The 56,670-nt window shown below is 70.7% G+C and carries 50 protein-coding genes and 1 pseudogene (1 of these 51 only partly in view); 27 read left to right on the forward strand and 24 right to left on the reverse strand.

Features of this window, described 5'->3' with window-relative positions; genetic code table 11:
* Positions 1-162: 162 nt before the first annotated feature.
* Both ppk2 and AB0I79_RS51610 read right to left on the reverse strand, forming a co-directional pair.
* Complete coding sequence (gene ppk2, locus AB0I79_RS51605; protein WP_357890667.1) at positions 163-957, reverse strand: polyphosphate kinase 2; 795 nt, start codon at positions 955-957, stop codon at positions 163-165.
* 5 nt (positions 958-962) lie between these two features.
* Positions 963-1,376, reverse strand: a complete 414-nt coding sequence (locus AB0I79_RS51610) for a hypothetical protein (RefSeq protein ID WP_357890670.1) — start codon at positions 1,374-1,376, stop codon at positions 963-965.
* Between the two features lie 214 nt (positions 1,377-1,590).
* Between AB0I79_RS51610 and AB0I79_RS51615 the strand changes: the two genes are divergently transcribed.
* From AB0I79_RS51615 to AB0I79_RS51635, 5 genes and pseudogenes are all read left to right on the forward strand, one after another.
* Positions 1,591-2,004: a hypothetical protein gene (locus tag AB0I79_RS51615; protein ID WP_357890673.1), complete on the forward strand. Its 414-nt coding sequence runs from the start codon at positions 1,591-1,593 to the stop codon at positions 2,002-2,004.
* Positions 2,005-2,307: 303 nt separating this feature from the next.
* A pseudogene (locus AB0I79_RS51620) lies at positions 2,308-2,781 on the forward strand (transposase); the annotation flags it as partial.
* A 275-nt stretch (positions 2,782-3,056) separates the two neighbouring features.
* Entirely contained in the window at positions 3,057-3,365 is a 309-nt protein-coding gene (locus tag AB0I79_RS51625) for a transposase (protein WP_357890676.1), read from the forward strand.
* Between the two features lie 293 nt (positions 3,366-3,658).
* On the forward strand, positions 3,659-4,840 hold the full coding sequence (locus AB0I79_RS51630; RefSeq protein ID WP_357890678.1) for a hypothetical protein: 1,182 nt from the start codon (positions 3,659-3,661) through the stop codon (positions 4,838-4,840).
* A 17-nt stretch (positions 4,841-4,857) separates the two neighbouring features.
* Positions 4,858-5,358, forward strand: a complete 501-nt coding sequence (locus tag AB0I79_RS51635) for a hypothetical protein (protein WP_357890681.1) — start codon at positions 4,858-4,860, stop codon at positions 5,356-5,358.
* Positions 5,359-5,615: 257 nt separating this feature from the next.
* On the opposite strand, the gene AB0I79_RS51640 is transcribed toward AB0I79_RS51635, so the two are convergent.
* Together AB0I79_RS51640 and AB0I79_RS51645 are read right to left on the reverse strand one after the other, a co-directional pair.
* Positions 5,616-6,194 carry a transposase gene (locus tag AB0I79_RS51640; RefSeq protein ID WP_357890684.1) on the reverse strand — a complete coding sequence of 193 codons (579 nt, stop codon included), beginning with the start codon at positions 6,192-6,194 and terminating at the stop codon, positions 5,616-5,618.
* Positions 6,140-6,367: a winged helix-turn-helix domain-containing protein gene (locus tag AB0I79_RS51645; RefSeq protein WP_357890687.1), complete on the reverse strand. Its 228-nt coding sequence runs from the start codon at positions 6,365-6,367 to the stop codon at positions 6,140-6,142. Before AB0I79_RS51645 ends, AB0I79_RS51640 begins: the two co-directional genes overlap by 55 nt.
* A 797-nt stretch (positions 6,368-7,164) precedes the next feature.
* Here AB0I79_RS51645 and AB0I79_RS51650 point away from each other — a divergent pair.
* A complete protein-coding gene (locus AB0I79_RS51650; RefSeq protein WP_357890690.1) occupies positions 7,165-7,293 on the forward strand; it encodes a hypothetical protein in 129 nt (42 codons plus the stop codon).
* Positions 7,294-7,317: 24 nt separating this feature from the next.
* On the opposite strand, the gene AB0I79_RS51655 is transcribed toward AB0I79_RS51650, so the two are convergent.
* On the reverse strand, positions 7,318-8,082 hold the full coding sequence (locus tag AB0I79_RS51655; protein ID WP_357890693.1) for an alpha/beta hydrolase: 765 nt from the start codon (positions 8,080-8,082) through the stop codon (positions 7,318-7,320).
* 87 nt (positions 8,083-8,169) lie between these two features.
* On the opposite strand from AB0I79_RS51655, the gene AB0I79_RS51660 reads away from it, so the two are divergent.
* Positions 8,170-8,547, forward strand: a complete 378-nt coding sequence (locus AB0I79_RS51660; protein ID WP_357890696.1) for a helix-turn-helix domain-containing protein — start codon at positions 8,170-8,172, stop codon at positions 8,545-8,547.
* Between the two features lie 50 nt (positions 8,548-8,597).
* On the opposite strand, the gene AB0I79_RS51665 is transcribed toward AB0I79_RS51660, so the two are convergent.
* The gene (locus AB0I79_RS51665; protein ID WP_357890699.1) at positions 8,598-8,861 is read right to left on the reverse strand and encodes a DUF3040 domain-containing protein; all 264 of its coding nucleotides are present in this window, start codon (positions 8,859-8,861) and stop codon (positions 8,598-8,600) included.
* A complete protein-coding gene (gene ctaD, locus AB0I79_RS51670; RefSeq protein WP_357890919.1) occupies positions 8,836-10,413 on the reverse strand; it encodes a cytochrome c oxidase subunit I in 1,578 nt (525 codons plus the stop codon). Before ctaD ends, AB0I79_RS51665 begins: the two co-directional genes overlap by 26 nt.
* A 291-nt stretch (positions 10,414-10,704) precedes the next feature.
* On the opposite strand from ctaD, the gene AB0I79_RS51675 reads away from it, so the two are divergent.
* Positions 10,705-11,628 (forward strand): AEC family transporter, encoded by a 924-nt coding sequence (locus AB0I79_RS51675; protein ID WP_357890702.1) that lies wholly within the window; start codon positions 10,705-10,707, stop codon positions 11,626-11,628.
* A 101-nt stretch (positions 11,629-11,729) separates the two neighbouring features.
* Entirely contained in the window at positions 11,730-12,200 is a 471-nt protein-coding gene (locus tag AB0I79_RS51680) for a VOC family protein (RefSeq protein ID WP_357890705.1), read from the forward strand.
* A gap of 198 nt (positions 12,201-12,398) precedes the next feature.
* Here the strand turns inward: AB0I79_RS51680 and rpmG are convergent, their stop codons facing one another.
* A complete protein-coding gene (gene rpmG, locus AB0I79_RS51685; protein WP_357890708.1) occupies positions 12,399-12,563 on the reverse strand; it encodes a 50S ribosomal protein L33 in 165 nt (54 codons plus the stop codon).
* Between the two features lie 73 nt (positions 12,564-12,636).
* Between rpmG and AB0I79_RS51690 the strand changes: the two genes are divergently transcribed.
* Together AB0I79_RS51690 and rpsR are read left to right on the forward strand one after the other, a co-directional pair.
* A complete protein-coding gene (locus AB0I79_RS51690; RefSeq protein WP_357890711.1) occupies positions 12,637-13,764 on the forward strand; it encodes a GTP-binding protein in 1,128 nt (375 codons plus the stop codon).
* Positions 13,761-13,988 carry a 30S ribosomal protein S18 gene (gene rpsR / locus AB0I79_RS51695; protein WP_357890714.1) on the forward strand — a complete coding sequence of 76 codons (228 nt, stop codon included), beginning with the start codon at positions 13,761-13,763 and terminating at the stop codon, positions 13,986-13,988. The genes AB0I79_RS51690 and rpsR overlap by 4 nt, the downstream gene beginning before the upstream one ends.
* 53 nt (positions 13,989-14,041) lie before the next feature.
* Here rpsR and AB0I79_RS51700 read toward each other — a convergent pair whose 3' ends face one another.
* Positions 14,042-15,037 carry a GTP-binding protein gene (locus tag AB0I79_RS51700; RefSeq protein ID WP_357890717.1) on the reverse strand — a complete coding sequence of 332 codons (996 nt, stop codon included), beginning with the start codon at positions 15,035-15,037 and terminating at the stop codon, positions 14,042-14,044.
* 136 nt (positions 15,038-15,173) lie between these two features.
* Here AB0I79_RS51700 and AB0I79_RS51705 point away from each other — a divergent pair, with 136 nt between their 5' ends.
* Positions 15,174-16,052, forward strand: a complete 879-nt coding sequence (locus tag AB0I79_RS51705) for an LLM class flavin-dependent oxidoreductase (protein WP_357890720.1) — start codon at positions 15,174-15,176, stop codon at positions 16,050-16,052.
* A gap of 700 nt (positions 16,053-16,752) precedes the next feature.
* On the opposite strand, the gene AB0I79_RS51710 is transcribed toward AB0I79_RS51705, so the two are convergent.
* The 6 genes from AB0I79_RS51710 to AB0I79_RS51735 form a co-directional block, all read right to left on the reverse strand.
* On the reverse strand, positions 16,753-17,409 hold the full coding sequence (locus AB0I79_RS51710; RefSeq protein ID WP_357890723.1) for a hypothetical protein: 657 nt from the start codon (positions 17,407-17,409) through the stop codon (positions 16,753-16,755).
* A 392-nt stretch (positions 17,410-17,801) separates the two neighbouring features.
* Positions 17,802-18,341: a hypothetical protein gene (locus AB0I79_RS51715; RefSeq protein WP_357890726.1), complete on the reverse strand. Its 540-nt coding sequence runs from the start codon at positions 18,339-18,341 to the stop codon at positions 17,802-17,804.
* A 91-nt stretch (positions 18,342-18,432) separates the two neighbouring features.
* Positions 18,433-18,993 (reverse strand): amidohydrolase family protein, encoded by a 561-nt coding sequence (locus AB0I79_RS51720; RefSeq protein ID WP_357890729.1) that lies wholly within the window; start codon positions 18,991-18,993, stop codon positions 18,433-18,435.
* A gap of 5 nt (positions 18,994-18,998) precedes the next feature.
* Positions 18,999-19,373 carry a helix-turn-helix transcriptional regulator gene (locus AB0I79_RS51725; protein WP_357890922.1) on the reverse strand — a complete coding sequence of 125 codons (375 nt, stop codon included), beginning with the start codon at positions 19,371-19,373 and terminating at the stop codon, positions 18,999-19,001.
* A complete protein-coding gene (locus AB0I79_RS51730) occupies positions 19,300-20,067 on the reverse strand; it encodes an ABC transporter ATP-binding protein (RefSeq protein WP_357890731.1) in 768 nt (255 codons plus the stop codon). The genes AB0I79_RS51725 and AB0I79_RS51730 overlap by 74 nt, the downstream gene beginning before the upstream one ends.
* Complete coding sequence (locus AB0I79_RS51735) at positions 20,040-20,504, reverse strand: ABC transporter permease subunit (RefSeq protein WP_357890734.1); 465 nt, start codon at positions 20,502-20,504, stop codon at positions 20,040-20,042. The genes AB0I79_RS51730 and AB0I79_RS51735 overlap by 28 nt, the downstream gene beginning before the upstream one ends.
* Before the next feature lie 291 nt (positions 20,505-20,795).
* Here AB0I79_RS51735 and AB0I79_RS51740 point away from each other — a divergent pair, with 291 nt between their 5' ends.
* Genes AB0I79_RS51740 through AB0I79_RS51755 form a run of 4 tightly spaced genes read left to right on the forward strand, consistent with a single transcriptional unit; the run spans position 20,796 to position 24,377 of the window.
* Positions 20,796-21,656 carry an ABC transporter permease gene (locus tag AB0I79_RS51740; protein WP_357890737.1) on the forward strand — a complete coding sequence of 287 codons (861 nt, stop codon included), beginning with the start codon at positions 20,796-20,798 and terminating at the stop codon, positions 21,654-21,656.
* A gap of 31 nt (positions 21,657-21,687) precedes the next feature.
* Entirely contained in the window at positions 21,688-22,722 is a 1,035-nt protein-coding gene (locus AB0I79_RS51745; RefSeq protein WP_357890740.1) for a glycine betaine ABC transporter substrate-binding protein, read from the forward strand.
* Entirely contained in the window at positions 22,706-23,485 is a 780-nt protein-coding gene (locus AB0I79_RS51750) for an ABC transporter ATP-binding protein (protein WP_357890743.1), read from the forward strand. Before AB0I79_RS51745 ends, AB0I79_RS51750 begins: the two co-directional genes overlap by 17 nt.
* Positions 23,486-23,507: 22 nt before the next feature.
* Positions 23,508-24,377: a TauD/TfdA family dioxygenase gene (locus tag AB0I79_RS51755; RefSeq protein WP_357890746.1), complete on the forward strand. Its 870-nt coding sequence runs from the start codon at positions 23,508-23,510 to the stop codon at positions 24,375-24,377.
* Between the two features lie 83 nt (positions 24,378-24,460).
* Here the strand turns inward: AB0I79_RS51755 and AB0I79_RS51760 are convergent, their stop codons facing one another.
* From AB0I79_RS51760 to AB0I79_RS51775, 4 genes are all read right to left on the reverse strand, one after another.
* Positions 24,461-25,276, reverse strand: a complete 816-nt coding sequence (locus AB0I79_RS51760) for a sulfite exporter TauE/SafE family protein (protein ID WP_357890748.1) — start codon at positions 25,274-25,276, stop codon at positions 24,461-24,463.
* A gap of 122 nt (positions 25,277-25,398) precedes the next feature.
* Positions 25,399-28,218 (reverse strand): BTAD domain-containing putative transcriptional regulator, encoded by a 2,820-nt coding sequence (locus AB0I79_RS51765; protein ID WP_357890751.1) that lies wholly within the window; start codon positions 28,216-28,218, stop codon positions 25,399-25,401.
* Positions 28,219-28,595: 377 nt separating this feature from the next.
* Positions 28,596-29,294 carry a carbonic anhydrase gene (locus AB0I79_RS51770; RefSeq protein WP_357890754.1) on the reverse strand — a complete coding sequence of 233 codons (699 nt, stop codon included), beginning with the start codon at positions 29,292-29,294 and terminating at the stop codon, positions 28,596-28,598.
* Positions 29,295-29,453: 159 nt separating this feature from the next.
* Entirely contained in the window at positions 29,454-30,539 is a 1,086-nt protein-coding gene (locus tag AB0I79_RS51775; protein ID WP_357890756.1) for a DUF5937 family protein, read from the reverse strand.
* 99 nt (positions 30,540-30,638) lie between these two features.
* Between AB0I79_RS51775 and AB0I79_RS51780 the strand changes: the two genes are divergently transcribed.
* The 5 genes from AB0I79_RS51780 to AB0I79_RS51800 all read left to right on the forward strand — a co-directional run bounded on the left by AB0I79_RS51780 (position 30,639) and on the right by AB0I79_RS51800 (position 36,523).
* Complete coding sequence (locus AB0I79_RS51780) at positions 30,639-31,829, forward strand: MFS transporter (protein WP_357890759.1); 1,191 nt, start codon at positions 30,639-30,641, stop codon at positions 31,827-31,829.
* Positions 31,830-32,286: 457 nt separating this feature from the next.
* Entirely contained in the window at positions 32,287-33,132 is an 846-nt protein-coding gene (locus AB0I79_RS51785) for a GNAT family N-acetyltransferase (protein ID WP_357890762.1), read from the forward strand.
* Between the two features lie 263 nt (positions 33,133-33,395).
* Entirely contained in the window at positions 33,396-34,634 is a 1,239-nt protein-coding gene (locus AB0I79_RS51790) for a sensor histidine kinase (protein ID WP_357890765.1), read from the forward strand.
* On the forward strand, positions 34,631-35,314 hold the full coding sequence (locus AB0I79_RS51795; RefSeq protein WP_357890768.1) for a response regulator transcription factor: 684 nt from the start codon (positions 34,631-34,633) through the stop codon (positions 35,312-35,314). Before AB0I79_RS51790 ends, AB0I79_RS51795 begins: the two co-directional genes overlap by 4 nt.
* 48 nt (positions 35,315-35,362) lie before the next feature.
* Positions 35,363-36,523, forward strand: coding sequence for a histidine kinase (locus AB0I79_RS51800; protein ID WP_357890771.1), 1,161 nt, complete (start codon positions 35,363-35,365; stop codon positions 36,521-36,523).
* 34 nt (positions 36,524-36,557) lie between these two features.
* Here the strand turns inward: AB0I79_RS51800 and AB0I79_RS51805 are convergent, their stop codons facing one another.
* Positions 36,558-42,824: an RHS repeat-associated core domain-containing protein gene (locus AB0I79_RS51805; RefSeq protein ID WP_357890925.1), complete on the reverse strand. Its 6,267-nt coding sequence runs from the start codon at positions 42,822-42,824 to the stop codon at positions 36,558-36,560.
* Between the two features lie 142 nt (positions 42,825-42,966).
* Positions 42,967-48,600: a LamG-like jellyroll fold domain-containing protein gene (locus AB0I79_RS51810; RefSeq protein ID WP_357890774.1), complete on the reverse strand. Its 5,634-nt coding sequence runs from the start codon at positions 48,598-48,600 to the stop codon at positions 42,967-42,969.
* Between AB0I79_RS51810 and AB0I79_RS51815 the strand changes: the two genes are divergently transcribed.
* Positions 48,590-48,901: a hypothetical protein gene (locus AB0I79_RS51815; protein WP_357890777.1), complete on the forward strand. Its 312-nt coding sequence runs from the start codon at positions 48,590-48,592 to the stop codon at positions 48,899-48,901. The two genes, AB0I79_RS51810 and AB0I79_RS51815, sit on opposite strands and share 11 nt — an antisense overlap.
* A 118-nt stretch (positions 48,902-49,019) precedes the next feature.
* Here the strand turns inward: AB0I79_RS51815 and AB0I79_RS51820 are convergent, their stop codons facing one another.
* Positions 49,020-50,228 carry an MFS transporter gene (locus tag AB0I79_RS51820; protein ID WP_357890779.1) on the reverse strand — a complete coding sequence of 403 codons (1,209 nt, stop codon included), beginning with the start codon at positions 50,226-50,228 and terminating at the stop codon, positions 49,020-49,022.
* A gap of 59 nt (positions 50,229-50,287) precedes the next feature.
* On the opposite strand from AB0I79_RS51820, the gene AB0I79_RS51825 reads away from it, so the two are divergent.
* Positions 50,288-51,286, forward strand: a complete 999-nt coding sequence (locus tag AB0I79_RS51825) for a winged helix-turn-helix domain-containing protein (RefSeq protein ID WP_357890782.1) — start codon at positions 50,288-50,290, stop codon at positions 51,284-51,286.
* Positions 51,287-51,403: 117 nt separating this feature from the next.
* On the opposite strand, the gene AB0I79_RS51830 is transcribed toward AB0I79_RS51825, so the two are convergent.
* Positions 51,404-52,672 carry a hypothetical protein gene (locus AB0I79_RS51830; protein WP_357890785.1) on the reverse strand — a complete coding sequence of 423 codons (1,269 nt, stop codon included), beginning with the start codon at positions 52,670-52,672 and terminating at the stop codon, positions 51,404-51,406.
* A gap of 108 nt (positions 52,673-52,780) precedes the next feature.
* Between AB0I79_RS51830 and AB0I79_RS51835 the strand changes: the two genes are divergently transcribed.
* From AB0I79_RS51835 to AB0I79_RS51850, 4 genes are all read left to right on the forward strand, one after another.
* A complete protein-coding gene (locus AB0I79_RS51835) occupies positions 52,781-53,503 on the forward strand; it encodes a TetR/AcrR family transcriptional regulator (protein ID WP_357890788.1) in 723 nt (240 codons plus the stop codon).
* Positions 53,504-53,593: 90 nt separating this feature from the next.
* Positions 53,594-53,806, forward strand: coding sequence for a hypothetical protein (locus AB0I79_RS51840; protein ID WP_357890791.1), 213 nt, complete (start codon positions 53,594-53,596; stop codon positions 53,804-53,806).
* 75 nt (positions 53,807-53,881) lie between these two features.
* A complete protein-coding gene (locus AB0I79_RS51845; protein WP_357890794.1) occupies positions 53,882-54,976 on the forward strand; it encodes a TOMM precursor leader peptide-binding protein in 1,095 nt (364 codons plus the stop codon).
* The gene (locus AB0I79_RS51850; RefSeq protein ID WP_357890797.1) at positions 54,973-56,226 is read left to right on the forward strand and encodes a hypothetical protein; all 1,254 of its coding nucleotides are present in this window, start codon (positions 54,973-54,975) and stop codon (positions 56,224-56,226) included. Before AB0I79_RS51845 ends, AB0I79_RS51850 begins: the two co-directional genes overlap by 4 nt.
* 83 nt (positions 56,227-56,309) lie before the next feature.
* Here the strand turns inward: AB0I79_RS51850 and AB0I79_RS51855 are convergent, their stop codons facing one another.
* Positions 56,310-56,670, reverse strand: partial view of an alpha/beta hydrolase gene (locus AB0I79_RS51855; RefSeq protein WP_357890800.1) — the 3' end only. Its footprint extends 851 nt past the window's final position; only the last 361 of its 1,212 coding nucleotides appear in the window; its start codon lies beyond the right edge, outside the window — the gene reads right to left on this strand; the stop codon is at positions 56,310-56,312.

Below are 56,670 nucleotides of genomic sequence, written 5' to 3' on the forward strand. Positions count from 1 at the left end.
TCGGAGCCGCGGCCAACGTGGTCGTCCTGGGCATCGCCGCCCGCAACGGCACCCCGATCAGCTTCTGGCAGTTCACCAGGTACGGCCTGGTCGTGGCCGTGGTGACGATCGCCCTGTGCACGCCGTACCTGTGGCTGCGCTACCTGTGAGACCGGCACGCGGTCAGGCGAGGTCGCCCGTCACGTCGGGCACCGGTGTCTCCACCCTCGGCGGGCGCCGGTACCCCGTCGGGGCGGGCCGGTCCGGGATCTCCAGCGGCGCGCGCTCGACCTCGCCGTACGGGACCGTGGAGAGCAGGTGGGAGATCATGTTGATCCTGGCCCGCCGCTTGTCCTCGCTCTCCACCTCGTACCACGGCGCCTCGGGGATGTGGGTGTGCACCATCATCTCGTCCTTGGCCCGCGAGTACTCCTCCCAGCGGGTGATCGACTCCAGATCCATCTCCGACAGCTTCCAGCGCCGCATCGGGTCCTCCATCCGGGCGCGGAAGCGGCGCTCCTGCTCGGCGTCGCTGACCGAGAACCAGTACTTGCGCAGCAGGATCCCGTCCTCCACCAGCAACCGCTCGAAGATCGGGCACTGGTGCAGGAACCGGGTGTACTCCTCCTGGGTGCAGAAGCCCATCACCCGCTCGACCCCGGCCCGGTTGTACCAGCTCCGGTCGAACAGCGCGATCTCCCCCGCGGCCGGCAGGTGCTCGACGTAACGCTGGAAGTACCACTGCGTACGCTCGCGCTCGGTGGGCGCGGGCAGCGCGACGATCCTGGTCACCCGGGGGTTGAGATACTCGGCGACCCGCTGGATCGTGCCTCCCTTGCCGGCGGCGTCCCGCCCCTCGAAGATCACCACCAGGCGGCGGCCCTCGGCCCGCACCCACTCCTGCATCTTCACCAGCTCGGCCTGCAACCGGATCAATCGCTTCTCGTACGGCTTGCGGCGCAGCTTGCCGGCGCTCATGCCCATCACCTCCGTCCCGCCACCGTACGCCGTGCCGCCGGGCCCGCATCGACGCGGGTGTTCAGTCCCAGCCCAGGGGCTGTTCCAGCAGCCTGCCGGGCCGGGCTGGCGGTCAGGCGCAGCGCCCGCTCGTCGGCCCGGCGCGCCTCGTCGTCGCGCCCCAGGTCGCGCAGCGGCTCGGCCCGTGTGGCGAAGAAGAGCGGGTAACGCTCCAGCGCGTCGCCGAGTTCGTCCAGCTCGGCCAGGGCCGGCTCGGGGCCGGCTCGGGGCCGGCTCGGGGCCGGCGACGTGCCGTACGGCGACGGCCGGTGCAGGCGGGTGACCGGTGAGGGCGCCAGGTGCAGCAGCATGTCGTCCAGCACGAGGATCTGCGCCCAGTCGGTGCCGGCGAAGTTCTCGGCCTCGGCGTGGCAGGCCACGATGGCCGCCTGACTCCGCCTCCTCCGCCAGGTCGCGCGCCTGGGCCCGCTCGGCCGTGCTGCCCAGGCACCCCTCGTTGAACAGCAGGTAGACGACCGCGGGCACCTCGCCGAGCCGCTGCGGCAGCTCGCCGAACTCAGCTGCAAGCCGATCACAAGAGCGGCGGCCTATCTCTTGGAGGGTTCGATCGTCACCGCACCGTGGAGTTCCCTCATGCGTTCGCTCGCCGTCCTCGCCACCGCCGCCACCGCCGCCGCTGTCTCGCTGGCGGTCAGCGCCCCGGCCGCCGCCACCCCGGCGATGTGGAAGTGGCGTGCCGTGCACTCCGCCGACGGCATGGCCGCCGCCTGGGGCGAGGTGGCCGTCCACCAGTTCGGCCACGTCGTGGACGGCAAGCTGGAGGACACGCGCGGCAAGGGCTGCGCGTGGGCGGTGCTGCGCTCGCAGGACTCGCGCAACGGCCGCTGGCGCGACCACGGCTTCTACAACTGTGTGCCGGGCGTCGGCACCTTCAGGAAGGACTACCGCAACACGCGGCAGGTCAGGGTCCAGGTCTGCCGCGGCACGGCCAAGCGGCCCACGGGCGAGTGCTCGGCGTGGAAGACCCTGCTGCGGCCGGGACAGTAGCGGGCCAGGCACCGTGGTGATCCGCCACGGCTCGCCGGGCGAATCCGCACATGTCACGACTGTGAGGATGGGATCACCGTCACCGGGGCGGCTTGACTCGTGTTACGACTGACCCTGCGGGTGTCCATGCTGTTGATCTGTCGGTCGCCTCGGTGCCGGTTGGATGCGAGCCGTCGGTCGCGTGGATGGTGACCCGATAGGAGCCTGCTGCCTCGTGAAGAAGGCGCTCGTCACAGTCCTGTCCCTTGCGCGCGACCGGCGGTGGTACACGGATCACCACCGGGCGGAGGGAGCAGCGCAGCCATGACGAGCATTCTGCAGGCCGAACCGATCGGCAAGGTCGTGGTCGGAGTGGACACGCACACATACGTGCACACTGCCGCCGTGGTCGACGTCGTCGGCGGACTGCAGGCCAGCATCAGCATCGCTGCCGATCGGGGCGGCTACGAACAGCTCATCACCTGGGCCGCCGGATATGGGCACGTCCTGGGCTTCGGCGTCGAGGGCACCGGCTCCTACGGTGCTGGGCTGGCCTCCCACCTGCGCCGGCATGGGCACAAGGTGGTCGAGGTCAATCGGCCTGACCGGCGCGTGCGCCGTCAGCGCGGTAAGTCCGACCCGATCGACGCCGAAAACGCCGCCCGCGCTGTGCTGGCGGGCACGGCCACCGCTACGCCCAAGAGCGCTGAGGGCACGGTGGAGATGATCCGCCACACCAAGATTGCGCGCGACACCGCGGTCAAGGCCCGCACCCAGGCGATGGTCACCCTCAAGGCACTGCTTGTCACCGTCCCCGACGAGCTGCGCGAGCAGTTGACCGGCCTGTCGAAGATGGCCCTGCTGGAGCGCTGCGCCGGACTGCGACCCGGTCCAATGAGCAGCACCGTGGCCTCGGCCAAGCGAGCCCTGCGCGCCCTGGCCCGCCGTTGGCTCGACCTGGACCAGGAGATCAAAGAGCACGACATACTGCTCGAGCAGCTGACCACCAGCAGGCTCCCGAACTCGTCAACACCTTCGGCATCGGCGCCGACACCGCCGCCGAAGTGCTCATCGTGGTCGGCGACAACCCCGAACGCATCCGCTCCCAAGCCGCATTCGCCAAACTCGCCGGCGTCGCCCCCATCCCGGCCTCCTCCGGCACCACCACCCGGCATCGCCTCAATCGCGGCGGCCACCGCCAGCTGAACGCAGCGCTCTACCGCGTCGTCATCGTCCGTATGCGCTTCCACCAGCCAGCCCACCATCGACTACGTGGCCCGGCGCACCGCGGACGGCAAGACCAAACAAGAGATCATCCGCTGCCTCACAGTAGGTCAGCGATGGCTGCAACCGTGGAGTTCAATGCCATGATCACAAAATGACAGAGGTTTATAACTCCCCGTAATGATCGATAGGGGGCGATAAGAAATCGAGTCGTCGCCTACGCACCGTAAGAGCATGGGTTCACCTGCTGTTATCACGTTCCAAGAACCGGTAATTCAAAATTCGCCATACATCTCGGTGATCACACTGTCAAGCCTTGTTCTTGAGTATGGCTCTAATGAGAATCGCCCCAGAGTGAACGCAGCCATGGAAAGGATCGCATGTGAGGACTTGGCTACGCCTACAACATCTGACTTCGATATCCGCCCTGCTCGCGCTCATCGTCGCACTGGTGACTGTCATCGCGTCGCCTGCCATCGCCCAGATTGATGATCCAGAGGTCCAGCGCCTCCGTGACGCCAACGCCTCTGTCAGGGACGGCTCGAACGCAAAGCCGCAAGCCATGCCGAGGCCCAAGGCCGTCCAGTCTCTAGCCAGATCCTGTGAACAAGTAAAAAAGCGGCTGCCTAAACTGGCGGCCAAAGACGCACCGCCAGTCCCTTGCACCTCCACCGATCCCGGCACTAAGTCCACAGCGGAAGAGCCCGCCGGCGGGCTTCCCGAAGGTCTACCTGCGTGGTGCGTTGATGCCGGAGACGGCCAATGGCTAACCACCCGAGTCAATGCATGCACGTGGCGTACCGAGTCCCTGTCATGGATCGACGTACGCACGGGAGAAGAAGTCGGCACGATGAAGCTGACTCTTTGGTATGACATTGTAACCGCCTGGAACGAAGGAACATTCATCTTCGGGCATAGTGTTTATTCCTATAATCAGCAGGGATACTATAGTCCGACATCCTACTTCCTGGCTTCTCCATTCTGTAGCGGCCAGTGCGAACATGTAAGTACGACTCCATCGGCCCAGCAAACCCTTCAGATAAACTCGATGATCAGATGGGACACAAGATTCCGCAACACCCTGCCACTGCCCGGCCGGGGACCGATGGACCTTGACGGAGAACTGACCTTCGTTGATCCTAATGTTGGAGAAGAGCTCAATCTTAGCCCCGAAGCTGAATTCGTGCCTACCGTCCGGTGTGACGACGGCCGGCTTAGGGGTTATCAAACGACCGAAGGGTGCGTAATCCGGGACTACTGGCCCACGCTGGTGTTCAAGTATGCTGAGATGCCGACCATAGTCGACCATATTCGCTATTCACAGTCGGTAGGATCGCCCGGAAAGCCTGGCACAACGCCGCTGCAGCGCATGTACAATGACACTGATGCGGACGATAATCGTACGGAGGCCTGCGGGAATGTGGCAATTCCTAATCCTCAAACCCAGAACTGCGACGAGTATCCCATGGCACATACGTATCAGGGCGCAATCACGTGCGGCTGCGACGACTGGACGTCTAGGCCGGTCCTGATCGTCGACAACAATGCGCAGGGTATTGCGATGGCGACATTCTTTCGAGATAATCGCATTCTCGACGCAGACGCGTTCTGGGTGGACACAACAATCCCCTAGCATACAAGGCTCATGTCATGAGTAGCGAGATCACACCGTCCCGGGACAATGTGCGGGTATCTGACCACATCCTCCTGTTGAGGGGTATAGAGGACCCGCCTCCTGCTTACCCTGGCAGGTTCCCAAATGGCCTGGTGGCGGGCAGTCGCGACGGTGCGATTATTATCACGGGAGTTGCCAGAGGGCCGGTGGATGTGACTGTGGAGCTTGCCGACGCGGCGCCGCCTCTCGCTCTCGATGAGTGGGAGGAGGTGGCCGAGATTTCCGTCGAGTCCACCCACGGTAGTCTTCATGTGTTTGGACTGGACGGAGATCTGACCGATCTCTCTAACCTCGCATCGACGGGTCCTGGTCAATACCGCATTCGGATCCATGCACGGGGACGAGATACGGATCCTGACGGGACGGTACGAACTCCTGTCGAATCGTATCTGATCGCCTCGTGGCCGTCCGAGGCTGCGCCTGAGCTGATCTATAAACAGACGGATCGCTACGGCCAGGCGCTACGGCGCATCTGATAGCCGTAGGGAAGGCCCCGCCTTCTCCCAGATGGGCCTTCCCTACATCGCCATGGGGTGTTCTCTGACACTGCTCACAACGACGGGGCATGTCCGGGCCCCGAATGGAACGGCCCGCCGCTGTATCCGCGCCGGTAGTGAGCGTTGGAACCTCCCCGTCCTGACGCCCGCAGGCGGGAATCTGGAACGCGAGCACTACGGATGTGGACGAACTGGTGCAGACGCTCGCCGCTACAACAAGATGAAAGTTCGGGGTTTCATGTCGATCTCGGGTTTGTGATCAGGACGGTGGCCAGGAAGGCGTTCAGGAGGTCGGGGCGGTACTGCAGTTGCTTGAGCCGGCTGCGGATGATCGCGGCGAGTTCGTCGAGTGTGCAGGGCGCCAGGTTGCCCAGGCCGCGTTTGAGATGCGACCACACCATCTCCATGGGGTTGAGCTCGGGCGCGTAGGTCGGCAGACAGAACACCGTCAGCCACGGACGTGTGGCGATGGCACGCATCCGGGCGTCGAGGTGGGTGCTGACGTTGTCCCAGATGAGCACGATCGGCCCGCCGAGCTGCTGGTGGGCGGCGTCCAGCAGGCGCGCGCAGTCGGGCTCGGTGAACCCTTTGCGTTCGTTCTTCCGCCGCCGGTAGATCGTCATGCGGTAGATCAGCCGGGTTCGCCGTCCCAGCTTGAGGCAGAGCAGCCCGGCCAGGTTGACGCGTCCGGAGCCCTTGCCCGAGACGGTGACGGCAGGGGTGCATCCACGGCGGGACCAGGTGCGGGCCTTGGGCGGCCTCAGCGACTGGCCTGCTTCGTTGGCGAAGCCGATCCACGAGTCCTGATCCCGCACCGTGGTTCCACGTGCTGCCAGGTGTCCTTCATCCAGGTGGTGATCGCCTCTTCGTCGCGCTCGGCAGCGCGGCGTTTCGCAACCTGCGGGCTCCAGCCCAGCCGGTGCAGCAGAAAGCAGATCCCGCGCGGGGTGTAGGACAGGTGGAACAACCTGCCGACCAGCACCGTCACCCGCGGCCAGGGTCCATCGCTGATCCTCGGTCCATCCCCACACGGCCGGGCCGACGTCCAAGGCGGCCTCCAGCCGCTGCACCTGCGCCTCGCTGAGCCGGCAGCGCTGCCCGCCCGGCCCCTTCGACTCCAGCGCCTGCCGGCCGTGCGCCAGGCCTTGTGCCAGACTTAGGCCGACTTGCGGGAGATCCGCAACTTCTTGGCCACCTGTGATGGCACCATGCCCGCGGCGAACAGCCCGGCAGCCTCCAAACGCACCTGTTCACGCTTGGCTCGCGCCGCCGGGGTCAGACCGCCGCCATCCGGATGACGCATCCCTCTGGCATACTCCCGAACCCCACCCCGAGCAGGCAGCCGCGCGGTAACACCTCAGACTTTCAACCGCCGGCAAGCGTTACCTGGCCCGCGGAATCTTCCAAGCCATCAAAGCCCGCCCACAGCCTGCTGTGACGACTTGACCACCGCCGCCACCCCCGCCGCGACCGCGCCCGCCCTCGCCACGGCGGCGAAGGAACCCGCCCTGGGCCCGTACGGCTACGGCCCGGTGCAGCTCGGCATGAGCGCCACGAAGGCGCGGGCCACGGGGAAGATCGCGCTCAGGATGCCCGCCGGAGCCGGTCCGTGCTTCGGCTGGAACCTCAGGGCGCATCCCGCCGGCAAGGGGCGCGTGGGCCTGTACATCTCCAGGAAGGCCGGCGTGGCCGTGATCCTGGCACAGAAGGGGATGAGGACGCCGCAGGGAATCGGCCTGGGCTCCTCCCGGAAGCAGGTCAAGAAGGCGTACCCGGGGCCTGAGGATGTCGCCCAGCGGGATCGCGTACGCTGCGGTGCCGGGCAACCCGAAGGCCTACTACGCCCTCCTCTACTCCCAGGGCCAGGTCAGGGAGCTGGCCTTCGGGCTCGACAAGCAGGACTGCGTCAACTGACCGCGCACCGCGGCCGGCCGCGCCTCAAGCGGCCCGGCGCGCCTCCAGGAACGGCAGCACCTGGTCCAGCACCTGGTCGGTGCGCCGCAGCGCCTCGCCGTGGTCGGCGTCCGGGACGGAGAAGAACCGGGCGCCGTGGGTGAGCGCGTGGTCGCGCATCGGGTCGTGCCAGGGGTCGGCGGTGCCCGCGTACATCAGGACGGGCACCCCGGAGGCGGCCAGCCGCGAGCCCAGACCGGGCTCGCGGGAGAACATGTCGTAGTTCGCCCGGTACGCCGCCGGGTCGCCTGCCTCGATGACCGCCACCTGGTACGGATGCGCCAGCGCGCCCCCCTTGACGATCTCGTACACGTCGTGGTCGCCCGGCAGCCCGAGCGCGGCCAGCACCGCCGGCACCCGGGACCGGAAGCCGTCCGGGTCGAAGCCGCCCGCCACCAGCCGGGTCAGCCGTTCGGGCGCGTACGCGGCCACGGCGTACCCAGTCATGGCCCCCAGCGAGTACCCCCAGAACGCGGCCCGGTCGAGGCCCAGGTCGTCCAGGACGGCGGTGACGTACTCGGCGCGGCGCCGCGCCGAGTACGCCTCCGGCTCGTGCGGCGCGTCGCTGGCGCCCAGCCCGAGCGGGTCGATGGCGATGACGGTGTGGGAGGCGGCCAGGACGCCGGTGTAGCCGAGGTGCGCCCAGTGGCCGCCGTCCTCGAACATGCCGGGGTGCAGGACCACGGGCGGGCCGCCGTTCCCGGCGACCTGGTAGGCGATGCGATGTCCGTTGCTGTGCGCGTAGTGCACGGTCAGAACCCCCTGAGCAGGAACGTTACCTCTTGTAACGGGAGTCATCCTGAGGGATGATCGACGGGTTCGAAAGGAGGCACTTTCTTGTCGCAACGGAACACCGCCGTAACGGACCAGGTCACCGACTGTCCGCTGCCCGAGGTGCTGCGGCTGATCGGCGACAAGTGGTGCATCCAGATCCTGGTCGAGCTGGGCGCGGGGCCGCGCAGGTTCACCCAGCTGGAGCGCGCGATCGAGGGCGTCAGCCGCCGCATGCTGACGCTCAACCTGCGCAACCTCGAACGCAACGGCCTGGTCACCCGCACCGTGCACCCGGACTCGCCGCCGAGCGTCGAGTACGCCATCACGCCGCTGGCCGAGGACATCCGCGAACCCCTGGAGCTGCTCGCCCAGTGGGCCCGCGGCGCCATCCCGGCCCTGGTGGCGGCGCGGCGGGAGTACGACGCCCGCTGTCAGAACTGAGCACGATGCCCGACCGGCCGTTCCCGCAGGGCGCAGCCCGCCCGGAGCGGTCACTTGCCGCAGGTGACGATCACCAGCGTGAGGGCCCCGCTCAGGATCAGTGCCATGGCCGCCACCACGGCCACCTCGGTGCGGCTGACGTGGTCGCCGAAGCGGCGCGGGCCGTCCTGCGCGGCGCGTTCGTTGAACTCGGTGAGCCGGCTGGCCAGGCGTTCCCCGCTGCGCCGCAGTTCGAGCTCGATCGCCGCCAGGACGTGCCGCTCCCGCGGTGACAGGCCGTCCACGCCGTCACTCCGCCGCTCGGCCGCCGGCATGCGGATAGTGCAGGTCGAAGGCGGGTCGTTCGGAGCGGATGCGGGGCATGTTGGTGAAGTTGTGCCGGGGCGGCGGGCAGGACGTGGCCCACTCCAGGGAGTTGCCGAACCCCCAGGGGTCGTCCACGACCACCTTCTGCCCCTTCCGCGCTGTGTACCAGACGTTGAACAGGAACGGCAGCGTCGAGATGCCCAGGACGAGCGCCCCGATGGAGGAGAAGAGGTGCAGGTCGGTGAAGCCGTCATCGGGGCCGTAGTCGGCGTAGCGGCGCGGCATGCCCGCCACGCCGAGCCAGTGCTGGACCAGGAACGTCATGTGGAATCCGATGAACAGCAGCCAGAAGTGCAGCTTGCCGAGCCCTTCGTGCAGCATGCGCCCCGTCATCTTCGGCCACCAGAAGTAGAACCCGGCGAACATGGCGAACACCACGGTGCCGAACACCACGTAGTGGAAGTGCGCGACGACGAAGTAGGTGTCGGTGACGTGGAAGTCCAGCGGCGGCGAGCCGAGGATGACACCGGTCAGGCCGCCGAGCAGGAACGTGATGAGGAACCCGACCGCGAACAGCATCGGCGTCTCGAAGGTGAGATGCCCGCGCCACATCGTGCCGATCCAGTTGAAGAACTTCACGCCGGTCGGGACCGCGATGAGGAAGGTGAAGAAGGAGAAGAACGGCAGCAGCACCTGCCCGGTGGGGAACATGTGGTGCGCCCAGACGGTCATCGACAGCCCGGCGATGGCGATGGTCGCCCCGACCAGGCCGATGTAGCCGAAGATGGGCTTACGGCTGAAGACCGGAATGACCTCGGTGATGATGCCGAAGAACGGCAGCGCGATGATGTAGACCTCGGGGTGGCCGAAGAACCAGAACAGGTGCTGCCAGAGCATCGGGCCGCCGTTGCCCGGGCTGAAGTACTGCGTGCCGAGCTTGCGGTCTCCCTCCAGCGCGAGCAGCGCGGCGGCCAGCACGGGGAACGCCATCAGCACGAGCATGCTGGTCAGCAGCACGTTCCAGGTGAAGATCGACATGCGGAACATGGTCATGCCGGGGGCGCGCATGCAGATGATCGTGGTGATGAAGTTGACCGCGCCGAGGATCGTCCCCACGCCGGCCAGGCTCAGCCCCATGACCCACAGGTCGCCCCCGATCCCGGGCGTGAAGACCGCGTCCGACAGCGGCGTGTAGGCGAACCAGCCGAAGCTGGCCGCCCCCGACGGACTGAAGAAGCCGCTGACCGCGATGAGGCCGCCGAACAGGAACAGCCAGAAGCTCACCGCGTTCAGCCGAGGGAAGGCCACGTCCGGCGAGCCGATCTGCAGCGGCATGACCACGTTGGCGAACCCGGCGAACAGCGGGGTGGCGAACAGCAGCATCATGATCGTGCCGTGCATGGTGAAGAGCTGGTTGTACTGCTCGTTGCTCACCAGCTGCAGGTCCGGGTGGACGAGCTCGGCCCGGATGATCAGCGCCATGATGCCGGCCAGCGAGAAGAACACGAAGGAGGCGATCAGGTACATGTAGCCGATGACCTTGTGGTCCGTGCTCGACATCCAGCGCACGATGACGCGGCCCTTGCCCGTCGACTCGACCGGCGCCACGGCGGACGTCAACGGCTCGTCAGTACGCGGTTCGTCAATGGTCACCGGAGACCCCCCATTTGCCCCGTGGTGCTCTCGGCGCCCTCACTTGACGGTGTTTACGCAGGTCAGCGCCGTACGACGGGCTTACCCCCTCCTTGGGGACCTATGCCGGTACCGCGCGGCGAGCCCGGACCGGACCGGCTCGGACCGGCAGGGAGACCTCGGATACCCTCCTGAACGTCCAGTTTGGGAGGGAATGGGTTGTCGGGGGTTGTTGCGGCGTTCGCCGCCTTGGTGTCAGTTGCTGTGCTCGGCTACGTCATCGGTGTCATCGGCCTGCTCCGGGCCAGTGACGAGCTGGTGCTGTCGCGGCTGGCGTTCTTCGTGGCGACCCCGGCGCTGATGTTCGCCACCGTGTCGCGGGCCGATCTGGGCGCGCTGCTCTCGCCGGTGCTGCTGACCGAGATCATCGCGGTGGCGGTCACGCAGCTCGTGTTCGTGCTGGTGGCCAAGCTGCTCTGGCGGCGGACGACGGGGCAGGCCACGATCGGCGCGCTGGCCTCGTCGTACGTCAACGCCGGCAACCTCGGCGTGCCGATCTCGCTGTACGTGCTCGGCGACGCCGCCCTCGTCGCGCCCATCCTGCTCTTCCAGCTCCTCGTCCTGACCCCGGTCTCGTTCCTGATCCTCGACAAGGGCTCCCGCTCGCCGCGCGCGGCGCTGCTGCTGCCGTTCCGCAACCCGCTCACGGTCGCCTCGCTGCTCGGCCTGGCGCTCGCGCTCAGCGGGTTCTCGCTGCCGGTCACGGTCATGCGCCCGATCGACCTGCTCGGCGGCGCGGCCGTGCCGGTGGCGCTGCTGGCGTACGGGCTGAGCCTGTACGGCTCGCGCCGCGCGGCGAGCGCCCCGGAGGAGGACGGCGTCGGCAAGGACATCGCCCTGGCCGTGACGCTCAAGGCGTTCGCCCAGCCCGCGCTCGCGTACGTGACCGCCCGCTTCGCGCTGGGCCTGGAGGGCACGCAACTGCTGGCGGCGACGCTGTTCGCGGCGCTGCCCACCGCCCAGAACATCTACGTCTACGCCGTCACCTACGACACCGGCAGGCGCCTGGCCCGCGGCGCGGTGCTGCTGACCACGGGATTGTCCATCCCGATCATGACGGCGATCGGCGCCGTGCTCGGCTGACGGAACCGCGGGAAAAATTCTCCGGGATCGTGTCGATCCGCGCTCCGGCCGTACGACGCGCTGGTGACGGATGACGACGAACCCCTGAGGAGGGACCCGCCATGCAGAAGATCACCACGTACCTGTGGTTCGACCACCAGGCCGAGGAGGCCGCCACCTTCTACACCTCGCTGTTCCCCGGCTCCCGCATCGTCAGCGTGCAGCGCTACGGCGAGGCCGGGGCGGGCGAGGCCCAGAAGGTGATGATGGTCGAGTTCGAGCTGGCCGGCCAGCGGTTCCTGGCGTTGAACGGGGGCCCGCAGTTCACGTTCACGGAGGCGATCTCCCTCTACGTGAACTGCGAGTCGCAGGAGGAGGTGGACGAGCTGTGGGCCAAGCTCACCGAGGGCGGCGAGGAGTCGCAGTGCGGCTGGCTGAAGGACCGGTGGGGCCTGTCCTGGCAGATCGTTCCCAAGCAGCTCCACGAGCTGCTCCAGCACCCCGACCCGGCCACGGCGCAGCAGGTGACGAAGGCCATGCTGGGCATGCAGAAGATCGACGTCGACGCGCTGCGGGCGGCTGCCGGCCAGTGAGCAGGGCGTGCTGGCGCGGCGCCGCCGGGTGGGCGGCGCCGGGTGGGCGGCGCCGGCCGAGGGGGCGGTCAGCGGCGGGCGACCAGCCCTCGCCGGCACGCCTTGACGAGCGGGCGGAGCACGAGCGGCTCCGCCCGTTCATGACGATCGGCACGAGGCCGGGCGGAGGTCATCTCCCGCCCTGGAGACCGCCCGGCCTCATCGTTCCTCGCGGAACGTCACGTGCCTGCGCACGATCGGGTCGTACTTGCGCAGCGTCAGCCTGTCGGGGTCGTTGCGGCGGTTCTTCCTGGTCACGTACGTGTAGCCGGTCCCGGCTGTCGAGCGGAGCTTGATCACTGGACGCAGCTCGTTCCTGGCCATCGCGATTCCTTTCGGGTTGCGGAGCTGTGCCATGATAATGACAACGATTTTCATTTCGACAACTGGAGGTCCGGTGCCCACCCCCGTCGTCCTCGTCGCGGGCCTGCACGGCGCGGCCCGCACGGCCGCCGTCGAGCGGCTGCTCGCCGACCATCCCGGCTCGCTCGCCGTACACCACGACCTCGGGCGGGTCACCACCGGCGTGATCAGGCGCACCGTCCGCGACGCGCGGGGCGTGCGGGAGAGCGCCGAGGTCCGGCTCGCGCACGGCTGCGTCACCTGCACGGTCCGCGAGGACCTGCTCCCGCGGCTCGTCGCGCTCGCGCCCGCGGCCCCGCTGCTGATCGCGGACCTGTGGGACTCCGTCGAGCCCCGCTCGGTCGCGGAGGCCGTCGACTGCCCGGAGGCCCGGGACCTGCTGCGGCTCACCGCCGTCCTGACCGCCGTGGACGCCGGCGCCATGCCGGAGGACCTGACCAGGGGCGAGCGCCTCATCGAGGTCGGCAAGCCCGCGGCGGCCGGCGACCAGCGCTTCCTGGCCGAGGTGCTGACCCGGCAGCTCGAGTACGCCACCGGCCTGGTGCCGCACGGCGGCGACGAGGACGACCTGGAGCTGACGCGCGCCGTGCTGACGCACCTGACCCCGTTCACGCCGGTGCATCCCGTCACGGCCCTGCCCGCGGTCACCGGGCCCGCGCTGTGCACGTCGGAGCTGGCCGAGCGGGTGGAGCCCGCCACCGCCCAGCTCCCCGGCGACACCACGACCGGCGAGATCACCACCATGGTGTGGCACAGCCGCCGCCCCCTGCACCCGCGCCGCCTCTTCGACGCGGTGGACGAGCTGGTCACCGAGTCCGTACGCTCGCGCGGCCGCTTCTGGCTGGCCACCCGGCCCAGCCGGCTGCTGGCCTGGGACGCGGTGGCCGGCATCGTCTCGGTCGAGGACGCCGGCCCGTGGCTGGCGGCGCTGCCCGAGGCCGCCTGGGACCTGGTCTCGCCCGCCCGCCGCCTGGCCGCCGCCCTGGACTGGCACCCCGAGGCCGGGGACCGCGTCCAGCACCTCGTCCTCACCGGCCCCGACCTGGACACCGGCCGGCTGCGGGCGCTGCTGGACTCGTGCCTGATCACCCCCGAGGACGGCCCCGCCGCCTGCCTCGACGACCCGTTCGCCCCGATGCTCGACCTGAAGGAGACCGCATGAAGGCCCGCCGCACGCCGCGCAGGAAGCCGAACCCGCTGATGGGCGTGGAGCGCATCGACTACAAGGACACGAACCTGCTGCGCCGGTTCGTCTCGGACCGCGGGAAGATCCGCAGCCGGCGGGTGACAAGGGTGAGCGTGCGGCAGCAGCGGGAGCTCGCCCGCGCCATCAAGAACGCCCGCGAGATGGCCCTGCTGCCGTACGCGTCGCGGCCCGGCACGTGAGTCCGGCACGTGAGCCGGGCACGTGAGTCCGGCTCGGGAGGACGCCGGGTCCGTCAGGACAGCATCATCGTGTCCACGTCGAGGACGAGGGAGAACGGGTCGTCGTAGCCGCTCCAGGCGTCCGAGCCGGCCAGCATCTCCGCCTGGTCGAGCAGGCAGCCGTCGAGCAGGTCGCAGATGCGCCGGTGGTCGAGGTCGGGGCCGGTGAAGACGAGGTGCTGCACGCGGTCGCCGGTCAGGGGGTTCCAGTCGAGGGCGGCCACGGCGCGGCGGGCCGGGCGGCAGGCGTCCCACGCCGACGGAGGCCGGGCGGCCAGCCAGGGGCCGGCGTCGTGCACGGTGAGCCGGCCCGCCACCGAGTCCCAGGCCAGCAGGCGGTCGTGCCTGCTGGCCAGCCAGAAGCGGCCGCGACCGCGTACCGAGCAGGCGGCCAGCTCCTCGGTGACCTGGAACAGGCGGCCGGGGTGCAGAGGTCGCAGCCGGTGCCAGACGACCGTGGTGACCGTGCCGGTCCTGGCCTCGCAGGGCAGCAGAGCGGTGGCGGGATCGACGCGGTCGGCCAGCTCCTCGGGGCACACCGTCCGGCCGGCCAGCCGCGGCAGGCCGTCGCGCAGGTGGTGGACGGGGGTGGCGGGCGCCAGGTGGGCGAGCACCGCCCGTGCCAGCTCGCCGTCCTCGGCGTCGCCGCCGTCGAGGACGAGGTGGGTGGCGTACTCGAGCTGCCTGGCCAGCACCTCGGCGACGTACCGTTCGTCGCGGCCGGGCAGGCGGTCACCGCGCAGGATGTCGACCGGCATGAGGCGGGCGTCGAGGACCGTGAGCACGGCGGCGAGGCGCAGGCCCGCCCGGACGGCGACGGCCTCGGCGAACGCGCGCGGCTCCGCGGTGTCCGCCAGCTCCATCACCAGGAGGGCGGCGCCGGGGAGCGGCCCGGGGCCGAGCTCGTGACGGGTCGCCACCGACCCCGGGTGATCCGCCAGCAGCCGCCGCACGACGGCCGCGCGGGCGCCGGCGTACGGACCGGCGACCAGGATGACAGGAGTGGTCACGCGAACCCCCTCAAACCAGAATGAAAACCATTATCGCCATCTTGTCACACCACGACTCCCCCGGCCGACTTGATGTCAACCAAGCTTGAGGTCCTACCGTGACGCCTGACCGCATGCCACAAGAAGGGTGATCACGATGCGCCTGTCCACCAGCCTGCCCACGGACTACAGAGGCGTCCCCGACATCGCCAAGGCGCGCCACCTGGAGCAGCTCGGCTACGACGCCGCCGGCATGGCCGACGTGATCATCGGGGACGGCACGCCGGGCGCGGACCCGGCGCTCACGCTGGCCGCCGTGGCGGCCGTCACGGAGCGGATCGGGCTGGAGTTCGGCGTGCTGAGCCTGCCGCTGCGCCCGGTGGCGTGGGTGGCCTCCCAGGTGCAGACGCTGCAGCAGCTCTCGGGCGGCCGGGTGGTGCTCGGCGTGGGGATCGGCGGCTTCCCCGGCTCGCCGTTCTGGCGCGCGGTCGGCGCGCCGGCGACCGGCCGGGGCCGCTGGACCGATGCCGCGCTGCGGGCGCTGCCCGATCTGATCGCCGGAAGACCCACCCTGGTGGGCGAGACCGAGGTGACGCTCGGCCCGGCCGCCGCCGTCCCGCCGATCCTGGTCGGCGGGAACTCGGAGGCGGCCATGCGCCGCGCGATCCTGTACGGCGACGGCTGGGCGCCCTCCCTCATCACCCCGGCCGGCCTGGCGGCCAAGGTGGCGCGGCTGCGCGAGCTGGCGGAGGAGCTCGGCCGCCCGGTGCCGCAGGTGTCGGTGGGCGGCCACGCCATCCTGGTCGACGACCGCGCCGCCCTGGAGTCGTTCGTCGCCTCGCTGACCGGGCCGCACGGCATGCCGGAGGAGGTGGCCAGGGACATCCCGGTCACCGGCGGCGCGGAGCGGGTGGCCGAGCGACTGGCGGCGTACGCGGAGGCCGGGGCCGACGCGGTCGGGCTGGGGCTGGACGGCGGGGAGTGGATGCGGCAGGCGGAGACCCTCGCGCAGGCACGTGCGCTCCTGACCGGCTGAACCGGCGAAGGCGCTCAGGGCAGCGCCGATTCCCGGGCCCGCGCGGTCGGGTGGCGCCTGGCCAGGGCTCGCCCATCGCCTGGCCGGGGCGCCGCCGCGGTCGTGATCCTCGCGGACGAGCCCGGCTTGACCGGCGCCCTCCGCGGGTGACGAGCTTCCTGAATGTGGCGCAGCACACCGTTGTCGTAACTGTCCTGACAGATCGACAGCAGCAGCGCCGGCCGGGCAGGACGAAGGAGTAGGCCGGCGCGGCACCCAGCCCCAGCTCCTCCCGGCCCTCCCCGTGGCCTCGCCGCGGCACCCGGCAGCGGCACCCGGCAGCGGCACGATACCCGTGAGCACGGCGACGGGCACGAGCAGCCGTGGGTCCGGCCACCGCAGCGGGGCGGCGGCGAGCACGGCTGACGGACCGCCTGTCCGGCGCGGCCACGACGTGCCGAGCAACCTGCGGAAGGCGGGAAACGGCAACCACCTCGACGGCTCGGCGCCACGCCACCGACGCCATGCGGCAGGTCGATGTACGCGTGCCGGCCTGCGCCGTGGCGGGTCCGGCGGTCCTCGGGACGGCCGCATAGACGCCTACGCCAAACAAATACCGCGGCGAAATCATTCGCCACGGTATTTGTCGTTCACCTTTACAAGCGGGCGATAACGATTTCGGACTCAATCGCCGATCGCCATGCCACGAAATGCCCGCGCGCTAGTTCCAGGCGCGCTGGTAGAAGCCGGGCTTGTCGTGACCCCACTTGTCGTGGTGGCGGTCGGACTCGTCGTAACCCCACTTCTCGGGCTTGTCGTGGCTGTATCTGTCGAACTTGCCGTAGACGAACTTACCGAAGACGACCTTTTTGCGGTCCCACTTGCCGTGGTATTGGTCGGACTCGTCCTCGTCCCACTTGTCGTAGCGGTGGTCGGACTTGTCGTAACCCCACTTGTCGTAGCGGTGGTCGGACTTGTCGTAACCCCACTTGTCGTGGTGGCGGTCGGACTCGTCGTAAGCCCACTTCTCGGGCTTGCCGTGGCTGTATCTGTCGAACTTGCCGTAGACGAACTTACCGAAGACGACCTTTTTGCGGTCCCACTTGCCGTGGTGCTGGTCGGACTCGTCGTCGTCCCACTTCGCGTGGTCCTGGTCGGACTCGTCGTCGTCCCACTTCTCGTGGTCCTGGTCGGATTCGTTGTAGGCCCACTCGTCGTGGTCGGACGTGCTTTCGTCGTCCCGCCAGTAGGAACCGCACGCGGTCGAGACGAAGCCCGGGCAGCCCATGGCGAGGTTCCCCGTTGATACGTAGCCGGCGTCGGCCTGGGTCGCGACAGAGCTCGCGCTCGCCACTCCCTGGGCCAGCGGAGCGGACATGAGACCGGCGGCCACAGCGGCCAGAGCTAGTGTCGCGATACGCCCGTGGCGGAACGTCCGCGATCGCTGGATTTCGGTGTTCACGTGTTTTGTTTCCATTCATGGATAAATCGGCGCGAAATCCGGTGCCTACACCTTGTTAGACGCCCGGACGAAGCAGACATACCCACTAGGATCATTGTATTTACGCCTATGAAGCTAAACAGCGCCCCAAATCCAAAGCCTTCAAAGGGGCCATCATTCAACAACGATTTTGGCTTCGTTTGCATGTCGCGAGACATAGCACGACACTCATTCCAATAAATTCCCATTCGAGCGCCCTGCGGCGGCGTGGCGACAAGGAACCCGGCATGACGCCCAAGCGGTGTTGATCTTGCAGTAAATCCGCTTGGTCAATGCTGAGGATGCGGGCTGTGTCGGCGGCCACCCGGGCGGCTCCACGCACGGTCGGTGGGACTCTCGTTGTCCGGCGGCGGCGGGGCGAACGCGTCCTGCAGGACCGTCGCCAGGGTGACCATCGCCACGGCGACGCGGTCGACGTCGTCAGGGGTCGCGTCGAGCAGTTCTGCCTCGCCGTTGCGGAGCAGTATGGCCAGGTCGGCGCCGCGGGAACCATGGAAGTAGCGGCGCCGCAGGTGCTCGCCGAGCACTTCGGCCAGCAGGGCGGCGGCGCGCTCGCAGTAGCCGTCGCTGATGGCGAAGGCGTCGCGACGCGCTGCGTGTCCAGGCGGGTGTGGCCGGCCATCTCGGCGACGGTGACGAGGCCCTCGCCGCCGCGGGGCGGCAGGCGGCCGCCGCGGCGGTTGAGGAACAGGGCGCGCGGCGTGGCGGCGGCGGGCCAGGAGCGGTGCGTCCAGCCAGTCGGTCAGGGGCTGGCGCAGCTGCGGGTGGATGGGCACCTCGCGCACCTTGCCGTTGCGCAGCCGCAGCAAGGTGAAGACCGCGGTGCGCAGGGCGGCCGGGTCGCTGTCCGGGCGCGGCGTCGGCAGTCAGCGATCGGGCTCGACCAGGTGCGGCGGCTGGTCAGTTCGGCGGCCGGGCGGCAACCGGGTGGGCGGCCCGGGACGGCTCGCGTTGTTGATCAGTACATCGACGTGGCCGGTCAGCTCGGCCGGCGGCGTGCAGGACGCGCTCGCGGGAGGCGCGCACGTCCTCGCGCAGCGCCACCAGGTCGACATCCAGGACCGCGCCGGCCCACTTGCGGACCTGGCCGGCGATGAAGACGGCGTCGATGTTGCGCGCGTCGGAGCCGAGGACGAGAGTGCCGATGGGGTCGTTGAGCGGCATGTTGTTGAGGTCCTCGGCGCGCACGACGAGCACGTCGGCCTGCTTGCCGGGGGTGAGGGGGCCGGTGACGTCACCCAGGCCGATGCTCCTGGCGCCCTGCAGGGTGGCGAAGTCGAGCACGTCGGCCACGCCGATCCGGGCGGGCTGCTCGCCGGTGCCGTAGGCGGCGTGGACGGCGCGCATGCGCTGGATGGTGTGCAGGGCGCGCATCTGCGTGAACATGTCGCTGGCCAGGGCGACCTGAGCTGCGCCCGGCCGGCCTGTCCGCCTGGGACGACGACCCACCCGCCCTGTCACGAACGTCAGGGCCGTTCAGCCGTACGGAAGATCAGGCCCGACTCGTACGCGGCGACGACGGCCTGGGCCCGGTCCTTGCGCGCCGGCTTGGCGAACACGTTGCCGACGTGGGTCCTCACCGTGTGCTCGCCGACGACGAGCGCCGCGGCGACCTCCGCGTTCGACAGGCCGCGGCCGACTAGCGAGAGTGTCTCCCGCTCCCCGCAGGTGAGCAGGTCGAGCCTGGGGGACGGCTTCCGCGAAGGCAGACCGGGACCAGCACGACCCGGATGAACGTCACCACCGCCGGAGCCGTCCCGGCCTGTATCAGGACTGGTCGGGGCGTAAGGGCACGCGCAGGCGGGTGAGCAGGTGGCGGCGCAGGGCGCCGAAGGCCGGATCGTCCTGCGCGCGCGGGTGCGCGAGCGTGACGGGGGTGTCCTCGGCGATGCGCCCGTCCTCCAGGACGAGGAGACGATCGGCGATCAGCAGCGCCTCGTTCACGTCGTGCGTGACCAGGAGAGCGGCGAAGTCGTGCTCGCCGCGCAGGCGGAAGAACAGCGCCTGCATCCTGAGCCGGTTGAGCGCGTCCAGGGCGGCGAAGGGCTCGTCGAGCAGCAGGATGTCGGGCTCGCGGACGAGCGCGCGGGCCAGGGCGACCCGCTGAGCCTGGCCGCCGGACAGCTCCGCGGGCCAGGCCCGCCCGCGGTCGGCGAGCCCGACCTCGGCCAGTGCCGCCGCCGTACGCCGGGCCAGGTCTGGTCCGCGCAGGCCGAGCGCGATGTTGTCGGCGACGCGTTTCCACGGCAGCAGCCGGTGCTCCTGGAACACCACCGCGGTGCGCCCGCTGGTGCTGACCTCGCCGTCCGCTCCGGAGTCGAGACCCGCCAGGACGCGCAACAGGGTGCTCTTGCCGGAGCCGCTGGCGCCGAGCAGCGCGACCACCTCACCTCTCCGGATCCGCAGGTCGACCCCGTCAAGGACAGTCGTGCCGCCGAACGCGCGCGTGACTTTCCGCGCGGTGACCACCGTCTCCGCCGCCAGGTCCGCCGCGCGGGTGACGGGGCTCAGCTCGCCTCGAGGCCGCGCCGCCATGCCAGGGCCCTCCCTTCCGCCGTACGCAGAGCCAGATCGGACAGCAGGCCGAGCAGGGCGTAGATGAGCAGCCCCAGCACGACGACCTCGGTCTGGGCGAACTCACGGGCCTCCATCATCATGAAGCCGAGCCCGCTGTCGGCGTTGACCTGCTCGCCGACCACCAGGCTGAGCCATCCCGCGCCGAACGCGAGCCGCAGGCCCAGGAACAGCGACGGCAGCGCGCCGGGCAGCACGACGTGCCGCAGCCGGGCCGCGGCGGACAGGCCACAGGTGCGCGCCGCCTCCACCAGCCGCTCGTCGATGCCCCGGATGCCGCTGTAGGTGTTGAGGTAGACCGGGAAGAACGCGCCCAGCGCGACCAGCGAGATCTTCAGCGGCTCCCCGATACCGACCCAGATGAGCAGCAGCGGGACCAGGCCGAGGTGGGGCAGCATGCGGGCCAGGCTGTTCGTCCTGGACACGCAGATCACCCCGCTGGCCGAGGAACTGCGGCCCCGGCTGCGCGCGCTGGCCGACGAGGTGAACGCGGTCCCGCTGCGCGCGGTCGCCTGACGCCGGCCGGCCGGGGCCGCCCGCGCCATCCTCGTGCGGGACGGGCGGGCGGTGAACAGCTCCTGGTGGCAGGCGTACGCCTATAACCCATTTTCCTAGTAGGAAATGTTGACTTTAGCCCGGCTTCGCCGTAACTTCGTGGTCATGAGCCCCCCGACCAGGCGGCCGAGGCGGTGACCTCGCCCACCTCGACGGCCGTCCCTTCGACCGCCGTCCCCGACGGCGGACCGGCGTCCGCCACCCGGCGATGGCGGCCGGCGGCCCGCAGGATCATGGTGCGCGTGCTCGCCGGGGCCGCCCTCCTCGGCCTGTGGCAGCTCGGCGCCACCGCTGCGGCCAACCCCTCCTTCATCCCCGCCCCCGGCGCCGTGTGGGAGCAGCTCCTGCGGTTGTCCACGACACACGACGGCATCCGCGGCTACAGCGGCAGCCTTCTCCTGGAGCACCTCGGCATCAGCCTGCGGCGCATCCTCATCGGATCCGCGATCGGGATCGCCGCCGGGCTCGTCGTGGGCGTCGTGCTCGGCACCGTGCCGTGGATCCGCGTCGTGGCCGAACCGGTGGTCACGTTCGTGCGGGCGCTGCCGCCGCTGGCGTACTTCAGCCTGCTCATCATCTGGTTCGGCATCGACGAGACGCCCAAGCTGTGGCTGCTGGCGATCGCGGCGCTGCCGCCGGTCGCGGTGGCCACCGCCGCCGCCGTGCACGGCGCGCCCGCCGACCTGGTCGAGGCCGCCAGGGCGCTGGGTGCCTCACGGCGCCACGTCATCCGGGACGTGGTGCTGCCCAGCGCGCTACCGGAGATCTTCACCGGCGTGCGCCTGGCCGTCGGCATCGCGTACTCGTCCGTGGTCGCCGCGGAGACGGTCAACGGCGTGCCCGGCATCGGCGGCATGGTGCGGGACGCGCAGCGTTACCTGCAGACCGACGTCGTGGTGCTGGGGCTGCTGGCCATCGGCCTGTCCGGGCTGCTCATCGACGGTCTGCTGCGGGTCGCGGAGAAACGGCTCATCCCCTGGCGGGGCCGCTCGTGACCCGCCGCACGTCCCTCATGAGGAAGCCCCCATGCGTCTGAGATTCCTGCTGCCCTTCGTGCTGATCACGGCCCTGGCCGCCTGCGGCGACGGCACCGCGTCCCGGGGAGGCGGTGACAGCGCGGCGGCCCCCCGCATCCGCCTCGCCTACCAGGCCTTCCCCAGCGGCGACCTCATCGTCAAGAACAAGCGGTGGCTGGAGGAGGCGCTGCCCGGCTACCGGATCCAGTGGACGAAGTTCGACTCCGGCGCCAGCATCAACACCGCCTTCGTCGCCGGCAGCGTGGACATCGCCGCCATCGGGTCCAGCCCCGTCGCCCGCGGGCTGTCGGCCCCGCTGAACATCCCGTACCAGGTGGCGTTCGTGCTCGACGTGGCCGGCGACAACGAGGCGCTGGTCGTCAGGAACGGCAGCGGCGTGTCGGCGATCGAGGGCCTGCGCGGCAAGAAGGTCGCCACGTCGTTCGCCTCGACCGCCCACTACAGCCTGCTGGCCGCGCTCGACCGGGCGGGGATACGCGAGTCGGAGCTGACCATCGTCGACCTCGAGCCGCAGGACATCCTCGCCTCCTGGACGCGCGGCGACATCGACGCCGCCTACACCTGGCTGCCCACGCTGAAGGAGCTGAAGAAGGACGGCAAGGTGCTGATCGCCAGCCGTGAGCTGGCGACGGCCGGCAAGCCCACGCTGGACCTCGGCGTGGTGTCCACCGCGTTCCTCAAGGCGCACCCGGAGGCGGTGGACGCCTGGCGCAGGGCAGAAGCGAGAGCCCTGCAGCTCATCGCCGACGATCGCGCCGAGGCCGCCGCGGCCGTCGCCGCCGAGCTCAACCTCACCGAGGAGGACGCCGCGGACCAGCTCAGCCAGGGCGTCTTCCTCAAGCCGGCCGACCTGGCCTCCGCCGAATGGCTCGGCACGCCGGAGCAGCCCGGCGCGCTGGCCGGCAACCTCGTCAGCGCCGCGCAGTTCCTCAAGGACCTGCAGAAGATCGAGGCCGTACCCGACCTGGCGACCGTGCGGAGCGCCATCTACAACAAGGGCCTGCCCGATGTCCTCGCCCCTTGAGGCCGCCGTCCACGTGGAGGAGGTCGTGCACGTGTACGGGACGGGCGCCGACGCCGTGACCGCGCTCGGCCCGATCTCCCTCGACGTTCCGCGAGGCTCGTTCGTCGTGATCGTCGGCGCCTCCGGGTGCGGCAAGAGCACGCTGCTGCGCCTGATCGCCGGGTTCGAGCGGCCCACCGCCGGCGTCGTACGGACCGCCGGCGCGCCGCCGGTGCCCGGCACCGGCGCCGGGATCGTGTTCCAGCAGCCCCGGCTGTTCCCCTGGAAGAGCGTGGGCGGCAACGTGGAGCTGGCCCTGCGCTACGCGGGCGTCCCCCGCGACAGGCGCGCCCGGCGCGTCCCTGAGCTGCTGGAACGGGTCGGCCTGCACGACGTCGCCCACCGCCGGACCTGGCAGTTGTCCGGCGGCCAGCAGCAGCGGGTCGCCATCGCCAGGGCGCTGGCGGGTGACGACCCGCTGCTGCTGCTCGACGAGCCGTTCGCGGCCCTGGACGCGCTCACTCGCGAGCGGTTGCAGGAGGACCTGCGCCGGGTGAGCGAGCGCACCGGCCGTACCTCCGTGTTCGTCACCCACAGCGTCGAGGAGGCGGTCTTCCTCGGCAGTCGCGTCGTGGTGCTCACCAGCAGGCCCGGCCGGATCGCCCTCGACCTCGACATCCCCCTGCCCCGCACCGGCCTGGAGCCCGACGAGCTCCGCGCCCTGCCCGAATACGCGGCGCTGCGCGCCACGATCAGCCACGCCGTCCGCGACGCCGCCGGATGACCGGCAAGAACAGGAGCCGCACATGTCCACACCTCTGGCCGCCAAGCTCACCCTGCGCCCGCTCGGACCGCACTTCGGCGCCCAGGTCGAAGGCCTCGACCTGGCGACCGCCGGCGACGAGGAACTGGCCGCGGTACGCGCAGCCCTCGTCGAGCGGAAGGTGCTCTTCTTCTCCGGGCAGACCCTCGACGAGGACGGACAGGTCGCCCTGGGCCGCCGCCTCGGCGAGCTGACCGCCTCCCACCCCGTCGTCGGCGGCGTGGACGAGGCGCATCCGGAGATCTACGCGCTCGACAGCGCCGACAACGGCTTCGCCGACGTCTGGCACACCGACGTCACCTTCATGCCCCGCCCGCCGCTCGGCTCGATCCTGCGCGCCGTGGTCCTGCCCCCCACGGGCGGGGACACGAGCTGGGCCGACAGCCAGCTCGCCTACGACTCCCTGGCGGCGCCGGTCAAGGAGCTGGCCGATCAGCTCACCGCGGTGCACGACGGCAACCGCGAGTTCGGCTACTACCTGGCCCAGCGGCGCGGCGGCAAGGGCAGCGTCTGGGACGGCGAGGTCGTCACCCGGCTGGACCCGGTGGAGCACCCTGTCGTACGCGTCCACCCGGAGACCGGGCGCAAGGGCCTGTTCGTCAACCCCGGCTTCACCTCGCACATCGTCGGCGTCTCGGAGGCCGAGAGCCGCCACATCCTCGACCTGCTCTACGCCCACCTCACCAAGCCGGAGCACGTCGTCCGCCACCGCTGGAGCCTCGGCGACGTCGCCATGTGGGACAACCGCAGCACCTCCCACTACGCCAACCGCGACTACGGCACCGCCCACCGCGTCATGCACCGCATCACCCTGCGCGGCGACCGCCCGTTCGGGCCGTCGTCCGCCCGCTGACGGAAACGGCCCGTCCCTGCCTGGGTTCTGCTCCTGGCCATCGCGGTGACGGTCATGGCGGCACGGTGGCCGGACCGCGGGCCTCAGGCGTGGCGCGACATCTTGATCGCCGAGATGAGCAGGACGACGGCCAGGGCGGGGACGAGGATCGCGTCGGGGACGACGCCGAGCATCAGGCCGCCCGCCAGCGCGCCGGCGATCGAGCCCGCGACCATGGCGGCGACGAAGCGCCGGTTGGCGTTCAGGACCGTGAAGCTGCCGTCGCGGCTGTAGCGGGCGAAGGCGACCAGCATGGTGGGCAGGGACACCAGCAGGGACAGGCTGCCGGCGGTCCTGATGCCGGCGGCGTACAGCAGCACGATCGCAGGGATCAGCAGTTCGCCGCCGGCCACGCCCATGATGGCGGCCACCACGCCGATGCCGGCCCCGGCCGCGACCCCGGCGGCCGCCCGGGCGGGATCGGGCAGGGCCAGGGCGCCCAGGGTGGCGGTGTGGGTGAGCACCAGCGCCGCCGCCATGCCCACCAGCAGGACCGCCAGCACCTTGTGGAGGGTGGCGGCACGCATCCGCACCGCCCATGAGGCGCCCGCCCAGGCGCCGATCAGGCTCCCGGCCAGCAGGTTGACCACGATCGTCCAGTGCGCGCCGAGCTCGGCGAGCGGGACGGCGGACAGCCGGGCCGGCAGCGCGGCCAGCACGACGATCAGGCTCATCGCCTTGTTGACGATGACCGCCGCCAGAGCGGCGAACCCGAACAGGCTGATCAGCAGCGGCAACCGGAACTCCGCGCCGCCCAGGCCGATCATGCCGCCCAGCACGCCCACCGCGGCGCCGGCGGCGAAAGCCAGCGGAAGAGAACGCACCGCGCGGGCGGACACGGCGACGTCGTCGGCGCTCACGTCCTGACGCCCTCCCCTCCCTGCTCGTACCTCGCCGGTGGCTGAGACCGGCGTTCAGTTCACCATCCCGCATCCCCGCAAGGTGGCCGGCGGCGGGGATGGATGGCACGGCGCCGGCGCCGTCACAACGAGTTCCGGATCGGCGCAGGGGTCTCCGGCACGTCCTGCGACAGAAGCCGTTCCACCTCTTCCTGGGTCAGCAAATCGATGTCCCGGAGGATGGCGAGCGCCCGCCGCCAGCATGCCCACGCCTCCGCCCTGCGCCCCTGATCGTGGTACGTCTGCCCGAGCCCCCATTCGGAGGCGGCCTCCCCGAAGGGGTAGCGGCCCTGGCGCTGGAGCTCGATGGCCTTGCGGTAAGCGGACTCGGCGTCGTCGAACCGTTCTGCCCGGCGATAGGCGTTCGCCAGCGTGTCGTAGGCGGTTCCCTCACGAAACGGGTGCCCGAGCCCGGCCCACAGGGCCACGCCTGCCTGCGCCGTCGAGATGGCCTCGGTGAGCCGGCCCAGCTTCACGTAGATCATGGCCGTGTTGCCCAGGAAGGCGGCCTGGAATTCCCGTCTCCCACTGGCTACGGCCAGGGTGCGGCCCTTCTCCATGGCGTCGAGCGCGTCGTCGAAGCGTCCCATCTGGGCGTAGGCGATGCCGAGGCCGTTGTAGGTGGACATCATGCGTTCTGGCAGGTTCGCGCGTTCCCAGCAGACGAGCGCCTGCTCCAGGTGCCGCGTCGCATCCGGCAACCGTCCCAGCGCCTGGTACCTCCACCCGAGGAGGTGGTTCCCCATCGCCTCGGCGGCGTGGTCACCGCACGCGACGGCGATCTCGAGAGCGCGCGTCTGAAGCTCGATCACCTCGTGGTTGAGGCCCTTGCTGACCAGGGGCCAGTAGACGGTGGCGACCAGAGCGAACGCGGTCCGGGGGTCGTCCTGGACGGCCATGGCCTGCTGGCAGGCGGCCACGAGATTGTCGCGCTCCTGCTCCGTCCAGTCGCTGGCCTCCTCGGCGGTGCCGAGCGCGATCCCGGGGCGGTCGGCCTCGTAGCCGGACAGTGCCAGGGCGGCCGCGGGATCGAGCAGCAGGCTGGCGGTCTTGGCGGTGGCCAGGTAGTGGTGCAGCACGCGGCGAACGGCGGCGGCGTGGCGTTCGGGCTCGGAGAGGTCCCCGGCCTGCTCGCGGGCGTGGATGCGGACCAGGTCGTGCATCCGGTAACGGGCCGGCCCCGCCGGTTCGAGCAGGCGGACGTTCTGCAGGCTGTCGAGCGCCTCTTCCACGCGATGCTCATGCCAGCCGGTCAGCGCGGCGGTGGCGGCCACGGTGTGGGTGGGCAGGTCGAGGAGGCCGAGCAGGGCGAACAGGCGGGCGGCGTCCTGTCCGCTGGGATCCTCCCGCAGGTGGCGGAGGCTGACGGAGAGGCTGGCCCGTACCGCCAGATCCGCGTGCTCCAGCAGGTCCAACCGGCGGGTGGCGTCGTTGAGCCGCTCGGCGAGATGGGACAGCGTCCAGTCGGGACGCGCCACCAGGCGGGCCGCCGCGACGCGCAAGGCCAGGGGCAGGCCGCCGCAGAGCGCCACGATCCGCTCCGCCGCCTCGGCTTCGCCGTGAACCCGCTCAGGGCCCACGATCCGGGCCAGGAGCGAGGTGGACTCGGTCGCGTCGAGCCCGGTCAGGCTCAGGTGGTGGACCCCGTCGAGCGGGGTGAGGACCTGCCGGCTGGTGACCACGACCGCGCACCCCGGCCCGGCCGGGATGAGCGGGCGCACCTGGCGGGCATCCAGCGCGTTGTCCAGGATGAGCAGCAGCTTCCGCGTCGCGGTGAGGGAGCGGAAGCGGGCCGCGGCCTCGTCCGCATCACCCGGTACGGCCGAGCCCCCCACGCCGAGCGATCGCAGCAGCCTCCCGAGGCAGTCGAGCGCCGACAGCGGCTGCAGGCCGGGAGTCGAACCGCGCAGATCCAGGTAGATCGTGCCGTCGGGGAAGCGGTCGGCGACGGTGTGCGCCAGGTGCACGGCCAGCGCGGACTTCCCGATCCCGCCCGGACCGTCGACGGCCACGATCGCCGGGACGCTGGACAGCGCCTTCGTGAGCTGCTCGAGCTCCAGGTCGCGCGCGATGAAGGCAGGGGTGCCGGCGGGCAGTTCGGCGGGCGCGGGGGGCCTGCCGAGCGTGATCCGCTGGGCCGGCGTCGTCAGGTCGAGAGCGGGATCGCGGCGGAGCACCGCCTGCTGGAGGCGCCGTAACGTCACCCCCGGCTCCAGGCCGAGCTCGGCGAGCATGACGCGCCGGGTCTCCCGGTAGGCCTCCAGCGCCTCCGACGAACGTCCGGCCCGGTACAACGCCAGCATCAGCTGGCCGCACGGACGCTCCCGGAGTCGGTGATCCGTGAGATGGGCGATCAGTTCCGGCACCACGGCGTTGTGGTCGCCCTGTGCCAGCCGTACGTCAACATGATCCTCCACGGCGGTGAGGCGCTCTTCGGTGAGACGGGCGGCCTCGATCTGCACCCATGGGCCCGTCACGTCGGTCAGCGCCTCCCCGCGCCACAGGGCCAGCGCCCGCCGGAACGTCCGGTCGGCGGCGGCGAGCTCCCCCTGCCGCTGGGCGGCGCGCGCGGCGCGGACCAGGTGGGGGAACTCGTTCGCGTCGACGTGATCGCGTGGCAGGTCCAGGCGGTAGCCACCGGGTGCGGTCACCAGGACGTCGGCACCGACGTACGGCGTGAGGTGTTCACGGATCTTCGACACCACGATGTGCAGTTGCTTGGGTGCCGTCGCCGTCGGACCGTCACCCCAGACGTCCGCCAGCAACTGCCTGGCGGTGACCACCTGCCCCGCGCTGAGCGCCAGCCTGGCCAGGAGGCTCACGCGCCGGCTGCCGGTCAGCGGCAGAGCCGCGTCTCCCGCGGTCAGCTCCCACGGCCCCAGCACCTTGACCCGCATGTGCATGGCGTCGTCCTCACTCCGTCGCAGTCACCCGCCATTCCGGACCAGACCGGAATCCTACGGCTGTCGCGCGCCCGCTGTCCCGCGCTTCACAGTTCGCGGCCATGCCTCCCTCCCCGAGCAGATCCCCGACGGCACGTTCGACCCAGCCGCCTTCCGCACCTACCTGCGCCGCACCGAGGAGCTCTGTGCTGCGGCGGACGCCCAGCCTGCCCGGCGACGCCCCGGTCCCGCCGACTCCCTCAACCACGGGGCTGAGGGAGTGTCTGAGGGGTCGCCGGCCAGTGCTCAGCGATACCGCGCAGGTCCGTGGCAGCCCGGTACTTTGTCCCGCCGGTCGGTCAGCCCCTGGCCGGAAGCGCTTGTCTCGGTCATCGCCGTCAGACCAGGCGGGTGACCTCGCCGCTGTCGATCGAGTAGTAGGCGCCGATCACTTTGAGCTGCCCCTTGGCGATGCGCGGCGCGAACAGCTCATCCTTCTTGAGCTGTTTCACCACGTCGATGGTATTGATCCGGATCATTTTGTCGATGTCGCCGCCTGAGCGCTTGTAGGCCGAACGCAGCGAGGAGGCGATCGTGCTGAGCTTGCCCGGCAGCTTCTTGTGGTCGTGCAGCGACTCCGCGGCGGCCGTGACGGCTCCACAGCGCTGGTGGCCGAGCACGACGAAGAGCGGGGTACCCAGCTCGGCTGGACCGTACTCCGCCGAGCCCGTGATGAGCGGGTCGATGGTCTGACCAGCGGTCCGCAACACGAACAGGTCACCCAAACCGGCGTCGAAAACGAGCTCGGGGGGCACCCGCGAGTCGATGCAGGAGAACACAACCGCGAACGGGTCCTGCTTCTCCGCGACCTCCGCGCGTCGCGCCGCGTCCTGGTGCGGATGCGTGGGAGAGCCGGCCACCCAGCGGCGGTTGCCCTCGCGCAGCCTCGCCCACGCCTGGTCCGGGGTGGCGGGACGCTCCTCGGGCCCGGTCCCGTCGGAGGCCTGGGCGTGTACGGCAGTGCCGGTGGACACCGTCGTGGCGACCAGGCCGCCTCCCACGACAAGCCCCGTGCGCAGCAATCTCCGCCGATCCATCTTAAGATCATTTTGCATGATCTGGAGTATGTGCCTCACTCGGCTTTACGCGCCAGAAAATGTAACACTTGTCACAGGAGTTACTACGCGCCGTCATGGCAGGATTTCATGGGGCGATGGCGGATTCGTTCGCTCATGGCCCTGATCCATCGCTTCTGCTCAGCGCAGGACGGCCGCCAGCAGGTCTGTGCCCAGCGTCGTCATCTCGGGCAGGTTGAGGGTGTAGTGGACGTAGCGCCCATGCCGCCGGGTCGTGAGCAGGCCCGCGCGGCGCAGGACGGCGAGGTGGCGGGAGACCTCCGGGGGCGAGAGTTCCCAGGCGTGGGCCAGCTCGCCGGTGGTGTGCGGGCCGCGGGCCAGGGTGCGCAGCAGGCGCAGTCGTACCGGATGGGCGAGTGCCTCCAGCCGGAGGGTGACCGTTTCCAGCGACACCGGCTCTGACGGGCTCGGCTCGGCCACGGGGTACTGCACCACCGGCTGCCACCCAGGCGCGTGGACCACCACCAGGTGCGGGCGGCCGAAGACGCTGGGGATGAAGGTGACCCCGGTGCCGTGGGCGGCGACCGCCCTGTCCTGCAGCTTGTCCACGACGATGCGGTCGCCGTCCGGTGCCAGGGTGACCGCGCCGGAGACCGACGCGAGTGCCGCCCCGATGCCCTGGCGCTTCAGCAGGTCGTTCTTCAGGCGCAGATCGGTGGCCAGTCTCACGGCGACGCCTGTCCAGGCGGCGTCGAAGAACGCCTCGGCGCACTGTTCGAGGGTGTGGCGCACCCGCGCCCGCACTGCGGCCGGGTCCGCGAGCAGCCGCTCCGCGAAGGCCTCTTGGAGCGCGCCGCGGGCCTGGGCCAGGTCCAGGGCCCGCTCGCGGGCGGTTGCGTCGGCGAGCGGCGACGGCCCGGCGAAGTGGACCCGGTTGCTGCCGCACGTGGTGATGAGCGCGGCGGTCACATAGGCCTCGTCGTCGATCCGGTCCACATCGTCCAGTTCCTCGGCGAGAGTCTGCCGAGGCCGGGCGGGGACCAGGAAATCGGCTCGTGAGGAACGCCAGAGGAACTCCGCCTCCCGCAACCGCTCGGCCAGCTCCGGCGGCAGCCCGGCCCAGACGTCCCCGGCCCAGCCGGCCAGCCGCGGGTGATGTCCGGGTTCGGCCAGGACGTGCAACATCGCGGTCAGCTCGGCCAGAGGGGAGGCGGCGAACCGCAGCCGCTCGGCCGGGAGCCCGGTGATGTCGATGCGCAGCGCCATCCCCCCATCATCGCTGGTCGGACGGCCGGTGACGGCGCCGGTTGACGATGTCCGTCAACCGGCGTGCCGCATCCGGCGCCCGACACGACCGTTGGCGCCATGGCAACCACCACCAGAATCCGTTTCCGCGCCCTCCTCCGTGCCTCCGGAGGCCCTCGCTACGCCGTCGCCTTGGCCGTGGACGCGCTCGGCACCGGCCTGCTGCGGCCCTTTCTGCTGCTCTACGGGATGACGGTGCTCAAGCTGTCCGCGCCGGTCACCGGCACCGCCATGACGGCCGGTGTCGTCGCGGGGCTCCTGTGCATGCCCGCGGTGGGCCGATGGCTGGACCGGGGCGCACGCAGCACGGTGGTGGCGGCGTCGATGCTGGTGCGGGTGCTGGGCGTGGCGCTGCTGCTGGCCACCCCGGCGGGGAACGTCTGGCTGTTCGCGACAGCGTCGCTCTTTCTCGGCATCGGCAACCAGGCATGGCCGGCCGCCCACGCCGCTCTCGTGGCCACGCTCGCCCACGGCCGGGAACGCGACGCCGCCCTCGCAGGAGGCCGCACCCTGCGCAACGCCGGCCTGGGCGCCGGTGCACTCCTCGCCACCGCGTGCCTGGCGGGCGGCAGCACCGCATTGCAGGTGCTCGCGGCCGTCACCGGGCTCGCCTATCTCGCCGCGGCGGCCTTGGCGTGGTCGGTCCACGTGCGCGCGCATCCGGCCCCTGCCGCGACCGCCGCCGAGGACGGGGACGACGAGCCCGCACCCCGGATGCGCGCGCTGCTGGCCGCCAACGTGATCTACGTCTTCTGCCTCAACGTCCCCGAGATCGCGCTCCCTCTGGTCCTGGTGACGCAGCTGCACGCCTCCCCGGTGTGGTCGGCGGCCATCTTTGTGGGCAACACGGTGCTGGTGGTCACCCTGCAGGTTCCGGTCACCGTCCTGATGTCCCGCTTCCCCCGCCGGTCTGTGCTGGCAGTCGCCGGCGTGGTGCTCACCGCGTCCTACCTCGGCTTCCTCGCGGCCACCTCCCTGGGACACGGCTGGGGTGCCCCGGCCGTCGCCGCGGTGTCCGTGGTCTGCACCCTCGGCGAGATCATCTATGCAGGCAGCGCCACCGCGCTCGTCACCGCCCTCGCCCCGGCGCATGTCCTGGGACGCACCCTCGCCCGCTTCCAGCTCTCCACGGGCTTCGGCCTCGCCGCCTCCCCAGCGGTCATCACCGCTCTCGCCCCCCACGGCCCGGCTGCCCTCTGGGGCAGCCTCGCCGCCGCGACGCTCCTCTCCGCCGGCGCCGTCGCCCGCTGAGCATGCCCGATCACCAGGCACTACGGGACGGCCGCTACCGCCGCCGGAGTGCCGGGGGCTGTCACCGCTGTTCAGGACGCACGTGTACCCGTCCGGTCGGCTCGAGCTCGACCTGAACAGCCGTATCGAGCTTGGCCTCGCCACGCCCCGTCCCCGGCCGGCGGACGGTAGAACCGTAGCCCGCAACCGCCGGGTGAAGCGCCGACGATGCGGCCGGGTGCGGCAGCCGGCCGGGCGACATCACGCAGGAGGTCGATGAGCATGTCTGCGAGCGGTGTGGGGCCGGCGTCGGGTTGGGCAAGGCGCAGAGCTGACGGTAGAGCCACGGCGTGGTGATCGAGAGGCAAGCACCTTCAGTGCCTCGGACCGCCGACAGCGCTGCGCAGAGGACTTCGGACATGTGGGCAGCCGACTCCAGAGATCGACAGCTGCTCAGCGCGTGGTGAGCTTGATCTGTATGAGCGTGCATCATGGGGTGGTGCATCGTCCTGCCGCGATTCTTGTCTCCGACCGCCTTGTACTACGCCGATGGGAGGAGAAGGACATCGATGCGGCGACCCAGGCGATCCGAGACTCCCACGATCATCTGCTCCCCTGGTCGCTCCTTGCGGTGGGAGACAGTCACGACGTCGCGGCCAACCTGGTGACCACGGCTCATTCGGAGTGGGAGCGGGACGAGGCGTACAAGTACGCCATCCTCGTGGAGGGTCTGGTCGTGGGCGGTTGCGGGCTGATGCGCAGGGCCGGGCCTGGCGGCCTGGAGATCGGCTATTGGCTGCACGGTGGCTGGACCGGCCGGGGCCTGGTCACCGAGGCCGTCGCCGCGCTGATCACGGCGGGATTCGCGCTGGATGGAGTCACGTGGCTGGAAATCCGGCACGACGCGGCCAATCTTGCCAGCGCGGGCGTTCCCCGGCGCCTCGGCTTTGAGGAAGTGGAGCTCCAGACCGCCCCGAATGCTCCGTCCCCGCGGATGCCGGGCGAGTCGGGAGTTGTCAGGGTATGGCGGAAGACGCGTCCGTACCCTCGTAGGGTCGGCCCGGGAGCCGGACCGCGAGGTCGCGGGCCTGTTCGGGCTGTAGATTGGCTGCATGGCGCCATGGTGCAGGAGGTCGATGCGGGCGCTCAGCAGCTCGACGATCCAGGAGGAGCGCAGTCGGCGCACCGACAGGGCGGGCAGGCCGCCGGTCGGGTCAAGAAGTGGCGTGGGCTGGGCCTTCCGGTTCGACAAGACACCCAGCAGCTACCTGGCAGGACGTTACCTCCGGAGAGCCGTCTTGTGGACCCGCAGCCTACGACCTAGGTGAAAATCCGAACTCCGTACGGGCTCTAGTGTGGCGTCCTCCCGCGCCGAGGAAGAAGAAGGCAGTCGTCCCAAGAGTGAGCCTTACGTTCGGCAGCGTTCAGGGCGCTGGAAACCGGCATCGCACACAAAGCCGACCGGCGGCCACGCCCGAAGAGGTCAACCCGCTGCGGTACGGTGCCGCGCGCATACCGCACGGGTTGTAGCAGCGCTCATCCGAACGAGTGATGAGTGACGCGGCCGGTCGCGGCTACCATGCGCTGATGCGCGCAAAGGTGCTGTCGTCTCTCAGACGGCTCGCCGTGATGAACCCCTTCCTCACCGATCTGCTGTTCAGCATCCTCGTCTCCGGCGTCACCTTGACGTTCGGCCTGGTCCTGGGCAACGGCCCGGCCGATCCGGGCTATGCGCGGCGCCCGCTGGAGACGGCCGGCGTGGTGTTGACCCTGATGGTCAATCTGGCGCTGGCCTGGCGGCGGCGTGCCCCGGTCAGCATGCTGGTGGTCTCCTGCGCCGCCTCGATCGTCTTCCACGCCGCCGGTTACGATGCCCGGATCAACGGGGTGGCGCCGCTGCTGGCGCTCTACACGGTGGCCGGCCGGCGATCGCCCGCCGTGTCCGTCCCGTGCATCCTGCTCCCGGTCGTCTCTCTGTGGCACACGGCGTTGCTCGGCCCGGCGGAGTTCCTCTGGCCGAACCTCGCGCAGACGAGCGTCATGATCGCCGTCGCGTGGACGTTCGGCAACAGCCGCAGGATGCTGGTCGAGCGCAACAAGCGGCTCACCCACCTCAGCGAGCGGCTGCGTCACCAGCAGGAGGACAGGGCGCGGCGCGCCGTGACCGAGGAGCGGATGCGCATCGCCCGCGAGCTGCACGACGTGGTCGCCCACCACATGTCGGTGATCGTGATCCAGGCCGGCCTCGCCCGGTACGTCCTCGGCTCCGATCCGGCCACCGCGCGCGGCGCGCTCGCCACCATCGCCGACACCGGCAGCGAGGCCATGGGAGAGATGCGACGACTGCTGGCCATCCTGCGCATCGACATGGACGACGACGCGGACGGCTACGACCCCGCGCCCGGCTTGCAGCGGCTCGACCAGTTGGTGGAACGGCTGCGCTCGGCGGGCCTGCCGGTCGAGGTGTCGGTCACCGGCTCGGTGCGCCCGCTGCCGCCCGGGATCGACCTGTGCGCGTACCGCGTCGTGCAGGAGTGCCTCACCAACGCGCTCCGGCACGCGGGCCCGGCCACGGCCCGGGTCTTCCTCCATTACGGCTCCGAGCTGGAGCTGCGCGTCACCGATGACGGGCGCGGGGCGGACGCCGCCCCCCAGGAGGACGGCCATGGCTTGATCGTCATGCGCGAACGCGTCAAGCTCTACAAGGGAACGGTCACGGCCGGGCCGCAGCCGTCAGGCGGGTTCGAGGTCGTGGTCACCCTGCCCCTGTCGTCCGCCCACCCGGACGACCGCCCCCCTCGGACACACGGTAAGCCGAAAACATGATCAAGGTACTCGTCGTCGACGACCAGGTTCTCGTCCGCGCAGGTCTGGCGGCGCTGCTGCGCGCGGCTCCCGGCATCGACGTCGTCGGAGAGGCGGCGACCGGTGAGGAGGCCATCGACCAGGCAGCCTCCGCGCGGCCCGACATCATCCTCATGGACATCAGGATGCCGGGCATGAACGGCGTGACCGCGACCGAGCACATCCTGTCCGCGAACGGCGACCATCGGCCACGCGTGCTCATCCTGACCACCTTCGACCTGGACAAGTACGTCTACGACGCCCTGCGCATCGGCGCCTCGGGATTCCTGCTCAAGGACACCCCGCCGGAGCGGCTCATCGCCGCCGTTCACACCGTCGCCTCGGGTGACATGCTCTTCGCGCCCAGCGTCACCCGGCGCCTGATCGAGGCCTACACCACCCGGGCGGACCCGCCCGCCGCGCTGCGCTCCCCCGCGCTGCACCCGCTCACCGCCCGCGAGGTCGAGGTGCTGAAACTGGTCGGGCGGGCGCTGTCGAACGCCGAGATTGCCACCCGGCTGCGCGTCAGCGAGGCCACCGTCAAGACCCACCTCAACCGTACGATGACGAAGCTCAACCTCTCCAGCCGCGCGCAGATCGTGGCGCTGGCGTACGAGTCCGGCCTCATCGTCCCCGGCTGGGAAGGCTCGGCGCACACCTGAGGCGATCACCGGCTGGCGCGGCGGGACGTCCGGCCGTAGCGTTCGACCATGATCCGGCGAGCCCTGGACTGGTGGAGCGAGCATCCTCAGCTCGCCGACGCGCTGCTGGCCGCGGCGGCCTGCACGTTCCTGCTGGTGGAGGTGCCCTACAGTGAGCACACCATCGCCAGCCCCGGCCGCCTGCCGGTGACGTTCTGGGGCGACCTGCTGGCCTACGCGAGCCTCGCCCTGCGGCGCAGATACCCGGTGCAGGTGCTGGCCCTTGTGTGGGCGCTGTGGTTCGCCGGCGGCCGGTGGGACATCTGGGCGGAGTGGAACGCCTCGTGGTCGGAGCTGAGCACCCCGACCGCGCTCATGCTCGCGCTCTACACCGCGGGCCGGTGGACGTCCTCAGGCCGGCCGGTCGTCTTCCTGGCGGGCACGCTGCTGCCGGCGCTCGTGACGGTGACGGCGGGGCCTGTGGCCGCCGCGCCTCCTGACGACCTGTACGTGGTGTCGTTCGTGACGTGCGCGGCGGCGTGGGGGCTGGGCAGGCTGCGGCGTTCGGAGGCCGAGGCGGTGGCGCGCGCCGCGGCCCGCGCCGAGGAGAGCAAGGCCCAGGCCGCGCTCGCCGAGCAGCGCATGCGCATCGCCCGCGAGCTGCACGACATCGTGGCGCACAACGTGAGCGCCATGGTGATCCAGTCGTCGAGCGCGGGCGTCGCGCTGCTGAACGACGACAAGGCCGCGGCGGGCGCGGCCGTCGAGGCGATCGGGCACGTGGGCCGTACCGCGCTGGCCGAGTTGCGGATGCTGCTCGGCGTGCTGCGGGAGGGCCCGGCGATGCCGCAACTGGGCATCGAGGCGATCGGGGAGATGACCGAGTGGCTGCCCCTGGATGTGCGATTACGCGTCGAGGGTGCTCCTCGCCAGGTGCCGCCCGAGGTGGGGCAGGCGGCGTACCGGATCGTGCAGGAGGCGTTGACGAACACGCTCAAGCACGCGGAGAAGGACGCCACCGCGGAGGTGGTGCTGCGTCACGCGGCGGACGGGCTGCACATCCAGGTCACCGACGACGGCGGCGGGGGCGCGGAGCGCGGGTGGGCCGGGGCGAGCGGGTACGGCCTGATCGGCATTCACGAGCGCGCCGAGGGGCTCGGTGGGACGGCGTCCGGGGCGCCGCTGCCGGAGGGCGGGTTCAGGGTCGAGGTGCGTCTTCCGTGGGGGTGAGCGCCCGGGCGGCGGACCGCCCGGGCGCCCGTGCTCAGCCTCCTGGGTGGTAGGACTCCCAGACGAAGCCGCGCATCTTCTCCTGGAACCAGCTCACCGGGTTACGCAGCCGCTTGGACACCGTCCTGCCCCGTTCGGCGGTGACGCCCACGGGGAGCTGGCCGTGGGTCGCGTGGTGCAGGCTCTGCGACACCCCGAAGGTGACGTCGGCGCCGCCGCCCTTGATGTTGCCCTTGCCGTCGGTGACCGCGTAGCCGCCGCCACCCCAGCCCTTCTTGGACTCGTATTCGGCCCCGTAGTAGGCGTCCCACGTGCCCGGCTTGGTGGCCAGGCCCTCGATGGTCGTGTGCTTGTAGAACAGGCCGCCGGTGGCCTCGGCGCCGACCGAGGTGGACATGCCGGTCTTGTAGGTGCCGGAGACGCCCACGCCCTTCCTGTCGACGACCAGGCACGCCTCCACGCTGAAGGCCGCGGTCAGCTTGATCCCGAGTCCCCCGCACAGGCCGATGGTGCCCTTCTTCGGTTTGGCCGGCGCCGGAGGCTTGGCCGGTTCCGCCGGCGGCCTGGGGGTCAGGTCGGGGATGCCGGGCTGCCGCAGCAGCGGTTTCTGCCCTGGCACGACCGGCCCCTGGCGGTAGGCCCACTGGCGGGCGGCGACGTACCAGTTGCTGACCGCCAGGTAGAAGCGGTGCGTGAAGATGTTCAGGTACACGTGAACCAGGTAGAGGTTCTGCCGCATGAGGTAGTTGTAGTTGCCGTACCGCACCCAGAACTGGCGGTAGCCGAGCAGGTAGACGTTGACGTAGGGGAAGCGGCCGTCCGGGTCGGACATGGTGGTGGGGTTGTTGTCGGCGTAGTTGTAGCCGTTCATCTGCTGCGAGCGGCCCATCTCGATCTCCGGGTCCACGGAGATGAAGCGGCCGGTGTTTGGGTCGTATCCGCGCGCGCCGAGCGTCGTCAGGTCGGTGGTGGAGTCGACCACGCCGCCGACGAAGCCCTTCTCGTTGCCGGCGGGCCACTGTCCCTTGCCGGCCCTCAGCTGGCCGAACGGGGTGTAGCGGCGCCGGCTCAGCGAGCCGTCGGTCGCGTTGATGGCCAGCTCGGCGGTGCCGTGGTGGTCGTTGACGAGGAAGGTGACGCCCTGGCCGGTGCGCATGGCGTTGCGGTGGTAGCGCACGGCCTTGGCCGCGCTCTGCCCCTTGTCCAGCCGCACCTCCATGTCGGGCAGGTAGAGGGTGGTGCCGGCCGGGTCGCGGCGCAGCAGCCGCTCGCCGTCGGCGGTGTAGAGGAAGGTGGTCTCTCCCTTCTTGTCGTCGACGACCTTCACCAGCTCGCCTTCGGCGTCCCAGTGCAGCGTCTGGTTGCCGGAGGAGGTTCTGCGCTCGGTGGTGTTGCCGACCGGGTCGTAGCCGTAGCTCTCGGGGCTGCCGCTCACGTCGGCGAGCTGGTGTCCCCGGTACTTGGGGTCGACGCCGGCGTTGCCGGCGTAGCGGTAGCCGCGCGTGGCGGTCTGCGCGCCGCCGGAGGGTCCGGCGGCGTAGTGGGTCTCCCCCGTCCGGTTGCCGGCGTCGTCGTAGGTGTAGTTCACCCGGTACGGCGCCGGCCCGCCGATCGTGGCCTGGCCCGGGTCGGCCGCGCAGGTGGCGCCCTCCTGGGTCCAGGCGTCGATCAGCCGCTGCAGGTCGTCATAGCGGAAGCACTGGTTGTCCACCCCGTCCCTGGAGGTGTCGACGGCCTGGAGCAGGTTGCCGGAGTCGGTGTAGCGGTACTCCACGCTGCGGTCGGTCCCGGCCGTGCCGGCGTGCGCGGTGGTGGCCTTCTGCAGCCGCTGCGTGCCGTACTCGTAGGTGAAGGTCTGGTCCACCTGCTTGCCGGCGGCGCCGATCGACAGCCGCTGGCCGATCTGCTTGCCGGTCTTGGTGTAGTCGACGCCCACGAGGTACGTCGACAGGTTGGAGCCGGTCGCGACGAGCCGGCCGAGGTCGTCGTAGGTGAAGGCGGTGTTCTCCGCCGGCAGGTCGCCGGCGGCCGGGCTGCTCGCGGCCTTGACGCTGCCGTCGAGGTTGTAGGTGGTGTCGAAGATGTAGCCGCCGTCGGGGGCCAGCGCTCCTTCGCTGCTCGGCAGCAGGATGCGCTTGCGCGTGGGCCGGTTCAGGTTGTCGTAGATGTCGACCTGGGTGGTGTACCTGGCCGTCCCCACGATGCGGGTGGCGCTGGTGAGCTGCCCCTTGCGCACGGTGTCGTAGACCCACTCGGCGACCTTGACGCCGGGGCCGGCCGTGGTGGCGTCGTACAGGCCGGTTCTGCGGCCGATGCCGTCGTAGGTGACCGACAGCTTCTTGCCCCGGGCGTCCTCGGTGGAGATGAGCTGGTCCACGTCGTTGTAGGTGAACCTGGTGACGCCCTTGTCGGGGTCGGACGTCTGGATCTTGCGGCCGCGCAGGTCGTAGGTCGTGGTCCAGACGTGGTTGCCGGGCCCGGTGACCGAGGACTCCAGCCCGCGGTGGTCGTAGCGGAACTGCGTGGCGACGTAGCCGCCGGCCCGGTGCTCGCGCACCTCGGTCCTGCGGTCGTGGGCGTCGGTGAAGGTGGTGACGGGCGTGCCGCCCGCCGGTGGGGTCACCCTGGTCCAGTTCCCGCCGTACTCGTAGCGGGTGCGCCACTTCTCCTGCGCGTCGCTGCTGCCCACCAGCAGCCGCTCGGCCGTCGTGCGGCCCTGGCCGTCGTACTCGTGGACGTGCTGGGTCTCGATCTTGCCCGGGTCGGCCACGCCGAAGACCTCCGGCCTCGGCTCGCCGTCGGCGTAGTAACTCTCGTAGGTGCGGTCCACCTGGCCGGCCGCGTTGTAGAAGGTGTCGGAGATGAGCCGCCCCTTGGTCGTGCCGTCGCGGCCCGCCGCCTGGAGCTGCCGTTGCCGCAGCCACCCGTCGTACAGCGTGTACGACAGCTCCTGGCCGCCTTCGGCGGTGAGGGACTTGGTGGAGACGGCCACCACCGCGTTGGGCCGGATGAGGTAGTCGTACTCCTTGTCCGGCACGGCGGAGGCGGGCCGGCCGCCCAGCCACACCTTGGTCAGGTGGCCGGCGGCGTTGTAGTGGACGGTGGTGGTCCTGCCGCCTGCGTCGGTGTCGCTGACGGGGCTGCCCCATGCCGGGTCGAGCACCTTGACGGTGGTGTGCGCCGTGGCGGCGTCGCCGGGCGTCGCGGGCGGGCCGCTCACCTCGACCTTCGTGGTCAGGCCGTGGGTCTGGGTGTACGTCGTGGTCGTGGTCCGGCCCGCGGCGTCGGTGACCGTGACCGGGCGGCCGTAGGCGTCGTACGTGGTGCGGGACGCGGCGAGGGGTGTCACCGCGGTCGCCGTGGCGTCCTTCGCCTTCTCCACGAGGGTGGCGTTCCCCCGGGTGGGCGCCGCCTTGAAGGCGCCGTTGTCGTAGTAGGTGCGCTCCTCGGAGATCAGGTCCTTGGCCAGGTCGGGGGTGTCGGCGCAGCGCCGTGCCACGGTCCTGACCTGGGCGGGCTTGGCGAGCACCCGGGCGCCGTCGGCGGTGAACGTCGTGGTGACGCATTTCTCGTCGCCGGTGACGCCGGTGTCGCCTTCGTCGTCGACCTGGGCGGGCGCGCCGGTGGTGAGGTTGAAGGCGGTGACGCTCGACCGGGTCGCCCGCCAGCCGTCGTCGAGCTTCTTCAGGCCGCGGGTGCCGGCGACGCCGGTGAGGTTGGCGGTGACGGTGATGGTGCCCTTGTCGATCGTGCGGGTGCGTGAGGCGGTCTGGTGGTGCCAGGGCCTGTTCATGGTCTTGCTGACCGGCTGGCCGCCGGCCTTGTCGTAGGTGATCGTCTTGAGGGTCAGGCCCTGGAGCGACTCGTGGTCGGGGTAGGAGCCGCCCTCGCCGTCGCTGACGGTGACCTTCTTGGTGCCGCCGTCGGCGTTCAGGCGGTCGCCGTCCATGCCCTGGAAGAACCAGTGGTCGGTCTGGGACGGGGCGGCGCTGGTGGCGCCGGTGCGCACCCGCACCTTGTCGTAGCCCTGCCACTGCGACCAGGTGCGGTACTTCTCCTTGGTGAGCCCGTCGTCGTCGGTGAAGCGCCAGGCGGGCTTGCCGATGCTGTAGTCGTAGTCGGTGACCATGTCCGGCGAGCCGCCCGTGAGGTCGGTCTGCACGAGCTGGGTCACCACGTACTTGTGGAACCAGTCCAGCGTCGGGCTGGCGTCGCCGCTGGTGCGCTCCCACATGACGGGGAAGCAGCGGCGGTGGTTGGCGGGCGGGCTGGGCGTGTCGCCGGGGCGGCAGTCCGCCGCGGAGTAGTTGACGTCCAGGACGCCGCCGGTCTCGTTGGTGACGGAGCCGACGCGGTTCTTGATAAACGGGCCCACGTCGTCACCGAGGGCGTCGACCCGGTTGGCAAGCTGGGTGTAGGCGAAGCTCACCGGCGGCATCACCACCGGCGCGGGACCGGCGTGGCCGGTGTGCACGATCGACTTCAGCAGGAGCTGCCGGTCCACGTCCGCGGTGCCCCAGTCGTGGGAGAAGGACCAGGAGTCGACGGTGCGGTGGCCGGAGCCGTCGCTCTGGATCACCTTCGTCGCGGCCTCGACGACCCGCTTGCGCGTCCAGAACGTGGGCGCCGACGCCCCCTTGTAGTTCTCGCACTTGGTGCCCGCCGCGCAGTTGAGGTCCCAGGGGACGTCCTCCCAGTAGGCGGGATGGTCGTCGATCTTCGACTCGGCGCAGTCGTCGGCCGAGCGCAGGCACCGCTCGGCGACCTTGAAGTCCACCCTGGCCGGGGCCGTGGCCGGGTAGGGGTCGGCGGCGTTCAGGCCGTACTCGACGCTCTTCAGGTAGCCGCCCCTGACGTAGGGGGTGTCGTCCTCGGCCCGCAGGTTGCGGCCGTAGCGGTTGCCCTCCTGCCCGTAGTAGTAGACGATCGCGTTGCCGTGCGGGTCCTCGACGTAGTCGAGGTTCCACCGCCAGGCCTGCTGGCACCACGACGTGGCGAAGGTGTCGCCGTGGCAGGGCTCGCCGGAGTCGTCGCCGAAGATGGGCACGGTCCAGGTGGACTTCGTCTCGGCCTTGCCGGAGGCCCAGCCCTTCATCCGGTTCTTGCCGAAGTAGTAGCGCTTGCCGTCCGGGGCGGTGAGCACCCAGTACTCGTTGTTGTCGTCGCCGTTGGCGGTGTCGGTGCCGGACCCGGACACCTTCTTGATCCGGGTGCCGTCGTCCTTGCGGAGCCTCCACTCGTTCTCGCCGGACTGCACCAGCTCGCCGCCCTTGCCGCCGAGCGTCAGCACGGCGTTGTCGTAGCCCCAGCACTGGTCCATGGGGTGGACGTCGTAGGTGCCGTCCTTGGGCACGCCGTCGTCCTTGCACGAGCGGTACTTGCGTTCGATGTAGCCGGGCCACAGGTCGAAGCCGTCGCCGACCTGCGAGCCCTGGTTGTTGGAGCTGGAGGTGCGCCCGTCGATGGAGGACGAGGAGTAGGCGACGACCAGCTCGGGGGTGAGCCCGCCGGGCACCGGGGGCATCCGCAGGGGGTAGGACCAGGTGAAGTCGCCGGTCTGTGTGCCGACCTGCCAGGTGGCCGAGGCTGCCAGCTCGGTCGCCTTGTAGTCGCCGCGGGAGCTGTCGGCGCCGGCGACCGCCGCGAGCACGGCCGGTTCCGCGGCGGCCTCGACGTCGGCGGCGACCGTCCTGGCGCGGGTGTCGTTGGCGGACGGCAGCGGCGCGGCCGTCCGGCATCCCGGCAGGTCAGGGGTGGTCAGCGCGCACGCGGGCAGGCTCACGAGCCGCACCCGCGACCCGAACGCGCCGCCGAACGCCTCGGCGAACCCCGAGTAGTCCAGCCGCAGGCCCACCTTGCCCGGCCGGCCGGCCGCCTGCCCGACGGTGAGCAGCACCCCGCTGACACCGGCGCGGGCGGCGGCCGCCCGGTCGAGCATCCGCACCCGCACCTTGCCGGGCTCGGCGGCCGGCCCCTGTGCGGCCGCCTTCGCCTTCGATGCCGGAGCGGAGATCCAGACGGGCAGCTCGCCCGCCCGTTGCGCGCCCGCCTGCCGGGCGCTGTTCTGGCCGCTGTTCTGGGCGCTGTTCTGGGCGCTGAGGGTGACCTCGGCCTCGCCCGCGGCCGGCCAGCGGACGACCGGGTCGGGAGCGCGCGGGGTGCCCTTGCGCGGCGTGACCTTCAAGGATGCGCCGGGCACCACGACCTCGTGGTCCACCGGTCTGGGCGGTTCCCCGGCGGCCCGGGCCGTGCCGGTCGCCGGCGTGGCCACGAGCAGCCCCGCCACCAGGGCCGTGGTCATTGCCAAGTGAAGGAGCCGGCGGACCGGCCCGCTTCCCACCCGCGTCATGACACCGCGGACAGTCATGCGTCACCTCCGAAGCGCGTCGTGGAGTCAGGCAACGCGGGGGCCGGCGGCGGTCGGACCGCCGGCCCCCGCCGGGTCAGCCGGGAATCGAGGCGATCTCCGTCGGGACCGCCAGCATGTCGATGAGCTGCTGCGAGGCCACGCCGCGCAGCACCCACACGTCATCGATCACGCCGGACCAGGCCTTGCCCGCCGGGTAGGTGCCGCCGGACAGGCTCCGGCCGACCTGGAGCGAGGCGATGGGGCCGAAGGGACGGGTGCGGTGGCGGAAGGACAGGTTGTCCGCGCCGCTCGCGGCCTCCTTCACCCCGTTGACCCACAGCGTGACCGTCCCCTCGGTCGCGTCGTAGGTGACGGCGAGATGGTCCCAGTCGCCGAAGTTGCCCTGGTGGAACATGGAGTGCTCCACGCCGGCCGTCGTCGCGCCGGCGCCGTCCTTGTCCGGTACGTCCAGCACGTAGCGCTGCTTGCCCGGGTCGTAGCGCACCGTGATCGCGCTGTTGTGCGATCCCGCCAGGCCGAGCACGGTCATCGGCCTGCTGGGCTCTCCCGGGGTGGACACCCACGCCGAGACGGTGAAGCTGTCGCGGGTGTCGATCACCGGCCCGGTCGCCGCGGCGTAGTCGTTGTTGCCGCCCGGCAACTTCAGCGCCCCGCTCGGGGTTCCGGCCGGGGACTTCACGAGCACCTCGGCGAAGTCGGTGGTGATCTTGGCTGCGCCGTTGAGCGTCAGCGGGTAGGCGACGCCCTGCCCCGTGTCAGGGCTGCCGGGCGGGGTGCCGGTGGCGGTGTTGAGGTGCCACTTGCTCTCCACCACGGGCTTGATCGTGTACAGGTCCCGCACCTCGTCGGCGGTCACCACCCGGTCGAAGACCCGGACGTCGTCCACGACTCCCGGCGTGTAGTTGGCGAACTGACCGTTGTACAGGCCCCGGCCGATCTGGAAGGCGTTGCCCGCCGCCCAGGCCGCCGAGCTCATGTCCCCCGGCACGCCTTCCACGCCGTTGACGTAGAGCCGCAGCTTCTTGGTCACCACGTCCTGCACGCCGACCAGGTGGGTCCACCCGCCGGGTCTGGCCGGCTCCCTGGAGTACGCGGTGCCGGCTCCGGTGGTGCTCGCGTCAGCCTGGACCCGCCACAGCTTCCACTTCTTGTCGGCCGGGTCGTATTTCAGGTAGAAGGGCGAGTTCTTGGTCGCGGCCTGGCTGGCCACGACGAAGTGGGTGGTGGGCAGCGTGGCCGGCATCTTCACCCACGCCGACACCGCGAGGTTCTGGGTGGTGTCCACCACCGGGCCGCCGGTGGCGGCGTAGGAGGTGGTGCCGTTCAGCCGCATCGCGGTGCTCAGCGCTCCGGGCGCGCCGAGGGTGGCGCCGCCCTGCGGCGTGGCCGGGTAGGCGCCCTGGGCGTCGGCCAGCCGGGTCGCCCCCGCCGCCTCGTCGAGCTTCCAGTGCGCCTTCGGGGCCTTGCCGTCGGCGACCCAGAACTCGTAGGTGCCGGTCGACCAGTTGTTGGCCGCGTCCCACGCCGTCACGTACAGGGTGTTCAGGCCGGCGTGCGTGGGCATCGCCTTGATCGACTCGGTGGCGGTGGTCCTGGTCTTGGCCGCTCCCTCGGCGGGGTCGGTGTTCATCGCCCACGCGTACTTGCTGACCCGGGTGTCGAGGGCGATGGTGAACGTGCCGTACCGGCCCACGCCGTCGGTGGGGACCTGGGCGGGGTCGGCCGGATCGAGCGCGGGGTAGCCGTCGGCGCCGGTGGAGGTGACCTTCGGCTCGGGCAGGGCCCTGGCGTCGTAGACGAAGTAGCAGGCCGTGGCGTTGCCGTCCCAGCTCCACGGGCTCCACGCCCGCCCGTCGGAGGCGCGCACGCCCCAGTGGGCGACGACGCCCTGCGGGATGAGGTTCTTGGGGATCACCACGCTGAAGGAGGACTTGCGCGGGCCGTTGGCCGACATCTTCTTGACGGTGCCGAGGTTCTTGACCTTCTGGACGCCGTTCTCCGTCCAGATCACCTGGAACTGCGCCTTGAGCTTCTCCCCTTCCACGCCCTTGTTGTCCGGGTCGGTGAGGTTCTTGGCGAACAGGGTCGGCAGCCGGTTGAACGTGGCCGGAGTGGCAGGGCCGCGGCAGGTGCCGCCGGGGCTGGAGGAGAGCTGGCTCATCTTCGGCTGCGCGGGCGGGCTGTTGTAGTGCACCCGGACGAAGGCGTTGCGGTCGAAACGCTTCCAGGCGAGCTGGTCGCCGCCGTCGCGGGCACGCAGGCCGAAGGTGGTGTTCGACCAGCCCTTCCTGGCCGCCTCCTGGACGGCGCTGGTCACGTTGAACAGCACGTCACCGGCGGGACAGCCGGAGCTCCAGCCCTTGGCCACGTTCCTGCTGTCCAGCCTGCGCACCCAGTTGTCGGAGGTCGAGTTCCAGGTGGAGCCCGTCCCGAAGCTCTTGGCCAGGTAGATGTCCACGACGCGCTTCCTGCACGAGGTCGCGAAGGTCTCCTGGGCGTGGAACTCGGCCGAGATGATCTGCTTGTGCGCGAACCTGGCGGTGGGGACGCGGTAGAACAGCCGCTTCTCGTACCAGCCGTTGCAGTAGCGGCCGGCGGGCGGGTAGTCGCGGGGGCAGCGGCCCATGCCCTCGTTCTTGGTGAAGTTGTACTTCGACCATCCGGCGCTGGAGACCATCAGGCGGGCCGAGGCGCGGGGGGTGTCCCACATCGGGTCGATGTAGAGGGGGTAGGCGGTGTCCGCGCCGGTGAGCAGGGCCGGGTCCGGCTTGAGCGTCATCTCGCCGCCGCTCACGCTGGTGGTCACGGTGGCGATCTTGGAGGTGTCGCCGGGCTGGCTGGCGGAGGCCTCCACGACGCCGTTGTCGGTCAGGTCCTCGCCGGGGTTCTCCCCGCCGTCGTCGGCCGTCGCCGCCCGTAGGGCCGACCCGGTGGCCGGCGCGGTGGAGTCCCACATGATCGGCACCGGGGCCTCGTAGACCACGCCGCCGGTGGTCTCGTCGACCGCCTGCTGGGTGCCGTCGTCCGCCGTCCGCACGCTGAGGCCGGGCGCTGACAGGCCCAGCTTGATGGCTGCCAGGCGCGGGTCCGCGGCCGCCGCGGCGGTCTTGACGACCAGCACGTGCGAGAACCCCTCCGGCTCCACCCGCACCCGCAGGTCCACGTCCGCACCGAGGACGCCGGGGTAGACGGCGGAGTCGCCGTCCAGCCACGGCTTGGGCAGCGCCGTGGGCCACGTCAGCGACATCGGCCGGCCTGCCCGGTTGATCGTCACCAGCGGGCCGGTGCCGCCGCCGGACAGCTTGATCTCCGTCGGCACCGCGTTCGGCACGATCGACCCGTCGGCCAGCTTGCGCAGCTTGGTGTCGACGGGCGTCCAGACGCCGTCCTTCACCACGCGAACCGGCTGGAAATGCTCCTTGGAGGTGAAGCTGCCGTCGGGTGTGGCATACACCTCGCGGGTCTCGCCGCGCTCCGACAGCACCTCGACGAGCTGCCCGCTCGCGGCCGCGGCGGCCAGCGCCTCCGCCTCGGTCTGCTTCGGCTCCTTCGACAGGCCCCAGGTGTTCTCCACCAGGGAGACGTTGTCCAGATGGACGGTGATCGCGCCCTTGCCCCCGAGCTGGAAGACCACCTCGGCCGCGGTGGTGTCGAGCGTGGAGGTGAACGGGAAGGAGTAGCGCTGGCGGCCCGTCTCCAGCTCGACGCTCTGCGCGAGCGCGGCGCTGTAGGGCGCCTCGCCCTCCCGCACGGCCACCTCGACGGCCACGTCGGCCGAGGCGCGGGCGTCGAACGACACCGTGTAGGTGCGCCCGCTGATCAGGCTGCCGGTGAGCTGCGTGACGACGGCGTCGCCGGGCTCGGCCGCGCCGTCGGCGACGGCGGCCCGCAGCTCGCCGTTGTCCACGGTGAGCGCCGGGTTGCCCGCCGACCACCACGGCACGATCGACGGCCCGTCCAGCGTCCCGTTGCGGACCAGCTCGGTCCTGGCCGGCTCGTCCGGCCAGGCCAGCGCGCCGAGCCTGACCGGCTGCCCGGACGGCACGCCGAGGGCCGCGGCGACATCGGCGGGAAGCGCCGCGCCCGCCGACTCGGCCGGGCTGCCCGGCACCAGCCGGTAGTCCCCGGCGTCGGCGTTGACCACGTAGCTCGTCTCCTGGTAGCGGGAGTTCGCGTCGCGGCCGGTCGCGGCCTGGAACTGCGCCAGCGACGGATAGTGGATGCTCGAACCGGTCACCCGCGACCACTGCACGAGCGTGGCCGGCGTGTCCGCGCCGGTGCGCGAGTACCCGTTGTGGTGCATCTGGGCGGCCGGGATCATGCCGTCGGCGCCGACCCGGCGCCCGGACTCGCCGGTGTTGTTGTCGGTGGTGTTGACCAGCGGCGCGGTGCTCGTGCCGCCGGCGATCACGTTGTTCATCAGCGTGATGTCGGCGGTGTCCCACGTGATGCCCAGCGCCTTCTCCGCGTCGGTCGGGCAGACGTCGTCCGCGCCGGGGCAGGTCGGCCGCGCGTCCTCCTGCACCGCGATCGCCTGCGCGTTGCCGACGGAGGTGTTGTTGATCACCCGGACGTGGTTCGAGCCCAGCAGGCTCAGCCCGGTCATGCCGTTGCCGGCCAGCACGTTGGAGGCGATCAGCGCCTGGCCCGAGACCTTGTAGTGCAGGCCGTGCCGGGAGTTGCCGCGGATCAGGTTACGGATGATCGTCATGTCGTGGCACGACAGATCGCACCACAGGCCGACGCCCTGGTTGGCCTCGAACACGTTGTCACGAACGGTCGCGCCGGTGACCCGGGTGGCGTTCATCCCGGCGCCTGCCAGGTGATAGCCCTTCGAGAAGCCGAGCTGCTCGGTGTTGTTGCGCACGACCCGGTTGTTCTCGACCGTCAGATTCGCCGACCGGTGCGCCCCGATGCCCAGATAGCCGTTCTCGGCGATCGCGTTCCCGCTCACGCGCACGTCGTCGGCGTTGACCAGCAGGCCCGACGCCGCGTTGTGGATGATCGTGTTCTTCTCGAACACCATGCCCTTGGCCTGCGCGATGAGCGCGGCCGGTTCCTTGGTCTGGTTCTGGCTGCTGCCGAAGTGGGCGAACCCGAGCCCCCGCACGACCGACCCGTCGGCGCCGGCGAAGAAGTGCATGCCGCTCTTCCTGGCCGTGATCTCGACCCTGCGCCCTGTCGGGTCGCTGCCGATGAAGGTCCGGTCGCCCGGCCCGTCGTGGAAGAAGGTCCCCGCCCTGACCTCCTCCCTGGTGGCCACCTGGCGCAGCGGCTCACCGTCGAGGAACACCATCTGCGGATCCCCGCCGACCGGGTTGTCGTCGTTGAAGTGCAGCGGGTTCATGCACTCGTCGTAGGCCGGCGCGGTGGCCCGGCACACGCTGGCCGGGTTCCAGCCGTCCAGCCGCCAGGCGTTGCCGTCGGCCGTCAGCTGGCCCTGCTGGATCTCCGAGCTGCCCTTGAACCAGACCTTCTCCCCCGGGTACGGCTGCAGCGTCACCGGCGCGGCGACGTTGCCCAGCCGTTCACGGTACTCTCCGGCGCGCAACACGATCGTGGTCATCCTGCCCGCCGCGGCCCTGGCCACCGCCGCCCCCGCGGTCCGCAGCGGAGCCTCCATGGTGCCGGCGCCGGCGTCGTTTCCGCCGGGGGCCACGAAAATCGCGTCAGCCGGTACGGGATACGACGTCGGAATGATGGACAACGGGGAAGTCACCTCCGCGGCCGGCGCCGACGTCGCGGCGGCGGCCGGTCTTTCCCCGGTGCCCGACAAAGTGAGCACACTCGCGGCGATCATCGTCAACGAGACGATGACAGCCGCACCCCGTAAACCCATGAATTTTCCTCCTAGGACGGTTTTTCGGCAGACGGAAGACGTCATCAGGGGGTTTCACAAAGGTGAGCAGATGAATATCGGCGGTCGTTTACCCGCACCCGTGACCGCGTCCGACATCCGGCATCACGATATCGACCGGCGTGTTTCCGGTCGTCCACCCAGGATTTGACGATGACCGTCAATCCGCCGCGGTAGGCGTAGCGGAACTCCACCTGACGCGGTACGCCCTGGGCGCCCTCGCCGGGGACGCGTCCAGGCCGGCTCGTCGAGAAGGGGCAGCCGCGGGTTCAGGCACGCGGCGGCGCGAGCACGCGCCAGAGACCCCGTACGGCCAGCAGGGACGCCGCGCCCGCCGCGCCGACGACCAGGCCGGGTGCCACCACCTCGCCCAAAGCCCCGCCGCCGGCCGCGAACAGCCCCTGCGACGTCATGGTCCCGGTCAGCGCCAGCCCGAAGGCCTGGCCTCGGTTCGCCTCCGGCACCGCCGCCAGGAAGCGCCGGGCCAGCCCCAGCTGGTAGGCGACCCCGAACCCGGACACGGCAAGCAGCAGCGCCGCGATGACCGGTCCTGGCGAGAGCACGAACCCGAGCAACGGTGCGCCGAGCAGCAGCGCCAGCGGCCCGGCCAGCCGTTCCCGCCGTTCTGGGGTGACCAGCCGGCCGATCGCGAGGTCGCCGGTGAGCATGCCGAGCGCCACGGCGGTGAACAGCAGCCCGGCCGCGTCCGGCATGCCGATCTGGACGGCGTACGGGACGAGCACGCCCTCGGCGCCGACCACGAGCGCGGGCGGCAGCCACTGGGCCAGCAGCAGCGAACGGATCGCCGGCCGGCGCAGCAGTTCGCGATTGACGCGCCAGGTCTCGCGTACCGCGTACCCGGCGGCCGGGCCGCGGCGCGGCTGCTCGGCCAGCCGCAGGCGCAGCAGCGCGGCGGACAGCAGGCAGCTCGCCACCGTGATCCACAGCGCGCCGTGCGGGCCGAGCGCCGCGATCAGCATCCCGCCCACGGCGAAGCCGAGCACCTGCGTGCCGCCGGCGGCCATGGAGAACACGGCCCGGCCGAGCACGTACCGGTCGCCGTCGAGCAGTTCGGGCAGCAGCGCGCTGCGCGCCGCGGAGGCGACCGCGCCGGGGATGCCGGTGACGAACACCAGCACCAGCATCGCGGTGGAGGAGAGCAGCCCGGCGGCGAGCACCGCGGCGACCGCGGCGCGGACCAGGTCGTAGCCGACCATCACGGCCCTCGGCGGCCACCGGTCGGCGTACGCCAGCAGCAGCGTGCCGCCGAGGGCGTAGGGCAGGAAGCCGGCGACGTAGGCCAGCGCGGCTAGCAGGGGCGAGCCGGTGCCGGCGTAGACGGTCACCGACAGCGCGAGCATCTTCACCGTCTCGCCGCCGAGGAAGAGCGTGTAGCCGGTGAACAGCACGCGGAACTGGCCTACCGCGAACACCTCGCGGTAGGTGGCCCGCACCGGTGCGGCCTGGGGTGTCGTCATGCGGGCCAGTCTCGGGGCGGTGCGGACGGAGGCGTTAGGCTTTCGCGTGGAGGCGAAAGATGCTTGCCATCGAAGTGGGCCCGGTCGACGTGGCGCACACCCGCTACGCGATCTCGCCGCTGGGTGAGGCGATGAACGCGCTGCGGGTCGCGGCGGGCAAGCAACCGGCCGGGCCGCTGCGGCCCTGGGCGGAGCGCATCGCGCCGCGGTACGCGCGGCTGCTGCGCGAGACGCCCGCGGTCGGGGCGCTGACAACGCTGTTCCGCCGCGGCGGCTACAACGCCGACTTCATCCATCCTCCGCCTTCGGGCTCCGGCGACGACTTCGCCGTCGAACTCGCCGCGGTGCGGGCGACCCCGCTGCCCCAGGTACGCGCGGAGATCGCCCGCAACCTGGCCGGCCTTCGTACGCCGCCGCGCCACGTCCAGCAGATCCTGGCCGCCCCGGACGTGCTCACCCGGCTTTCGGACGCGATCGAGGCGACCTGGCACGCGCTGGTCGAGCCCGACTGGCCGCGGCTGCGTACGGTGCTGGAGCGCGACCTGGTGCACCGCGCAGGGCACCTCGCCATGTACGGCTGGGCCGCGGCGCTGTCCGACCTGGATCCCCGGGTGAGCTGGCGCTCGGAGGGGGCCGACGGTGTGATCGAGGTGCGCACCGGTCCCCGGAACGAGTGGGAGCGGCACCGGCTGGGAGGCAAGGGGCTGCTGCTGATGCCGACCGTCTTCGGCACCCTCATCAGCTACGTCGAGCCGCCCTGGCCGTACGCTCTGGTGTATCCGGCGCGTGGCGTCGCGGACCTGCTCGGGCCGCCGCCCCCGCAGGCCGGCACGGCGGCGCTGGCGCGGCTGGTCGGCCCGCACCGCGCGCAGGTGCTGCGGGCGCTCGCGGTGCCGGCGACGACCACGCAGTTGGTCCGCCAGCTGGGTCTCAGCCTGGGCGCGGTCGGCGGCCACCTGGCCGTGCTGCGCGAATCCGGCCTGGTCACGCGGACGCGGACCGGCCGATCCGTGCGCTACGAGCGCACCCCTCTGGGCGGGATCCTGGCCGGCGACTGAGCACGGCCCCCGGTGACAGGCCGGCTCCCGGCCCGCCGCCCCGGCTGGCGCATCGACCACCCGGTCGCCGTCCCAGCGCCCCGGCCGGGCCCGGACGAGCCGACGGCGGGCGCGTTGTCACCGCGCGTCCATCGGGTGCTGGAAGTTGTTCAGCAGCGTGAAGCCCAGCCTCGCCTCCTGCGGGACCGGGCCGAGCTCCACCGGGGCCGAAACGGGCTCCAGGCCGACGCGGTAGAGCTTGGCCGTGTCGATGTCGTTGCCCGCGCCGGAGGCGATGATCAGGGAGCGGCGATCCTTGGACAGGGCCGCTGCGATGACCGACGACTGGGTCGCCGGGGCGACCTCCCTGAGCACCTTGACCTCTACGTTCTGCACGTACTCGACGTCGTCGCGGGCGAGCCGGGGGGCGACCCGGGTGGTGTAGAAGTCGTTGTCCCCTCCTTGGCAGAGCAGTTCGGTGGTGTCGAGCCAGGCCAGGGGCAGGCAGCCGCGCAGCCCGCCGTCGTCGCGCACGACGATCTCCATGCCGAACGGCTTGTGCATCGGCTCGTCGTCGTGCCCGTCGATCGTCCGGTCGATGAGGTCGAGTTCGGCGCCTCGCACCGACGACAGGCCCTTGGCCACCGTGGTGGGGTCGGCGGCGAACCTGCCGGAGGGGTGGACGACGCCGGGGCACACGACGGCGATCGACCGGATGACGCGGTAGTAGATCTCGTCGCTCTCGTTCTTGATGCAGGCGATGCTGAGCCGGCGTGGAGTGAGCAAGCCTTTGGAGTCGGCCGAGTAGTACCGCAGGCCGCGGCGGAACCAGAGTGAGCCGTCCGGCGCGAAGCCGGGGCGGTCGTCGGAGAACGTCTCCGTCACGTACCCCTTCTTGTTCGATCGCTCGGTGAGGTCCGTGAACGCCCCCGTGCCGAGGTCGAGCCAGCCGACGTGCTTCGAGTCGTGCTCGGAGGCGCCGTTCACCTGGACGGCGATCCGGCGACCGTCCGGCGAGACCGGGCTGACGCCGGGGTCGCCCGTGTCACCGCAGAGGCTGCGGACCTCCGCTTCCTCGCCGCCCGCCTTCGCGGCGATCTCGGTCAGGAGGGGCTGGAGCGTGGCGCTGGAGAAGCTCACGGCAGGCGTGCGGAAGGCGTCGTCGTACGCCGTGACCCGCCAGTGCTCGTCGGCCCGTGAGCAGACCACCGGTCCCCGCGCGGCGAGCAGGGCGGGCAGGCTCCTGGCCGCCTCGGCCAGCGCCGCCTTCCGGGGGTCCGGGGCGGGAGTGGGGCTCGTGGGCGGCGGCGCGGGGACGGCGACCGGGCCGAACGGGGTCGAACAACCGGTGGTGGCAAGGAGGATCGCGACGGCCGCGGCCGCCCAGCCGCCTCTGGCAGTACCCATCGGAGAACTCCATTCAATGATGATCCTTAAAAGAGTGAATACCATTAACCATGTGACACGGCTTCACTGCAAGTCGCGGCTCCAGGCGAAACGCGCGAAGATGGCCATGTGACAGCGCTGACGAGACGGGAGCGACTGCGGGCCGAGCTCGAACGCGACGCCAAGGCCGCCGCCCGGAGAATCGCGGCGGAGGAGGGCGTCGAGGGCCTGACCCTCGCCGCCGTGGCTCGCGCCGTCGGGGTGACGCCGCCCGCCCTATACCGCTACTTCAACGGCCGGGCAGGGCTCGTGCGCGCCGTCTACGACGACCTCACCTCCGAGTTCATGGACAACGTCGCCAAGGCCCTGCACCGCCAGGACCCCGACGACGTCAGCGCCCAGCTCCACGCCGCCACCCGGGCCGTGCTCGACTGGTCGATGGCCAACAAGGTCGAGTTCGACCTGCTCATGGGCGCCGCGTACGTCAAGATCGCCGACTCGGAGGAGGGCATTCCGAAGGTCATCGCACGCGAGCTGGGCGGTTTCTTCGGGGTGCCCTTCGCCCGGCTGTGGCGCGAAGGGCGGCTGGTCATCGACGCGGACGAGGACATCGATCCCGTCCTGGCGGAGCAGTTGCGCACGTACCGGACGCACGTGGGCCTGGACTTCCCGATCGGCGTGGTCCTGCTCATGGTCATCTGCTGGCGGCAGATCTATGGGCTGCTCTGCATGGCCGTGTACGGGCACCAGGAGTTCGCCTTCGACGACCCGATGCCGCTGTTCGAGCACATGATGGACCACCTGCTCGGCATCCTCGGGCTGGAGCGGAGCCCGAACCTGCGCGTGCCATGACCGACACCCGCTCCGAACCCTTGCGCACAGGATGAACGGGGCGCAGGACCTGCCGGGCCGGCGCGATGCCGGACGTCGCAGCTACGACCATTGACCGCCGCGCTTTCCCCATGTAATGATCTTGAATGGCAAAGCGGTGATGAGCGGGACTCATGTTTTGCGCGTGCCTGCACCGGTTGTCCCGAAGTCACCCGGCTTGAGATCGAGAGCGAGGAGATGTCGATGAAGAAGAAGCTCGAGGTCAAGATCAGGAAGCTTGAGAAGATCGAAACCACCATCAACCGCGGCGGAGCCAGCGGCTGATCAACGGATGCGCGGAACCGGCCGGTCGTTGTCCGGCCGGTTCCGCTTCCAGTGTGTGAAGGAGAGGGTAGCCGAGTGCGTCTGCCCAGGGTGAAACGTGTTCACCAGCCGTTCGTGCTGCCCGGCAATCGCATCGTCATCGGACTGTCCCAATTCGGAGTGGCCTCCGAGATAGCCGACGACGAGGACGGCAGCATCGCCACGATCCTGGCGCTGATGGACGGCACCCGGACCGCCGACGAGATCTGCGCCGACTTCGGGAAGACCCACCCCGGCGTGGACGACGACAGCGTGCGCGGCGTCATCGAAGACCTGGTCGAGAGCGGCTTCGTCGAGGACGCCGGCGCGCCCGTGCCGGCGAACCTCACGGAGCGAGAGGTCGCCCGGTACGCGTCGGCACGCCACTTCTACAGCTGGATCGACACCTCGCCGCGCACGTCACCGCACGACGTCCAGTCCGCGATCAAGAACGCCCGGGTGAGCCTGCTCGGCGTGGGCGGCACCGGATCGGCCGTCGCGGCGGGGCTGGTGTCGAGCGGCATCGGCGCGTTGCGGATCGCCGATTTCGACGACATCGAAGAGTCGAACCTGACCCGCCAGCTCCTGTACGCCGAGGCGGACCTGGGCAAGTCCAAGGTCGGTCAGGCGACCGCGCGGCTGCGGGCGATGAACGGCGCGGTGCTGGTGACCGGGGACGAGACCAAGGTGGCCGGCCCCGATGACGTCGTGGAGCTGATGACCGGCTGCGACGTGTTCGTCCTGTGCGCGGACGAACCGCACCCGGAGATCGTCGAGTGGACCAACGAAGCGGCCCTGCGGACCGGCACCCCGTGGTTCATGAGCCTGTACACCGGGCCGATGGTCGTCGTGGGCTCGTTCGTGCCGGGGGAGACAGGCTGCTGGGCCTGCCTGGACCGGCAGGAGGAGGCGCGCAAGGAGAAGGAGCTCGGGCGGCTGCTGGCCGAGTCGCGGCCGAACGCGGTGGTCGCCGCCAGCGCGAACATCAGCGGCCACCTGTGCGCCCTGGAGGTGCTGTACCAGCTCGGCGGCCTGCCGGCGCAGACCCGCGGCAGGGTCTTCCACTGGAATCTGGCCGTCTGGGACCACCAGTACTACATCGACGTCCCGCGTGACGACGAGTGCCCGGTCTGCGGGCCAGGAGCGCGGTGAGCGCCCAGGCGACCGAGGTCGGCACGGGCAGCGTCGTACGGTTCCACCCCCTCGTCGTCCGGCCCGACGACGACGACCCAGAGGCGATCATCGTCGGCCGCCCGGACCTCGGCGAGTTCGTCGAGCTGCCCGCGGTGTGCGGGGAGGTCATCCGGCTGCTCCGCGAGGGGCGGCCGGTCGCGGACGTCGAGGCCACGATCGCCGCCGAGCACGACGTCGAGCTGGACGTGGCCGACTTCGTGGAATCACTCGCCGATCTCGCCTTCGTAGCCGAGGTCGACGGGCACCCGCTGTCCGGCCCGGCGTCCGCGCCGGTGGCCGGCCATTTCATGGGCGTCACCGAGCGGCACGTCCGATGGGTCTTCGCCGGACCGATGAAGCTGTTCTGGCTCGCCGTCGTGGTGGCCGCGTCCCTGACCGTGCTCACCCGGCCCAGCCTGTTCCCCCGCCACCAGGACTTCTTCTGGAGCGGGTACACCGGGCTCTCCGTGCTGGTCAACACGGCCTTCTTCTCCGTCGTCGCGAGCGTGCACGAGCTGATGCATCTGATCGCGGCGCGTTCGCTCGGCGCGCCGGCGAGGATCGGTTTCGGCACCAGGCTGCACTACCTCGTCGTGCAGACCGACGTCACCGCCATCTGGGGAGTCCCCCGGCGGCACCGCTACCGCGTGTATCTGGCCGGAATGGCCTCCGACGTCTTCCTCATCGCGACGATGCTGCTGGCCGTCGCCTACCTGCCGCTGCCCGGCCCGTCCGAGGCGCTGCTGCGGGCCTTCATCCTGACCACGCTGCTGTGCCTGCCTCTCCAGGCTCAGATCTACATGCGGACCGACCTCTACTTCGTGCTCCGCGACCTGCTCCGGTGCAAGGACCTGTTCGGCGACGGTCTGCGCTACGTCCGGTACCTGTTCGCCAAGGCGGTCGCCCCGCTCAGGAGGCCCGGCCAGCCGGTGACCGATCCCACCGGCGACCTCGCCGCTCACGAGCGCCGCGCCGTAAGGATCTACGCCGTCACCCTCGCGCTGGGCAGCTCCGTCACCTTGACGGTCTTCGCCTTCTACGGCGCGCCGATCATCATCAGCGGGCTGACCCACGCGCTGACGGCCCTGCGGGCCGGGCTCCACGGCGGCCCCGCCCTCGCCGCGATCGACGCCGCGCTGCTCATCCTGGTCGAGGGCGGCATCCAGGTGATGTTCCTCGTGACGTTCATCCGGACGCGCCGCCACTGGTTCCGCCGGCCGAAGCCGTGACCTGGCGCGATCCCCTTCAACACCCACGCCTGAGTCCCTCCTGGGATCGCCCGAGCCGGAGCCGTAAGACGGCACTCGGGCCCTCAGGGGTTCTGGAAGGCCACTTCCGGGTTGGCGCGGGACGGGCCGTCCAGCAGGGGCCGGGGCTCGCCCTGGAGGTGCTGGTCGAAGAAGGCGCCCACGTACGCCGTGGTGATCTCGCCCGACCGCTTGCCCGGCAGTGGCGCGGCAGGGTCGGTGATCCCGGCCTGCCCGCCCAGGATGGGCAGGTCGATGAAGGTGAAGTGGCCGGAGCCGGTCACGGTCAGCCAGCGCTTCCAGCCGTCCAGGCGCCGCCAGTCCCGCGGCCAGGTGGCGTCGGTGGAGCCGGGCGAGTGCTGGGCCTGGGTGCCGAGCATGAGGAACGGCCGTTTGCCGAGGCCGGAGGCCGGGACCGGGGCGAAG

The sequence above is a fragment of the Nonomuraea sp. NPDC050202 genome (assembly GCF_040656115.1).
GTDB lineage: Bacteria > Actinomycetota > Actinomycetes > Streptosporangiales > Streptosporangiaceae > Nonomuraea.

What these genes read in the sequence shown, in the direction of transcription:
- ppk2 (WP_357890667.1), bottom strand. Translation starts at nt 957, where the DNA reads ATGAGCGCCGGCAAGCTGCGCCGCAAGCCGTACGAGAAGCGATTGATC.
- AB0I79_RS51615 (WP_357890673.1), top strand. Translation starts at nt 1,591, where the DNA reads ATGCGTTCGCTCGCCGTCCTCGCCACCGCCGCCACCGCCGCCGCTGTC.
- AB0I79_RS51635 (WP_357890681.1), top strand. Translation starts at nt 4,858, where the DNA reads ATGAGTAGCGAGATCACACCGTCCCGGGACAATGTGCGGGTATCTGAC.
- AB0I79_RS51650 (WP_357890690.1), top strand. Translation starts at nt 7,165, where the DNA reads ATGTCGCCCAGCGGGATCGCGTACGCTGCGGTGCCGGGCAACCCGAAG.
- AB0I79_RS51665 (WP_357890699.1), bottom strand. Translation starts at nt 8,861, where the DNA reads ATGCCGGCGGCCGAGCGGCGGAGTGACGGCGTGGACGGCCTGTCACCG.
- ctaD (WP_357890919.1), bottom strand. Translation starts at nt 10,413, where the DNA reads ATGTCGAGCACGGACCACAAGGTCATCGGCTACATGTACCTGATCGCC.
- AB0I79_RS51680 (WP_357890705.1), top strand. Translation starts at nt 11,730, where the DNA reads ATGCAGAAGATCACCACGTACCTGTGGTTCGACCACCAGGCCGAGGAG.
- rpmG (WP_357890708.1), bottom strand. Translation starts at nt 12,563, where the DNA reads ATGGCCAGGAACGAGCTGCGTCCAGTGATCAAGCTCCGCTCGACAGCC.
- rpsR (WP_357890714.1), top strand. Translation starts at nt 13,761, where the DNA reads ATGAAGGCCCGCCGCACGCCGCGCAGGAAGCCGAACCCGCTGATGGGC.
- AB0I79_RS51705 (WP_357890720.1), top strand. Translation starts at nt 15,174, where the DNA reads ATGCGCCTGTCCACCAGCCTGCCCACGGACTACAGAGGCGTCCCCGAC.
- AB0I79_RS51710 (WP_357890723.1), bottom strand. Translation starts at nt 17,409, where the DNA reads ATGTCCGCTCCGCTGGCCCAGGGAGTGGCGAGCGCGAGCTCTGTCGCG.
- AB0I79_RS51730 (WP_357890731.1), bottom strand. Translation starts at nt 20,067, where the DNA reads ATGGCGGCGCGGCCTCGAGGCGAGCTGAGCCCCGTCACCCGCGCGGCG.
- AB0I79_RS51735 (WP_357890734.1), bottom strand. Translation starts at nt 20,504, where the DNA reads ATGCTGCCCCACCTCGGCCTGGTCCCGCTGCTGCTCATCTGGGTCGGT.
- AB0I79_RS51745 (WP_357890740.1), top strand. Translation starts at nt 21,688, where the DNA reads ATGCGTCTGAGATTCCTGCTGCCCTTCGTGCTGATCACGGCCCTGGCC.
- AB0I79_RS51750 (WP_357890743.1), top strand. Translation starts at nt 22,706, where the DNA reads ATGTCCTCGCCCCTTGAGGCCGCCGTCCACGTGGAGGAGGTCGTGCAC.
- AB0I79_RS51755 (WP_357890746.1), top strand. Translation starts at nt 23,508, where the DNA reads ATGTCCACACCTCTGGCCGCCAAGCTCACCCTGCGCCCGCTCGGACCG.
- AB0I79_RS51765 (WP_357890751.1), bottom strand. Translation starts at nt 28,218, where the DNA reads ATGCACATGCGGGTCAAGGTGCTGGGGCCGTGGGAGCTGACCGCGGGA.
- AB0I79_RS51770 (WP_357890754.1), bottom strand. Translation starts at nt 29,294, where the DNA reads ATGGATCGGCGGAGATTGCTGCGCACGGGGCTTGTCGTGGGAGGCGGC.
- AB0I79_RS51775 (WP_357890756.1), bottom strand. Translation starts at nt 30,539, where the DNA reads ATGGCGCTGCGCATCGACATCACCGGGCTCCCGGCCGAGCGGCTGCGG.
- AB0I79_RS51780 (WP_357890759.1), top strand. Translation starts at nt 30,639, where the DNA reads ATGGCAACCACCACCAGAATCCGTTTCCGCGCCCTCCTCCGTGCCTCC.
- AB0I79_RS51785 (WP_357890762.1), top strand. Translation starts at nt 32,287, where the DNA reads ATGAGCGTGCATCATGGGGTGGTGCATCGTCCTGCCGCGATTCTTGTC.
- AB0I79_RS51790 (WP_357890765.1), top strand. Translation starts at nt 33,396, where the DNA reads ATGCGCGCAAAGGTGCTGTCGTCTCTCAGACGGCTCGCCGTGATGAAC.
- AB0I79_RS51795 (WP_357890768.1), top strand. Translation starts at nt 34,631, where the DNA reads ATGATCAAGGTACTCGTCGTCGACGACCAGGTTCTCGTCCGCGCAGGT.
- AB0I79_RS51800 (WP_357890771.1), top strand. Translation starts at nt 35,363, where the DNA reads ATGATCCGGCGAGCCCTGGACTGGTGGAGCGAGCATCCTCAGCTCGCC.
- AB0I79_RS51805 (WP_357890925.1), bottom strand. Translation starts at nt 42,824, where the DNA reads ATGACCACGGCCCTGGTGGCGGGGCTGCTCGTGGCCACGCCGGCGACC.
- AB0I79_RS51815 (WP_357890777.1), top strand. Translation starts at nt 48,590, where the DNA reads ATGATGGACAACGGGGAAGTCACCTCCGCGGCCGGCGCCGACGTCGCG.
- AB0I79_RS51820 (WP_357890779.1), bottom strand. Translation starts at nt 50,228, where the DNA reads ATGACGACACCCCAGGCCGCACCGGTGCGGGCCACCTACCGCGAGGTG.
- AB0I79_RS51825 (WP_357890782.1), top strand. Translation starts at nt 50,288, where the DNA reads ATGCTTGCCATCGAAGTGGGCCCGGTCGACGTGGCGCACACCCGCTAC.
- AB0I79_RS51830 (WP_357890785.1), bottom strand. Translation starts at nt 52,672, where the DNA reads ATGGGTACTGCCAGAGGCGGCTGGGCGGCCGCGGCCGTCGCGATCCTC.